General features: G+C 59.3%; 53 protein-coding genes and 8 tRNA genes (1 of these 61 only partly in view). 43 read left to right on the top strand and 18 right to left on the bottom strand.

Features of this window, described 5'->3' with window-relative positions; all coding sequences use genetic code 11:
• Positions 1-1,010: 1,010 nt before the first annotated feature.
• The 10 genes from AC2D8U_RS15835 (at position 1,011) to AC2D8U_RS15790 (ending at position 10,840) form a co-directional block, all read left to right on the top strand.
• Positions 1,011-2,123 carry a dienelactone hydrolase family protein gene (locus tag AC2D8U_RS15835; RefSeq protein ID WP_484620040.1) on the top strand — a complete coding sequence of 371 codons (1,113 nt, stop codon included), beginning with the start codon at positions 1,011-1,013 and terminating at the stop codon, positions 2,121-2,123.
• Positions 2,124-2,296: 173 nt separating this feature from the next.
• On the top strand, positions 2,297-3,454 hold the full coding sequence (locus tag AC2D8U_RS15830) for an acyl-CoA dehydrogenase family protein (protein ID WP_484620039.1): 1,158 nt from the start codon (positions 2,297-2,299) through the stop codon (positions 3,452-3,454).
• A 3-nt stretch (positions 3,455-3,457) separates the two neighbouring features.
• Entirely contained in the window at positions 3,458-4,642 is a 1,185-nt protein-coding gene (locus AC2D8U_RS15825; protein WP_484620038.1) for an acyl-CoA dehydrogenase family protein, read from the top strand.
• A gap of 158 nt (positions 4,643-4,800) precedes the next feature.
• Positions 4,801-5,583 (top strand): SDR family oxidoreductase, encoded by a 783-nt coding sequence (locus AC2D8U_RS15820; RefSeq protein WP_484620037.1) that lies wholly within the window; start codon positions 4,801-4,803, stop codon positions 5,581-5,583.
• Between the two features lie 2 nt (positions 5,584-5,585).
• Entirely contained in the window at positions 5,586-6,047 is a 462-nt protein-coding gene (locus tag AC2D8U_RS15815; protein WP_484620036.1) for a MaoC family dehydratase, read from the top strand.
• Positions 6,048-6,148: 101 nt separating this feature from the next.
• Positions 6,149-7,351, top strand: a complete 1,203-nt coding sequence (locus AC2D8U_RS15810; protein ID WP_484620035.1) for an acetyl-CoA C-acyltransferase — start codon at positions 6,149-6,151, stop codon at positions 7,349-7,351.
• A gap of 41 nt (positions 7,352-7,392) precedes the next feature.
• The gene (locus AC2D8U_RS15805; RefSeq protein ID WP_484620034.1) at positions 7,393-7,803 is read left to right on the top strand and encodes a nuclear transport factor 2 family protein; all 411 of its coding nucleotides are present in this window, start codon (positions 7,393-7,395) and stop codon (positions 7,801-7,803) included.
• The gene (locus tag AC2D8U_RS15800) at positions 7,800-8,261 is read left to right on the top strand and encodes a nuclear transport factor 2 family protein (RefSeq protein WP_484620033.1); all 462 of its coding nucleotides are present in this window, start codon (positions 7,800-7,802) and stop codon (positions 8,259-8,261) included. The genes AC2D8U_RS15805 and AC2D8U_RS15800 overlap by 4 nt, the downstream gene beginning before the upstream one ends.
• Before the next feature lie 160 nt (positions 8,262-8,421).
• Entirely contained in the window at positions 8,422-9,747 is a 1,326-nt protein-coding gene (locus AC2D8U_RS15795; RefSeq protein ID WP_484620032.1) for a sulfotransferase family protein, read from the top strand.
• A 97-nt stretch (positions 9,748-9,844) separates the two neighbouring features.
• Positions 9,845-10,840: a phosphotransferase gene (locus AC2D8U_RS15790; RefSeq protein WP_484620031.1), complete on the top strand. Its 996-nt coding sequence runs from the start codon at positions 9,845-9,847 to the stop codon at positions 10,838-10,840.
• A 40-nt stretch (positions 10,841-10,880) separates the two neighbouring features.
• On the opposite strand, the gene AC2D8U_RS15785 is transcribed toward AC2D8U_RS15790, so the two are convergent.
• The 5 genes from AC2D8U_RS15785 to AC2D8U_RS15765 form a co-directional block, all read right to left on the bottom strand.
• The gene (locus AC2D8U_RS15785; protein ID WP_484620030.1) at positions 10,881-12,578 is read right to left on the bottom strand and encodes a sulfatase-like hydrolase/transferase; all 1,698 of its coding nucleotides are present in this window, start codon (positions 12,576-12,578) and stop codon (positions 10,881-10,883) included.
• A 100-nt stretch (positions 12,579-12,678) separates the two neighbouring features.
• Positions 12,679-13,152: a nuclear transport factor 2 family protein gene (locus AC2D8U_RS15780; protein WP_484620029.1), complete on the bottom strand. Its 474-nt coding sequence runs from the start codon at positions 13,150-13,152 to the stop codon at positions 12,679-12,681.
• A 67-nt stretch (positions 13,153-13,219) separates the two neighbouring features.
• Complete coding sequence (locus AC2D8U_RS15775) at positions 13,220-13,984, bottom strand: SDR family oxidoreductase (RefSeq protein ID WP_484620028.1); 765 nt, start codon at positions 13,982-13,984, stop codon at positions 13,220-13,222.
• A 17-nt stretch (positions 13,985-14,001) separates the two neighbouring features.
• Positions 14,002-14,484 carry an SRPBCC family protein gene (locus tag AC2D8U_RS15770; RefSeq protein ID WP_484620027.1) on the bottom strand — a complete coding sequence of 161 codons (483 nt, stop codon included), beginning with the start codon at positions 14,482-14,484 and terminating at the stop codon, positions 14,002-14,004.
• 15 nt (positions 14,485-14,499) lie between these two features.
• Positions 14,500-15,276 carry an SDR family oxidoreductase gene (locus tag AC2D8U_RS15765; protein WP_484620026.1) on the bottom strand — a complete coding sequence of 259 codons (777 nt, stop codon included), beginning with the start codon at positions 15,274-15,276 and terminating at the stop codon, positions 14,500-14,502.
• Positions 15,277-15,474: 198 nt separating this feature from the next.
• Here AC2D8U_RS15765 and AC2D8U_RS15760 point away from each other — a divergent pair, with 198 nt between their 5' ends.
• The 6 genes from AC2D8U_RS15760 (at position 15,475) to AC2D8U_RS15735 (ending at position 22,047) form a co-directional block, all read left to right on the top strand.
• Entirely contained in the window at positions 15,475-16,311 is an 837-nt protein-coding gene (locus AC2D8U_RS15760; protein WP_484620025.1) for an alpha/beta fold hydrolase, read from the top strand.
• Between the two features lie 34 nt (positions 16,312-16,345).
• Entirely contained in the window at positions 16,346-17,137 is a 792-nt protein-coding gene (locus AC2D8U_RS15755; RefSeq protein WP_484620024.1) for a fumarylacetoacetate hydrolase family protein, read from the top strand.
• 40 nt (positions 17,138-17,177) lie between these two features.
• Entirely contained in the window at positions 17,178-18,086 is a 909-nt protein-coding gene (locus tag AC2D8U_RS15750; RefSeq protein WP_484620023.1) for an acetaldehyde dehydrogenase (acetylating), read from the top strand.
• Between the two features lie 25 nt (positions 18,087-18,111).
• Positions 18,112-19,140 carry a 4-hydroxy-2-oxovalerate aldolase gene (gene dmpG / locus AC2D8U_RS15745; protein ID WP_484620022.1) on the top strand — a complete coding sequence of 343 codons (1,029 nt, stop codon included), beginning with the start codon at positions 18,112-18,114 and terminating at the stop codon, positions 19,138-19,140.
• A gap of 173 nt (positions 19,141-19,313) precedes the next feature.
• Positions 19,314-20,567: a serine hydrolase domain-containing protein gene (locus tag AC2D8U_RS15740; RefSeq protein ID WP_484620021.1), complete on the top strand. Its 1,254-nt coding sequence runs from the start codon at positions 19,314-19,316 to the stop codon at positions 20,565-20,567.
• A gap of 124 nt (positions 20,568-20,691) precedes the next feature.
• Positions 20,692-22,047: a DUF3943 domain-containing protein gene (locus AC2D8U_RS15735; RefSeq protein ID WP_484620020.1), complete on the top strand. Its 1,356-nt coding sequence runs from the start codon at positions 20,692-20,694 to the stop codon at positions 22,045-22,047.
• 40 nt (positions 22,048-22,087) lie between these two features.
• Here the strand turns inward: AC2D8U_RS15735 and AC2D8U_RS15730 are convergent, their stop codons facing one another.
• Complete coding sequence (locus AC2D8U_RS15730; protein WP_484620019.1) at positions 22,088-23,077, bottom strand: lipid A deacylase LpxR family protein; 990 nt, start codon at positions 23,075-23,077, stop codon at positions 22,088-22,090.
• 435 nt (positions 23,078-23,512) lie between these two features.
• On the opposite strand from AC2D8U_RS15730, the gene AC2D8U_RS15725 reads away from it, so the two are divergent.
• The 3 genes from AC2D8U_RS15725 (at position 23,513) to AC2D8U_RS15715 (ending at position 26,528) form a co-directional block, all read left to right on the top strand.
• A complete protein-coding gene (locus AC2D8U_RS15725) occupies positions 23,513-24,559 on the top strand; it encodes an AraC family transcriptional regulator (RefSeq protein ID WP_484620018.1) in 1,047 nt (348 codons plus the stop codon).
• Between the two features lie 219 nt (positions 24,560-24,778).
• Positions 24,779-25,528 (top strand): electron transfer flavoprotein subunit beta/FixA family protein, encoded by a 750-nt coding sequence (locus AC2D8U_RS15720; protein ID WP_484620046.1) that lies wholly within the window; start codon positions 24,779-24,781, stop codon positions 25,526-25,528.
• Between the two features lie 70 nt (positions 25,529-25,598).
• Entirely contained in the window at positions 25,599-26,528 is a 930-nt protein-coding gene (locus AC2D8U_RS15715; RefSeq protein ID WP_484620017.1) for an electron transfer flavoprotein subunit alpha/FixB family protein, read from the top strand.
• 139 nt (positions 26,529-26,667) lie between these two features.
• Here AC2D8U_RS15715 and AC2D8U_RS15710 read toward each other — a convergent pair whose 3' ends face one another.
• Both AC2D8U_RS15710 and cutA read right to left on the bottom strand, forming a co-directional pair.
• Complete coding sequence (locus AC2D8U_RS15710; RefSeq protein WP_484620016.1) at positions 26,668-28,398, bottom strand: protein-disulfide reductase DsbD; 1,731 nt, start codon at positions 28,396-28,398, stop codon at positions 26,668-26,670.
• The gene (gene cutA, locus AC2D8U_RS15705) at positions 28,395-28,715 is read right to left on the bottom strand and encodes a divalent-cation tolerance protein CutA (RefSeq protein ID WP_484620015.1); all 321 of its coding nucleotides are present in this window, start codon (positions 28,713-28,715) and stop codon (positions 28,395-28,397) included. Before cutA ends, AC2D8U_RS15710 begins: the two co-directional genes overlap by 4 nt.
• Before the next feature lie 161 nt (positions 28,716-28,876).
• Here cutA and AC2D8U_RS15700 point away from each other — a divergent pair, with 161 nt between their 5' ends.
• On the top strand, positions 28,877-29,374 hold the full coding sequence (locus AC2D8U_RS15700; RefSeq protein WP_484620014.1) for an FxsA family protein: 498 nt from the start codon (positions 28,877-28,879) through the stop codon (positions 29,372-29,374).
• A gap of 144 nt (positions 29,375-29,518) precedes the next feature.
• On the opposite strand, the gene AC2D8U_RS15695 is transcribed toward AC2D8U_RS15700, so the two are convergent.
• Positions 29,519-30,877 (bottom strand): MATE family efflux transporter, encoded by a 1,359-nt coding sequence (locus tag AC2D8U_RS15695; RefSeq protein ID WP_484620013.1) that lies wholly within the window; start codon positions 30,875-30,877, stop codon positions 29,519-29,521.
• A 267-nt stretch (positions 30,878-31,144) separates the two neighbouring features.
• Between AC2D8U_RS15695 and AC2D8U_RS15690 the strand changes: the two genes are divergently transcribed.
• The 3 genes from AC2D8U_RS15690 to AC2D8U_RS15680 all read left to right on the top strand — a co-directional run bounded on the left by AC2D8U_RS15690 (position 31,145) and on the right by AC2D8U_RS15680 (position 33,854).
• Positions 31,145-31,435: a co-chaperone GroES gene (locus AC2D8U_RS15690; protein ID WP_484620012.1), complete on the top strand. Its 291-nt coding sequence runs from the start codon at positions 31,145-31,147 to the stop codon at positions 31,433-31,435.
• A gap of 31 nt (positions 31,436-31,466) precedes the next feature.
• A complete protein-coding gene (groL, locus tag AC2D8U_RS15685) occupies positions 31,467-33,116 on the top strand; it encodes a chaperonin GroEL (RefSeq protein ID WP_484620011.1) in 1,650 nt (549 codons plus the stop codon).
• 198 nt (positions 33,117-33,314) lie between these two features.
• The gene (locus AC2D8U_RS15680) at positions 33,315-33,854 is read left to right on the top strand and encodes a DUF3016 domain-containing protein (protein WP_484620010.1); all 540 of its coding nucleotides are present in this window, start codon (positions 33,315-33,317) and stop codon (positions 33,852-33,854) included.
• Between the two features lie 53 nt (positions 33,855-33,907).
• Here AC2D8U_RS15680 and AC2D8U_RS15675 read toward each other — a convergent pair whose 3' ends face one another.
• The gene (locus AC2D8U_RS15675) at positions 33,908-34,213 is read right to left on the bottom strand and encodes a prephenate dehydrogenase (RefSeq protein WP_484620009.1); all 306 of its coding nucleotides are present in this window, start codon (positions 34,211-34,213) and stop codon (positions 33,908-33,910) included.
• A 46-nt stretch (positions 34,214-34,259) separates the two neighbouring features.
• Here AC2D8U_RS15675 and AC2D8U_RS15670 point away from each other — a divergent pair, with 46 nt between their 5' ends.
• On the top strand, positions 34,260-35,138 hold the full coding sequence (locus AC2D8U_RS15670; protein WP_484620008.1) for a TraB/GumN family protein: 879 nt from the start codon (positions 34,260-34,262) through the stop codon (positions 35,136-35,138).
• 18 nt (positions 35,139-35,156) lie between these two features.
• Here the strand turns inward: AC2D8U_RS15670 and AC2D8U_RS15665 are convergent, their stop codons facing one another.
• Both AC2D8U_RS15665 and epmB read right to left on the bottom strand, forming a co-directional pair.
• Positions 35,157-35,717 carry a dienelactone hydrolase family protein gene (locus AC2D8U_RS15665; protein ID WP_484620007.1) on the bottom strand — a complete coding sequence of 187 codons (561 nt, stop codon included), beginning with the start codon at positions 35,715-35,717 and terminating at the stop codon, positions 35,157-35,159.
• Positions 35,718-35,774: 57 nt separating this feature from the next.
• Positions 35,775-36,797, bottom strand: coding sequence for an EF-P beta-lysylation protein EpmB (gene epmB / locus AC2D8U_RS15660; protein WP_484620006.1), 1,023 nt, complete (start codon positions 36,795-36,797; stop codon positions 35,775-35,777).
• A 41-nt stretch (positions 36,798-36,838) separates the two neighbouring features.
• On the opposite strand from epmB, the gene efp reads away from it, so the two are divergent.
• The 8 genes from efp (at position 36,839) to AC2D8U_RS15620 (ending at position 42,232) form a co-directional block, all read left to right on the top strand.
• Positions 36,839-37,408 (top strand): elongation factor P, encoded by a 570-nt coding sequence (gene efp / locus AC2D8U_RS15655; RefSeq protein ID WP_484620005.1) that lies wholly within the window; start codon positions 36,839-36,841, stop codon positions 37,406-37,408.
• Between the two features lie 61 nt (positions 37,409-37,469).
• Positions 37,470-37,652: a hypothetical protein gene (locus tag AC2D8U_RS15650; RefSeq protein ID WP_484620004.1), complete on the top strand. Its 183-nt coding sequence runs from the start codon at positions 37,470-37,472 to the stop codon at positions 37,650-37,652.
• Positions 37,649-38,626, top strand: coding sequence for an elongation factor P--(R)-beta-lysine ligase (epmA, locus tag AC2D8U_RS15645; RefSeq protein ID WP_484620003.1), 978 nt, complete (start codon positions 37,649-37,651; stop codon positions 38,624-38,626). Before AC2D8U_RS15650 ends, epmA begins: the two co-directional genes overlap by 4 nt.
• Before the next feature lie 84 nt (positions 38,627-38,710).
• On the top strand, positions 38,711-38,983 hold the full coding sequence (locus tag AC2D8U_RS15640; protein WP_484620002.1) for a hypothetical protein: 273 nt from the start codon (positions 38,711-38,713) through the stop codon (positions 38,981-38,983).
• 85 nt (positions 38,984-39,068) lie between these two features.
• Positions 39,069-40,241, top strand: coding sequence for a hypothetical protein (locus tag AC2D8U_RS15635; protein ID WP_484620001.1), 1,173 nt, complete (start codon positions 39,069-39,071; stop codon positions 40,239-40,241).
• Positions 40,225-41,130 (top strand): metal ABC transporter solute-binding protein, Zn/Mn family, encoded by a 906-nt coding sequence (locus AC2D8U_RS15630; RefSeq protein ID WP_484620000.1) that lies wholly within the window; start codon positions 40,225-40,227, stop codon positions 41,128-41,130. The genes AC2D8U_RS15635 and AC2D8U_RS15630 overlap by 17 nt, the downstream gene beginning before the upstream one ends.
• Positions 41,127-41,918: a metal ABC transporter permease gene (locus tag AC2D8U_RS15625; RefSeq protein ID WP_484619999.1), complete on the top strand. Its 792-nt coding sequence runs from the start codon at positions 41,127-41,129 to the stop codon at positions 41,916-41,918. Before AC2D8U_RS15630 ends, AC2D8U_RS15625 begins: the two co-directional genes overlap by 4 nt.
• Before the next feature lie 107 nt (positions 41,919-42,025).
• Positions 42,026-42,232, top strand: a complete 207-nt coding sequence (locus tag AC2D8U_RS15620; RefSeq protein WP_484619998.1) for a DUF6494 family protein — start codon at positions 42,026-42,028, stop codon at positions 42,230-42,232.
• Between the two features lie 15 nt (positions 42,233-42,247).
• On the opposite strand, the gene AC2D8U_RS15615 is transcribed toward AC2D8U_RS15620, so the two are convergent.
• Positions 42,248-43,150, bottom strand: coding sequence for a D-2-hydroxyacid dehydrogenase (locus AC2D8U_RS15615; protein ID WP_484619997.1), 903 nt, complete (start codon positions 43,148-43,150; stop codon positions 42,248-42,250).
• A gap of 66 nt (positions 43,151-43,216) precedes the next feature.
• Between AC2D8U_RS15615 and AC2D8U_RS15610 the strand changes: the two genes are divergently transcribed.
• On the top strand, positions 43,217-43,549 hold the full coding sequence (locus tag AC2D8U_RS15610; protein ID WP_484619996.1) for a DUF3392 domain-containing protein: 333 nt from the start codon (positions 43,217-43,219) through the stop codon (positions 43,547-43,549).
• A 9-nt stretch (positions 43,550-43,558) separates the two neighbouring features.
• Here AC2D8U_RS15610 and AC2D8U_RS15605 read toward each other — a convergent pair whose 3' ends face one another.
• The 4 genes from AC2D8U_RS15605 to rsgA all read right to left on the bottom strand — a co-directional run bounded on the left by AC2D8U_RS15605 (position 43,559) and on the right by rsgA (position 49,571).
• On the bottom strand, positions 43,559-44,275 hold the full coding sequence (locus AC2D8U_RS15605; RefSeq protein WP_484619995.1) for a glycerophosphodiester phosphodiesterase: 717 nt from the start codon (positions 44,273-44,275) through the stop codon (positions 43,559-43,561).
• Between the two features lie 24 nt (positions 44,276-44,299).
• Positions 44,300-47,485, bottom strand: coding sequence for a mechanosensitive ion channel domain-containing protein (locus tag AC2D8U_RS15600; protein ID WP_484619994.1), 3,186 nt, complete (start codon positions 47,483-47,485; stop codon positions 44,300-44,302).
• A gap of 152 nt (positions 47,486-47,637) precedes the next feature.
• Positions 47,638-48,465 carry an archaetidylserine decarboxylase gene (gene asd / locus AC2D8U_RS15595; RefSeq protein WP_484620045.1) on the bottom strand — a complete coding sequence of 276 codons (828 nt, stop codon included), beginning with the start codon at positions 48,463-48,465 and terminating at the stop codon, positions 47,638-47,640.
• Positions 48,466-48,518: 53 nt separating this feature from the next.
• Entirely contained in the window at positions 48,519-49,571 is a 1,053-nt protein-coding gene (gene rsgA / locus AC2D8U_RS15590; RefSeq protein WP_484619993.1) for a small ribosomal subunit biogenesis GTPase RsgA, read from the bottom strand.
• Between the two features lie 86 nt (positions 49,572-49,657).
• Here rsgA and orn point away from each other — a divergent pair, with 86 nt between their 5' ends.
• The 9 genes from orn to AC2D8U_RS15545 all read left to right on the top strand — a co-directional run bounded on the left by orn (position 49,658) and on the right by AC2D8U_RS15545 (position 51,599).
• The gene (gene orn / locus AC2D8U_RS15585; RefSeq protein WP_484619992.1) at positions 49,658-50,203 is read left to right on the top strand and encodes an oligoribonuclease; all 546 of its coding nucleotides are present in this window, start codon (positions 49,658-49,660) and stop codon (positions 50,201-50,203) included.
• A 196-nt stretch (positions 50,204-50,399) separates the two neighbouring features.
• Positions 50,400-50,475 (top strand) — tRNA-Gly (locus tag AC2D8U_RS15580).
• 20 nt (positions 50,476-50,495) lie between these two features.
• Positions 50,496-50,590 (top strand) — tRNA-His (locus AC2D8U_RS15575).
• 115 nt (positions 50,591-50,705) lie between these two features.
• A tRNA-Gly gene (locus AC2D8U_RS15570) sits at positions 50,706-50,781 on the top strand.
• 50 nt (positions 50,782-50,831) lie between these two features.
• Positions 50,832-50,907, top strand: a tRNA-Gly gene (locus tag AC2D8U_RS15565).
• Positions 50,908-50,957: 50 nt separating this feature from the next.
• Positions 50,958-51,033 (top strand) — tRNA-Gly (locus tag AC2D8U_RS15560).
• Between the two features lie 34 nt (positions 51,034-51,067).
• Positions 51,068-51,143: transfer RNA gene (locus AC2D8U_RS15555), tRNA-Gly, on the top strand.
• A gap of 20 nt (positions 51,144-51,163) precedes the next feature.
• Positions 51,164-51,258, top strand: a tRNA-His gene (locus AC2D8U_RS15550).
• A 265-nt stretch (positions 51,259-51,523) separates the two neighbouring features.
• A tRNA-Gly gene (locus AC2D8U_RS15545) sits at positions 51,524-51,599 on the top strand.
• Positions 51,600-52,091: 492 nt separating this feature from the next.
• Here AC2D8U_RS15545 and AC2D8U_RS15540 read toward each other — a convergent pair.
• Complete coding sequence (locus tag AC2D8U_RS15540) at positions 52,092-52,259, bottom strand: hypothetical protein (RefSeq protein ID WP_484619991.1); 168 nt, start codon at positions 52,257-52,259, stop codon at positions 52,092-52,094.
• A gap of 161 nt (positions 52,260-52,420) precedes the next feature.
• Between AC2D8U_RS15540 and AC2D8U_RS15535 the strand changes: the two genes are divergently transcribed.
• A protein-coding gene (locus AC2D8U_RS15535) for an NAD(P)H-hydrate dehydratase (protein WP_484619990.1) crosses the window boundary here: on the top strand, positions 52,421-52,981 show its 5' portion. The gene runs 927 nt beyond the window's last position; the window shows 561 of its 1,488 coding nt (coding positions 1-561); it begins with the start codon at positions 52,421-52,423; its stop codon lies beyond the right edge, outside the window.

The raw sequence follows: 52,981 nt of genomic DNA, 5'->3' as shown, positions 1-52,981 counted from the left end.
GTGGGAGTTCCCATGTGAGAGTAGGTCACCGCCAAGCGCTTATTTAGAGAGAAGCCCATCCGAAAGGATGGGCTTTTTTCGTTGTGTGGCAATAGCGCTGTGGCCCCGCATGCTCCCATGCCACGGTTACCAAGAGCTGGGCGCCGGTAATTGCTCCTGCATAGCCGGCATTTCCGTATCTGTCGTTCAGGATGAACAAATGCCACAGTGGCAGGGATGCCAAGGCGGGGCCTTGGCGGTCAGTGGAACGCCTTTGCGCCGGTAGTGTGGCGCCGTTTGAATGAGTCCATGTGAGAGTAGGTCATCGCCAGACGCTGCTCGCAGAGCGTCCATGTGAGCCGAGGTGAGATAGAGTACACACCGCCCGCCGTTCCTGCCCATCCATGGACTCACGGCATTAATACGTCCCTGTCTGTCAGCACGGCTCTTGCTAAGAGATAGAGATCAAGGCCCTGTCTTCGGACAGGGCCTTTTTCGTCTCTGTAGAACACGCCTTAGAAGCCCCCCTGTAGGATCCCTCCTATCGGCTTTTCATACGGCCATCCATGGCCTCCTTCAAAGCCCGGCTGCGACTCCTATCTCCGCGTTCGAGCGCTGCGTCGCTTCGCAACGGTCGCTCTCACCCCTGCCTCTACCTTACCGAACTGCGATACTGCACATCGGTTCCGGTTCGCCCGAAAGGATGGGCTTTTTTCGTCGGTCGCTCTTTGTCATCCCTGGTATTGCGGCATGCATGCCTTCTCTCAAGGCTCTGGCGTATGAGTACCCCGAATTACGCCACTCGCTCTTCGTTGCGCTGGAGGCGTCGAAGGCTGGGTGACGAGTGCCTGGCCACTCAGCTCCTGGTTCTTCTATTTGCGCTATGTTTCCTCCTTTCTATATTGGTTAATCATCTAATAAAAATCGGCATTTATCGCCTTTCTAGTCCGTTTGAAGGATCTGACCCGCTTGGCATGTCGTCAGACTGAATTTATGGAGCCCCTAAGTAAATAAAGGATTGGAGAAGAATAATGAAAAAGTGGTTAGTGCGGATCTTCGGATCCATCGCGGTGCTTGCCTTGGTACTGGTGGGGGGCTTCTACCTGGGAGGCGGCATGAACCTGGTGGCTAAGCTGATTGCCCCAGAGTTTCCGAACTTTCCTGAACCACAGACCCAGCTTAAGGCTGGCCAGCAGGGGGAGATCTACTATCAAACCCAGACGCCGTTTGATCTGGATGTGTTGTTGGCTAAGGGCACGCAGGCCGAGCCGACCATCGGCGTTGGTACCCTGTTTATGCCGGAAGGGGCAAGTGTAGATGCCCCGGTACCCGCGATGATCTTGCTGCACGGCAGCGGCGGGATCTCCCCAGGCCGGGAGATGGAGTACGGTCAGATGCTGGCAGATAACGGCTATGCGGCCTTTGTCGTGGATTACTATGCCCCCCGTGGGGCCAGCACTGAGATCAACTACATGCGCCGTGTGCTGTCGGTGACAGAATTCGATGCGATTGCCGATTCCTACGCTGCCCTTAAGCTGTTGCGGACCCACCCAGAGATCGATGGCAGCAAGATTGGTGTGGGTGGCTATTCCTATGGCGGTATGGCGGCGCGTCTTGGGATGGATGAGCGGATCCGTCAGGCTTTGATCGGTGATGCGCCGGGCTTTGCCGCCCATGTTGATTACTATGGTCCCTGTTTCCAGAATTTACAGAGCGAGAAGATCACCGGCGGGCCGTTGCTGACGCTGCGTGGCACCGAAGATGCCTCCAACGATTTGGCGGCGTGTGCATTGCGGGAGCAAGAGATCCAGGCTGCAGGCAACGTGGTGGAAGCCCATGTCTATGAAGGGGCAGGTCATGCCTGGGAAGTGCAGGTACCGCGCCAGTTATCACCCAAGTCACCCTACGTCGCCGGTTGTGAGGTGCAGTACAACCGCATCGGTCACTCCAGCATGGATGGCACTCCGATTGTTGATTTCCCACTGGAAACCACACGTGTCGAGCGGATCGCCGCACGCATGCAGAGCGGTTCGGTGATGAACAAGTGTGTGCATTACGGCTATGTCGTCGGTCAGGACGACGATACCAAGGCAAAGACCGATGAGGTCTTGCTGACTTTCCTGGCGACCCATTTGGCCATTTGAGCCGAGGTTCTGCTTACTCCATATCAGGGCACCGGAAGGTGCCCTTTGTTGTTTCTCGATGGCCAACAACATCGTCCATTCGGCCGATCACGCGCTGGCTTTATCCGGCCATGATGGGGGTCATCAAAACTGGGGTCTGATGATCCCTCTTTCCCCACTCGAGGAGCGCAAACATGGAGTTCGCTTTCACCGAGGAGCAGGTGATGATCCGCGACACTGCCGAAAGTTATTTGGCAGAGCTGTCGAGTTCGGAGGCGGTGCGCAGCGCCATGGCCACCGAACCGGGTTACCTGCCCGACACTTGGCAACGCCTGTGCGAAGAGATGTACTGGCAGGCCCTCACCATTCCTGAAGAGTTCGGTGGCCTGGGTCTGGGGTATGTCGAGTTGGCTGTGGTGCTGGAGCAGATGGGCCGCCGCCTGCTGTGCTCCCCCTTTTATGCCACGGTCTGTCTGGCCACCCCTGCCTTGTTACTGGCCGGCTCGGAAGAGCAAAAAGGTCAGTGGCTGCCGCAGATCGCCGAAGGCAGCCTCACCGCAACCCTGGCTTACACCGGCAGCAACCGATGGGATGCGGCCGCGGTGACGGCGACAGCACGGCCAGAGGGCGAAGGCTATGTGCTGGAAGGGGACTTGAAGTACGTGCCTAATGGTCACAGCGCCGATCTGCTGATCGTCGCCGCTCGCCTCGAAGGCAGCAGCGGCGAGCAGGGCGTGAGTCTGTTTGCGTTGACGGCAGACAGTGAAGGACTCAGCCGAGTCTGGACACCGACCCTGGATCAAACCCGTCAGCAGGCCAAAGTGAGTTTGAGCCAGTGCTATGTTGGATCCGAGGCCTTGCTGGGCGGTGCCGGTGAAGGCTGGCCGGTGCTGGAACAGGTGCTGCAGTTGGCCGCTATTGCCCAGGCCGCAGAGCAGACCGGCGGGGCGCAACAGTGCCTGGATATCACGGTGGACTATCTGCAGGAGCGTCAGCAGTTTGGTCGCGCCATTGCCAGTTTCCAGGCGATTAAGCATCGCTGCGCCGACATGATGGTGCAGGTGGAGTGTGCCCGCAGTGCGGTCTATTACGCGGCTTGCGTTGCACAGGAGTTTCTTGATGGGGAAGCGCTGGGCGCCGAGTTGCCGCAGGCCGCGGCGTTGGCCAAAGGCTACTGCTCCGATGCGTTCTTTGATTGTGCGGCGGAGTCGATCCAGCTGCATGGCGGGGTAGGCTTTACCTGGGAGTACGATCCGCATCTGTACTTCAAGCGGGCCAAATCGAGTGAGACCTTCCTGGGCAGCGCGGCCACTCACCGCGAAGCCATCGCCAAGCACCTGCTGGGAGAATAGAGCATGCAGTTACGTTTCAGTCAGCAGGAAGAGCAGTTTCGCAGTGAGATCGCCACCTGGCTCAAAGAGAACCTGTGCGGCGAGTTTGAGCAACTGCGGTTTCGCGGCGGCCCGGGTGACGAGCACAGCTTCCCGGAAGAGCGCAAAGTGTGGGAGCAGCACATGGCCAAAGCCGGTTGGCTTTGCGTTGGCTGGCCCAAGGAGTATGGCGGCCGTGGCTTGTCCATCAATGAGCAGGTGATCTTTCACGAAGAGTACGCGCGCGCCGGCGGTCCGGGTCATGCTGGCCACATCGGTGAAGGCCTGGCGGGTCCCACTATCATCGCTTTTGGCACCGAGGAGCAGAAGGAGCGCTTCTTGCCGGGGATCGTTAATGGCACCGAGTACTGGTGTCAGGGCTACTCCGAGCCGGGCGCCGGTTCGGATCTGGCGGCGGTGAAAACCAAGGCAGAGCTCAAAGGCGGCCAATGGGTGATCAACGGCCAGAAGGTTTGGACCTCACTGGCCCACGAGTCCGAGTGGTGTTTTGTCATCGCCCGCACTGAGCCGGGCAGCGTTGGTCACAAAGGCCTCTCCTTCCTGCTGGTGCCGATGGACCAGGCCGGGGTCACCATACGTCCGATTGAGCAGCTCACCGGTACCTCCGAGTTCAACGAGGTGTTCTTTGACGACGCGGTGACCGATGGGGCCAACATTGTCGGCCAGCCCGGTGAAGGCTGGAAGATCGCCATGGCGCTGCTGGGCTTTGAGCGCGGTGTGTCGACCCTGGGCCAGCAGATGCAGTTTCAAAACGAATTGGATCAGATCATCCAGATCGCCAAGGAAAACGGCGCGGCGCAGGATCCCAGCCTGCGTCAACGCATTGCCGATGCCTGGATGGGCCTTCGCATCATGCGCTACAACAGCCTGCGCATGTTGTCCGGCGGTCAGGATGGCAGCCTGCAGCGTGAGGCGATGATCTACAAGCTGTACTGGGCAACCTGGCACGCCAACTTGGGCAAGCTCGCCATGGACGTGCTCGGCCCGGACAGTGAGCTGGTGGAGAGCGGCCCCTACAACCTGACCCGGTTGCAGTCCATGTACCTGTTTACCCGCTCCGACACCATCTATGGTGGCACCAACGAAATTCAGCGCAACATCATCGCCGAACGGGCGTTGGGCATGCCAAAAGAGCCGAAAGGGCGGTAACGCTGGGGCGGGCTACGGCCTGCTCGGAAAGAGCCTAGGCCCTAGGAAGGAGCCTAGGCTCTAACAGCAAAAGCAAAAAAGCCAATTCTCTTGCTCTTAGGAACCTAGCAGGGCGCAGCCCGAACCTAGGACCTGCTCTTATTCACAAGGAGTGTTTTATGTTGAACCCCCAATACGTTGCAGGCCACAACCTGCTGGAAGGGAAATCCGTTTTGATCACTGCCGCCGCCGGCGCGGGGATCGGCTTCTCCGCCGCCTTGCGTGCGGCGGAAGAGGGCTGTCGCGCGCTGATGATCAGCGACATTCACGAAGGCCGGCTGGCCGAGGCGGTGGATAAGATCCAGACCGCGACGGGCCTGAAAGAGATCCACTTTAAAGTGTGCAACGTCACCGATGAAGCGCAGGTGCAGGATCTGGTCGACACCGCCGAAGAAAAGCTGGGTGGCGTCGATGTACTGATCAACAACGCCGGACTGGGTGGCTCCAAGCGGGTGGTCGAGATGACCGACAAGGAGTGGCAGCTGGTTCTGGACGTGACCCTGACCGGCACCATGCGGATGACCCGTGCCATGCTGCCGAAGATGGCGGCGCGCAAGTCCGGCGCCATCGTCAATAACGCCTCGGTACTGGGCTGGCGTGCGCAAAAAGAGCAGGCTCATTACGCCGCGGCCAAGGCCGGTGTGATGGCTTTTACCCGCTGCAGCGCACTGGAAGCGGCGGAAGATGGCATACGCATCAACGCGGTCAGCCCCTCCATCGCCCTGCACGATTTCCTGCGCAAGTCGGCACCGGAGTCCCTGCTCAAGGAGCTGGCCTCGCGGGAAGCCTTCGGCCGTGCCGCCGAAGTGTGGGAGATCGCCAACATCATGATGTTCCTGGCTTCGGATTATTCCAGCTACATGGCCGGTGAGATCATCTCCGCTTCCAGCCAGAGGGCTTGAACATGACGCAAGTATTTAAGACGCCATTTGAGCTGCAGGCCCGTGTCGGTGAGGTGCTGGGCCATAGCGATTGGCTGGCGATCGATCAGGGCCGCATCGATCTGTTTGCCGAAGCCACCGGCGATCATCAGTGGATCCATGTCGATCCGATCAAAGCGGCGGATGGCCCGTTCGGTGCCTGCATCGCCCATGGCTACCTGACGCTGTCGCTGGTGAACCTGTTCCTGCCCCAGATCATCGATGTGCAGGGGATCAGCATGGGGGTCAACGTCGGTTGCGGCAAGATCCGCTTCCCTAACGTGGTCAAGGTGGGCAGTCGGGTGCGTGGCGTCGGCGAGTTGGTCTCGGTCGAGGAGATCAAAGGCGCGATCCAGTCCACCGTCCGCGTCACGGTGGAGATCGAAGGCGAGGATCGCCCCGCCTGCGTGGTCGACACCATCTCCCGCTATTTTCCCGAGAAGTAGCCTCGAAGCGTCGGCCTGAGCACGGCCATCCGCGGGATCGAACGATCGATCCCACACAGTTAAGGACGATCCGGCGGATCCGGATCGGCAAGGAGCACAACATGAAAGAAGCAGTGATCGTCTCTACCGCCCGTACCCCGATTGGCAAAGCGTTTCGCGGTGCCTTTAACGACACCGAAGCCCCGGCCATGGGGGGCCATGTCGTGGCCGAGGCCGTGCGCCGGGCCGGGATCGATCCCAGTGAGGTGGATGACGTGCTGATCGGCGCCGCCGCGCAGCAGGGCACTCAGGCCTACAACCTGGGCCGTCTTTGTGCCATGGCGGCAGGCCTGCCGACCCGCGTGGCGGGCATGGCGATGGAGCGTCAGTGTGCCTCCGGCCTGATGACCATCGCCACTGCGGCCAAGAGCATCATGTGTGACGAGTACGATGTGGCCGTGGCCGGTGGCCTGGAGTCCATCTCCCTGGTGCAGAACAAGCATAAGAACACCCACCGTAACGTCTCCAAGGCGGTGCTGGCGAAAGATCCCAAGGCCTATATGCCGATGATTGAGACCGCCGAAGTGGTGGCGGAGCGTTACGGGATCTCCCGTGAAGCACAGGATGAGTATGCGCTGCAGAGCCAGCTGCGCACCGCCGCAGCCCAGCGCGACGGCCTGTTCGATGATGAGATCGTCCCCATGGCCAGCACCAAGTCGGTGTTCAATAAGGAAACCAAAGAGGTGACCTTCGAGGAGGTGCTGCTGGAGAAGGACGAATGCAACCGAGCTTCCACCACGGCAGAGAGTCTGGCCGGTCTGGCGCCAGTGTGGAAAGACGGCCACTGGATCAAAGAGGGTCAGCACATCACGGCTGGTAATGCCTCCCAGTTATCCGATGGTGCATCCGCCTGTGTGCTGATGAGCCGTGACGCCGCCGAAGCCAAAGGCATTGCGCCGCTGGGCATTTACCGTGGCGTGGCAGTGGCCGGCTGTGAATCCGATGAGATGGGCATAGGCCCTGTGTTTGCCATTCCGAAACTGCTCGAGCGCCATAACCTCAAGATTGAGGATATCGGCCTGTGGGAGATCAACGAAGCCTTTGCCTGTCAGGTGATCTACTGCCGCGATCAGCTCGGGATCCCGAACGATCGCCTCAACGTCAACGGCGGTGCCATCAGTATCGGTCACCCCTTTGGCATGTCCGGTGCCCGCATGGTGGGTCATGCCTTGATCGAGGGTAAACGCCGCGGCGTGAAGTATGTGGTGGTGAGCATGTGCATCGGGGGAGGTCAGGGCGCTGCGGCGCTGTTTGAAGTGGCCTGAGTCGAACCCATCCCTGTCCCTTTTCGCAGTAAGGAGGCCTTATGGCGTTAGCAACCCAAGAGATCGCCCGATTGATGGAGCAGTATATTGAGCGGGTGGATCAGCAGGAGATCGACGGGATCGTCGCCATGTATGCGGTGGACGCGGTGGTGGAGGATCCGGTCGGTAAGATGAAGATCGAAGGGATCGAGGCGATCGATCGCTTCTACCGCGACGGCCTGGGCAAATTGCCTCGGGTTCGCGCACGGCAGGAGGGGCCGGTTCGCAGCACCACGGTCAACGAGGGGCTGGTGCCCTTCGAGGTGATCTTGGATGGCGAGCAGGGACCCATGGTGATCGCAACCATCGACTGGATGCGGTTCGATGATGACGGCAAGATCCTGGCGATGAAGGCCTACTGGAGCGAGGACAACTTCCGTTTCCTGGAGCAGTTTGAGGAGGCCGAAGCATGACTCAAGCAGCCAAACTGAGCCTCGAGCAGCGTCTGGCCCGATTGGAGGCACTGGAGGCGATCCGCGCCCTCAAGCATCGTTACCTCAACGCCTGTGACGAGAAGAACGTCGAGGACATTCGCCAATGCTTTGCCCAGGGACCTGTTTGCATTGATTACGGGCCGGTTGGGGTGTTTGAGGATCGGGAGAGCTTCATCGATCTGTATCAGACAGCGGCCTGTCACGACCATGTCATCGATCTGCACCATGGCGCAAATCCGGAGATCACTTTGCTCAGTGATAATGAAGCGAAGGGGCGCTGGGCCCTCTATTACTTCAATCTTGACGCTCGAACGGGAGCCTCCCGGCAACTGGGGGGCTTCTACGATGACGAGTATCGCTGCATTGATGGTCGCTGGGTGATCAGTGCCACGCGTTTTGTTCCGCACTCCATGGTGGAAACGTCTCCCGAGGCGTAAGCCGAACTTTGGAGAGAAAAGGGGGCCTTAGGGCCCTTTTTTGTGCTTACTACTTCAATACCCGCCATTGCTTTTTGTCCACAACCGTCCATTTGGACGAAGCATCCGGGCACAAATCGGTGATTTTATTGTCTAGTCATTCAATAAAAGTGGGGGTGCGGTGAATACGCAAACGGATTGGCGAACGGTGGGGGGCGCCAGGGCGGACAGCGGCGCGATGACGAATCAGGATATGGCCGGGGCAAGGCCTGCTTCGGGCACCGGGCCACGGCAAAAGAGCCAGGCGCGATTGCATCGTCTGTTGGCGTCGGAAAAGCTGCTCGATGTGGAGACTTTGCTGCAGCAGGCCAGGGAGCAGACCGGTTTGTCCGATTTTGGTCCTTGGCGCTTCCTGCCCTCTCTGCGCCGCCTGGTTCAGGGACTGAACCGTGAAGCGAACCTGCATGCGGAAGGCCGGGTACGTCAGCATCAGCGCCTGTTGCAGATCCTTTGTACTCGCCTTAGGTTTGAAGCCTACTGCCAGCGCTTCCCAGAGATCCTGGAGGAGCGCATTGAGGCACCCCTGGTGATCGTCGGGCTGCCCCGCACCGGTAGCACTCTACTCCATCGTCTGCTGGCGGCGGATCCCCGCTTCTATTCGGCGGCTTGGTGGGAGACCCGCTTCCCGGTGCCATTCAACGATGGCGATCTCGGCAGTCGTAAAGATCCCCGCATCGCCGCGGCCAAAGTGGAAATGGCTGCCATGCTGGAGGTGGTGCCTCAGCTCAATCGGATCCATCCGTTGGACCATCTGGCCGTGGACGAGGAGAGCTGTCTTTTGGAGCAAGCGTTTTACAGTACCAATCCAGAAGCGATGGCCCATCTGCCGGAGTATGGTGCCTGGCTGGCGGGGCAGGATCACAGCGAAGGCTACCGTTATCTCAAGGCGATGTTGCAATTCCTTCAATGGCAGAAGCGCCAGCGCGGCGAGCTGGCTGAACGTTGGGTACTGAAGTCGGCCCACCATCTGCATCATCTCGATGTGCTGTTTAAGATCTTCCCCGGTGCCCATGTGGTGCAAACTCACAGGGATCCGCTAAAGGCACTGCCGTCGCTGATCAGCCTGATCCACCACTTGTGGCAGATCGACAGTGATAAAGCCTATCCTGGCGTGGCCGGCCGACTCTGGAGCGACAAGATGATCGAGGGGCTGGCGCAATGCACCCAGTTTCGAGACGCCGGGGCGGAGGCACAATTTCATGATGTGGCGTTTGACGCCATGCTGGCCGATCCGGTGCAGGTGATCCAGGATCTCTATCAGGCCATCGAACTGCCAATGAGTGGCGAAGCCTGGGATCTGATCCTCGCCAGGTTGGAGCATGAGTGCCATCGCGGCACCCCGCCTCACGGCTACAGCTTGGCGGAGTTTGGTCTGTCGAAACAAAGGATCAATCGTGAGATGGCCGGGTATTGTGCGCGCTACCTGTCGGCGCGTACTGGCTGCTAACCTTACACAGTTCATGACTGGCGATCCTGACTTGGCGCCACTCGCTGAGGTGGCGATAATGCCCCCTCGTTGAAGGCATTTATCTTGTTGAGGATCCATGACCCCGCTCTTCCCCGCTGCATTGCTCGAGTCGTCAGGCGCCACGTCGGCGACATACCTCCATACCCTGCAGTCGCTGTGGAGTGGCTATGGCGCCATCGAGCGCTGGCGTTTGTCGGGTGGCTCACTCGGCCCCGGCACGACGGTGATCCTCAAGCGGGTTGCCCCGCCGAGCATGAGCCAGCATCCCAGAGGCTGGAATAGCAGCCTATCTCACCGCCGTAAGCTGTTGAGTTACAAGGTCGAGTGCCAGTTTTACCGAGCCTATGCCTCAAGATGTGATCAGAGCTGTCGAGTCCCCCGCGTTCTGGGGCTGGAAGAGTTTGATGGTGAGGCCTTGTTGCTGTTGGAGGATCTTGATGCTGCCGGTTTTACCGGTCGGCGGCTGGTGGATGAGGCCGATGCCAGCGAGGCGGATGTGGGCTTGTGCGTCGATTGGTTGGCCCGGTTCCATGCCCGGTTTATCGGCGTGTCGCCAGACGGGCTTTGGACCATCGGCACCTACTGGCACCTGGATACCCGCCCCGAGGAGTGGGCCGAAATGACCCAGCCTGAGTTGCAGGCAGCGGCTTCAGCCATCGATGCCAGACTCAATGGCGCCCGGTTTCAGACCTTGGTGCATGGCGATGCCAAGCTCGCCAACTTCTGCTTTGCCGCCGACGCCGTCGCGGCGGTGGACTTTCAGTACGTCGGTGGTGGCGTTGGCGTGAAGGATCTGGCCTACCTGCTGGGCAGCATCTATCACGGCGAGGTGCTGGCGGACCGCACCGAGCATTGGCTGAACACCTATATGCGTTGCTTGCGCCAGGCGTTAAAGGGGCGGGCTGACATCGCTCTGGACGCGCTGGAGCGGGAGTGGCGAGCGCTCTATCCCTATGCGGTGGCGGACTTCGAGCGCTTTCTCAATGGCTGGGCGCCGGATCACTGGAAGGTGAACGACTACACCAGCCAACTGGTCCAGCAAGTGCTTATGAGCAATTTGGGGTCAGAGTAAAAACTGTCAGCCGTCCCTCTGTCCGGGTTATCGTGAGTTTTTACTCTGACCCCAAACTCGACTGGCGGGATCGATTCATTTGTTGCATTTGCTTCAGCCTCTGGGCGCCGCAATCGCCGTCGCGCCAACTCTGTTTGCCGCAGTCGTACAGCAGGCGGCCTCGTTCGCCGTAGCGCATATCGAGAAAAAACTGCGACGGCAGGCTGGGGGCCATGGAGTGCGCAGGCTGGGCTTGTAGTGTATCGGTTGGGCGGGGGAAGTCGGCCCAATCTTTCGGCGCGTGCCAACCCGGAGGGGCAACCACATTGCCGCGTATGCCATTGGCCGGGTGCAGGGTGCGCCAATCTTTTATGGCGGCGGCCATCTCGGCCACTCGCTGCGGGTGCTCGGCGGCCAGATCCTGATACTCGTCCGGATCTTCATCGATCTTATACAGTTCGTTGACCACGCTGGTCTCATACAAGTCCTGCTCGACCCACTGCACCAGCTTCCACTCATCATTAAACGCGGTAAAGCTGTAGGAGCCTTTGATGGGGATCTCCGAGCCGAACATGAGGTAGCCTTCGCGCTTGACCGATGTGCCTTGGGTGATGGCCGGCCACATGTCCAGGCCATCCATGACCTTGTCACCCTGATAGGTTACGCCGGTGGCGGTCAGCAGGGTGGGGAATACGTCCATCACCGACATGGGTTGGCTTAGTTGACTGCCTGCCTCGATCTGCCCGGGCCAGCGCATCAGGGACACTACACGAATGCCGCCTTCATACACTTCGGCCTTGCCGCCGCGCAGCGGGCTGTTATCGCCCCCGCCCTGACCTTGGACACGACTGGCGCCGTTATCGGAGAAGAACAGCACTATGGTGTTGTCGTCTACGCCCTGCTGTTCCAGGGTCGTCAGGATCTGGCCAATGGCCTGATCCATGGCGTCCACCACGGCAGCGTATTTGGGCAGCTCATTGCTGTTGTTGCCCTTGCGTCGCATCTTGTCGGAGGGACTACGAGCGAGCGGGCGGTCATCGGTGAGATGCGAGTACTTGTCGGCGATCTCCACCGGTGGCACCAACGGTGTGTGGGGAGCCAGGAACGGCATATAGAGGAAGAAGGGTTTGTCCTTGTCCCTTTGCTCTATCCATTGGCTGGCGGCGTCGGCGGCGAGATAGGTGGCGTAGCCATCGTCGTCGATGGAGACGCCGTTATGCTGAAAATCTTTGCCACCCAGGTTAGAAAATGGCGGATAGAAACCGACCTCGGTATGGAGATGCCCATAGAACTCATCGAAGCCACGGCTATTGGGGTGGAAGGCTTGCTGAGCATGACCGAGGTGCCACTTGCCCATCATCGCGGTCTGGTAACCCGCGGCCTGGAAGCTTTGCGGCATAAAGTGCTCATCGGTGTGCACACCGCCGCTGTCCCAGGGCAGGATCACCCCGTAGGCCACCCCCAGACGCATGGGGTCCCGCCCTGTCATCAGGGCAGCCCGGGTCGGTGAGCAGATGGGAGCAGTGTAAAACCTGGACAGCTCCACCCCTTCGGCGGCCAGCGAATCCAGTGCTGGCGTCTCGATGGGAGAACCCTTGTAACCCACATCGGCGAAGCCCAGATCATCAGCAACCATGATCACCACATTAGGGGGCGTTACTGCTGGATCTAGAGGGGCGGCCAGCGCTGGGTTAACGCTAAAGGCGCCCGTAAGAAAGCTCAGACCGACTGTGAGTCGCGGGTTCGGGTTGCGTGGCATGCTGGCGCCCTTCTTATTGAATCAAGCGGATTGGGGTCAGAGTAAAAACTGCCGCTGGATTGAGCGCAGCACAGCAGTTTTTACTCTGACCCCAAATTATTTAGGCGCCGAGGGCGCTTTTGAGCTTGGTGGGGATGCCGGTGTGCTGGGTCCCCTTGGGGATTGGACTGATCTGTTCAAACAGCCTTTGGTAGCGGGAGGTGTGGATCTTCCACTGGCCGCTCTCCTTGACGTACTCATCCTGGTAGACGGCGCTGCCCTCGAACTGGACGCCGTGATCCAGGTTGACGAAGGTGTCGCGCAGATACCAGATCCCGGTGGCACGGTCGCCATGAACCTCGATTTCAGGATGATTGGCCTGGTGGACGCCAAACTGACGCTCGGTAAAGGTTTCGACAAAGAAGCCTTTGAGTGCCTCCCAGCCTTGGTGGCGAATGTCGTAGCTTGGGCCTCGATAGTGGATCAGACCGTCCGGGGTAAATACGGTCTCCATGGTGTTCAGATCGGCCGTATCCAGTGCACGGAAGTAGCGGCCCTTGAGCTGTTTGATCAATTCGATGCTTTCCAGATCCATGGGGATCTCCTTGGGCTAAAGGAAAGAGGGCCCGGTTAGACCGGGCCTGATGCAGTTGCTGTGGGCGTTAGAACTGATCCGGACGGATCATGGCATCGGAGCCCCCATCGACAAACAGCACACTGCCGTGAACAAAGTCAGACTGGTCGCTGAGCAGGTAACCGACCGCTTTGGCGATGTCTTCCGGCTGGCCGGCACGTCCCAGAGGGATGCTCTTCTCAAATTGGCTCATCGCCTGGGCCAGTTCGGGATCGGCCTTGGCGGCATCGGTCAGCGGTGTCTGAGTAAAGCCAGGGGCGACGGCGTTGAGGCGTACCCCGGCGCGGGCAAAGGAAACGGCGCTGCGACGCATCCACTGGGTGATGGCCCGCTTGGAGCTCAGGTAGGAGAGCTGACCATGGTTGCTCTGGGCGGCCAGGGTGCAGGCCTTGTCCTCGTCCCCGGTCAGCATGGCGTCGATCTTGGCCTGATCAAACCCGGGCATGGCGCCGGAATTGGAGGCGATCAGCACGGCCGAGCCGCGCTTCTTGGCCAGGTGATCTCGCAGGCCTTCCAGCGTGGCCTTGGCGCCGAAAAAGTTGACCTGGATGATCAGTGGAGCCGGGGCAGCCGGGCCCAGGCCGGCACAGGCGACGAAGCCGTCTAGGCCATTGGGGCTGCGCGCTATGATGCCGTCGATGGCGGCCTTGCGCCCCTCTGTGGTGCTGAGATCGGCGATGATCTCCGCGTCCTTGATATCCACCACGATCAGCTCGTGGCCTTCGGCCAGCAGTTGGGCCTTGATCGCGGCACCGATCCCGGTGGCCCCACCGGTCATTGCGTAAGTCGCCATACTCTCATCCTTGTTATTTAGTGTTTGGTGTTACTGGGGACACCGGTCTCGTAGTAGCGTTTGAGGTTGCGTCCAATCCGTCTTACCGCCTTGTGCATCGCCTTGTTGAGCAGCCACTTGTCCAGTAACCGGCCCAGAGGCCCACCCCGCAGGCGGTAGTGCATGGCGGTGGTGATCTGGGTCTGGCCGTCACTGCCGTGAGCGAGCCGGTAGTGGAACTCGGCGGCGGCAAAGGGGGCGGGGGCCCCCGCCTCGCCTTTGTGCAGGCGGATCACAAAGCCCTCTCCCTCATGCCAGGCGATGACGCTCTCATCAAGCCAGCGTCCCTTGGCCATTGTGACCCGGCGACTGGCGCCGATGCCTTGATCTGGCCCCGGGTGCAGCTGACATCCCTGCACGTCGGGCACATAGTGCTGGGCGGCGGTCAGATCCCTGAGGGTATTCCAGGCCTCGGGAAGCGAGAGGGCGAGAGAGGTGGTGTAACTGGCTTGGGATAACATTGAGGTCTCCTGCAATCAGTGCCCGGCATTGCCGGCATCGAGAAACGCCGGCTTTTCGCCGCCGCCGTGGACGGTCAACTCGGCACCACTGACGTAGCTGGCCAGATCGGATGCCAGATACAGGCAGGTATCGCCGATGTCGCTGGGGTTGGCCATCCGGCCCAAGGGGACGGTATTGCTGACGGCGGCGATCCCGGCGTCATCACCATAATGCAGATGGGCCTGTTCGGTGAGAATTAAGCCAGCGGTCACGGCATTGACCCGCACCTTGGGGGCCCACTCCACCGCCAGCGAGCCGGTCAGGTTCATCAGGCCAGCCTTGGCAGCCCCGTAGGCCGCGGTGCCGGGCGAGGGGCGTTTGGCGCTGACACTGCAGATATTGACGATGCTGCCACCGGTTGCCTGCTGCTGCATCACCGCATTGGCCTGCTGGCACAGGTTCAATGGGGCCAGCAGGTTGAGTCGAATGATGGACTCGGAGAAGCGGGGAGAGACGGTGGCCGCGTCGGCATGGGGGGCGCCGCCGGCGTTGTTGATCAGCACATCCAGTCGACCGAAGCGCTCGACAATGGCGTCGACCAGTTCCTGGGTTTGGCTAACGTCTTTGACATCACAGGGCAAAAACAGCGCGCTCTTGCCTCCGCCCTGGGGCAGCTGGTCGGGCTCACTGCGTCCGCAGATCACCACCTCGGCCCCCTGCTCGAGGAAGCGCTCGCTGATCCCTTTGCCGGCTCCTTTTCCACCGCCGGTGACCAGTACCACTTTGCCGCTAAAATCCACCGGATTGTGCATTCTCTCTCCTTCCCCTTGGGCCGATCCAGTATGGGCTCGGCTGGCTTTCCATGACTGGCTCCATCCTAGCCCCTGGGGGCGGTGCTGGCTTAGTCCTTTGGGACGAGGAGTTGGCGGCGGGGCATTGGCACAATGCGAACATCAACAAGAGCCGGGTTTGTCCGGTACACCGCATTTTTCCAGTAACAGGAGCACCCCATGAGTGCGATCCCCCAGGGACAGTTTGTGCAGTTGGCTCTGCCCCAGTGCAATGAGCCGATAAACCTGCACTACCACGAGGCCGGCGCCGGGGAGGCAGTTCTGTTTATTCATGGCAGCGGCCCAGGTGCCAGCGGCTACAGCAACTTTAAGGGCAACTTCCGAGTGTTTGGCGAGGCGGGCTATCGCGCCATCGTGCCGGATCTGCCGGGTTATGGCCTGAGTGATAAGCCGGAAACTCAGTATCACCTGGATCTCTTTGTCGATGCCATGACGGCGCTGCTGGATCGGCTGGACATTGGCCAGGTGACCCTGGTGGGCAACTCCCTGGGCGGGGCGATCGCCCTCAAGATGGCGCTGGATAACCCGGCGCGGATCAAGAAGCTGTTGCTGATGGCCCCCGGTGGCCTGATGGAGAAGGCGGAATATTACCAGCGGATGGAGGGGATCCAGGCGATGGCGGCGGCGTTTGCCGCGGGGGAGCTCAATGAGCCAGCCGGTATGAAGCGTCTGCTTGGTTTGCAGCTGTTTGATGCCAGCCAGGTGACCGATGAGACGGTACTGGAGCGGGTCGGTGTGGTGAAGACTCAGCCCGCCTGTGTCCTGTCCACCATGGAAGTGCCCAACATGACCGCACGCCTCTCCGAACTCGGTTGCCCCCTGTTTGTGATGTGGGGACAGAATGACAAGTTCTGCCCGGTAGACGGGGTGGCGACCCTGATGGCGCACTGCCGCCAGATCCGGGTGCAGTTGCTGAGCGAGTGCGGCCACTGGGTCATGGTGGAGTACGAAGATCTGTTCAACCGTCAGTGTCTGGACTTCATTCGCCACGGCTAAAGCGCAGCGTTAAACGGGACCACGAGGAAGTATTATGGATAAGCAACACAGGGACGCCTACGGCGACGAGCTGTTCGAGGCGTTGAAAAGCGGCAAGACCCTGACGCCTTTTACCGAGCGGGAGCTGCCCATCACCGTCGAAGATGCCTACCACATCTCTCAGCGCTTTATTGCCCGACGGGTAGCGGAGGGGGACACCATAGTCGGCAAGAAGATCGGCGTCACCTCCCGGCCGGTACAGCAGATGCTGGGGGTGCACCAGCCGGATTTTGGCTTTATTACCCAACAGATGCAGTTTGGCAATGAGGCGGTGATCTCCCTGAACGAGAACCGCCTGATCCAGCCGCGGGCCGAAGGGGAGATCGCCTTTAAGCTCAAGGCCGATCTGCAGGGACCGGGCGTCACCGAGGCGGATGTACTGGCCGCCACCGAGTGCGTGATGCCCTGCTTCGAGATCGTCGATTCCCGTATCGATAACTGGCAGATCAAGATCCAGGACACGGTGGCCGACAACGCCTCCTGTGGGGTTTTTGTGCTGGGCGATAACCGGGTGGATCCCAGGGAGCTGGATCTGCCCAACCTGCTGATGAAGGTCAGCAAAAACGGTAAGCCGTTAAGTGAGGGCTTTGGCAGTGCGGTGCAGGGGGATCCCCTGACCGCCGTGGCCTGGTTGGCCAACACCCTAGGGGTGTTTGGCATTCCCTTCAAGGCTGGCGAGATCATCCTGTCCGGCTCCCTGGTCCCCCTGGAGCCGGTGGGCGCCGGGGATGAGATGAGCCTGACCATTGAGGGCTTAGGCAGTTGCAGTGTGCGTTTTGCCGATTAGGCCACGCAGTGCTTCAAAACGAACAGGCAAGGAAAGCAGCATGAGTAAAAAACTGAAAGCGGTGATCATCGGGCCGGGCAATATTGGTACGGATCTGCTGATGAAGATGCAGCGCAGCGAGTGGATCGAGCCGGTGTGGATGGTGGGGATCGATCCCGAGTCCGAGGGCCTGAAGCGGGCCGAGGCGATGGGTATCAAGACCTGTGCCACCGGGGTGGATGGGATCCTGCCCCATATTATTGAGGACGACATTCGCGTGGCTTTTGATGCCACCTCGGCCTATGTCCATGCCGAGAACAGCCGAAAGCTCAACGAGCTGGGGGTGATCATGGTGGATCTGACGCCGGCGGCGATCGGCCCCTTCTGTGTACCACCGGTGAACCTGTCGGCCCTGGCCAAAGATCTGAACATGAACGTCAACATGGTGACCTGTGGTGGCCAGGCGACCATCCCCATGGTGGCGGCAGTGTCCCGGGTCCAGCCGGTGGAGTACGGCGAGATCGTGGCCACCGTCTCCTCCCGCAGCGTGGGCCCGGGGACTCGGCAGAACATCGATGAGTTTACCCGGACCACCTCTCGCGGTGTCGAGCTGGTTGGGGGAGCAAAAGAGGGGAAGGCGATCATCATCATCAATCCGGCGGAGCCGCCGCTGATGATGCGCGATACCATCCACTGTCTGACCGAAGGGGAGCCGGACAGGGACGCCATCACCCGTTCGATTCTGGACATGGTCGAGGAGGTGCAGCGCTATGTACCCGGCTATCGCCTGGTTAATGGTCCCATCTTTGATGGCAACCGAGTGTCGGTCTTTATGGAGGTCGAAGGGCTGGGGGATTTCCTGCCCAAGTATGCCGGCAACCTGGACATCATGACCGCGGCGGGCCTGCGTACCGCCGAAATGTTTGCCGAGCACGCCGCCAGTGGCGAGCTGACCCTGCCTGCGCGCTGATCTGACGAGCTTAGGAGAATTTGAGATGGACCTGAATGGAAAGAAAGTCACCCTGCATGACATGTGTCTGCGGGACGGCATGCACGCCAAAGCGCATCAGATCACCACTGAGCAGATGATCAATATCGCCACCGGGCTGGACGAGGCCGGTGTACCGCTGATCGAAGTGACCCATGGTGATGGTTTGGGGGGGCGCTCCCTTAACTATGGTTTCCCCGCGGCGTCTGACGAAGCGTACCTCAAGGCGGTGGTGCCCAAGATGAAAAATGCCAAGATCTCCGCCTTGCTGCTGCCGGGGATCGGAACGGTGGATCACCTGAGAATGGCGCACGATCTTGGGGTCAACACCATACGGGTGGCGACCCACTGTACCGAGGCGGATGTATCGGAACAGCATATCGGCATGGCTGCCAAGATGGGGATGGACACAGTGGGCTTTTTGATGATGGCCCACATGGTCGAGCCCGAAAAGATCCTGGAGCAGGCCAAGTTGATGGAGAGCTATGGGGCCAACTGCATCTATGCCACCGACTCGGCCGGTTACATGCTGCCGGCGGATGTCACCGCCCGCATCGGCCTGCTGCGCAGCGAACTCAAGCCTGAGACAGAGATCGGCTTCCACGCCCATCACAACCTGGGCATGGGGATCGCCAACTCGCTGGCGGCCATCGAAGCCGGGGCCAACCGTATCGATGGCTCGGCGGCGGGCCTGGGCGCCGGGGCCGGTAATACCCCCTTGGAGGTGTTTACCGCCGTGTGTCACCGCATGGGGATCGAGACCGGCGTGGATCTCTACAAGATCATGGATGTCGCCGAGGATCGGGTGGTGCCCATCATGGATCAGCCGATCCGGGTAGACCGTGAAGCCCTGACCCTGGGCTACGCCGGGGTGTACTCCTCCTTCCTGTTGTTTGCCAAGCGGGCGGAAGCCAAATATGGGGTATCGGCGCGGGACCTGCTGATCGAGCTGGGTCGCCGCCGCACCGTGGGGGGCCAGGAGGATATGATCGAAGATCTGGCGCTGACCATGGCCAAGGAGCAGGGGTTGCTGTAACCGGGTCTGCGATCGTTGAACACTCTATAGCATTGAGGGCACTTATAAGTGCCCTTACTTATACCTTTGTGTTTGTTTTGGTTGCTAATTTTTGTCGTGAACAGCATCCTTTGATAGGCCGCTCGGTATGTTGTTTTTGCTGTTAACGCTTCGGATCTCCAAGGGATGTGATCATGCTGAAGAAACTGTTGAAAGGATTGGGCCTGATGGTGGGGCTGCTGGTGTTGACCCTGGGTGGGGCGGTATTTATCTACCGTGCCGAGCTGACTAACCTGCAGACCATGGTGCAGATGTTCAAGCCGGAAAACCTGATCCATACCTTTCAGAACATGTATGTACTGCAGCCGTCCCGCCGGATCCCGGCGACGGGAGCTGTGTTCGAGTTTGGTCGGGATGAGGCGCCGCTGCCCGAGCGGTTTGTCAGTGGGGGGCGCAGCCTGGCGATGGAGCCGTTCCTCGAAGAGCGCGCCACCCTTGGCCTGCTGGTGATCCAAAAGGATGTGATCCGCCATGAAAGTTACCGTCATGGCAGCAGCGAACTAAGCCTGTTTGCCTCCAACTCCATGGGCAAGTCCTTTGTCTCGGCGCTGGCGGGTATCGCCCTTAAAGAGGGCAAGATCAAAAGCTTTGACGACAACGTGGCAGACTATGTGGTGGAGCTTAGAGACAGTGAGTGGGACGGGGTAACCATCCGCCAGGTGGCCACCATGTCCAGCGGCATGAAGTTCAATGAAAACTATAGTGATCCCGCCTCCGACGTGGCCAAGATGTCGCTGAAGATGGCGTTTGGCATGCCCCTGATCGAGTACCTGCCCAGCCTGGAGCGGGAGCGTCCGGCGGGGGCGTTTAATGACTATAAGAGCGTCAACTCGGAAGTGCTGGGCATGGTTGTGGCTAACGCCGTGGGCGAGCGGCTGGCGGACTATATGGCGCAAAAGCTTTGGGCACCACTGGGGGCCGAACAGGATGCCTACTGGACCGTCGAGGCCAGTGAGGCCAGTGGGCATCGGGAATTGGCCATGGGTGGTCTCAGTGTACACCTGCGTGATTATGCTCGTTTCGGCCGCCTCTACCTGCATCGAGGAAACTGGAACGGGGTACAGTTGCTGCCGGCGGCGTATGTGACCGAGTCCACCACGGTGCAGGCGCCGCATCTGGCCCCCGGCTATGACAACCCGGGCTCCAGCTCCTTCTTCGGCTATGGCTATCAGTGGTGGATCCCCCTGGGATCCCAGGGAGACTTCCAGGCCCAGGGGATCTACGGCCAGTTTATCTATGTGGATCCCGCCACCGAAACCATTATTGTCACCACTCGGGCCGATACCGGGTATTACGATCCCGGCCGCCAGTCCCTGCTGGACAGTACGGCGGCGTTTCGCGCCATTGCCCAGCACTATGAAGGCCAGGATCTTGCCCAGGCGCACTGAGGCACTGACCAAGTCGTAATAACTTTGACCAGAATTTACAGACAGATATAAGGAATCACCGTATGATCCCGCGCCTTATATAGTTTAATGCGCTGATTTTTGGCGCTCGTCTGCGAGGATGGTGATGAAGCGAATATGGGCTCGGTTGTGGTTGGGGCTTGGGAGCCTGGCCTGTCTGTCAGGGGTGTGGGCCGAAGACACTCCGATTGATATCGAACGGTCACTGTTTACCAACTCCAGTTGGGAGGAGATCGATCGGGATCTTGCCCTTTATGACTCGCCTTACAGCGTCTCGCTGTTTTCTGCTTCGCATGGGGAAGACAGTGAGCGGCTCTGGTCCCAGACCAAGTCTATCGGCGGTTATGGTTTGGGTGTGGCCGGTGCGCTGGCCCTGATGCCCAGCTCGATCACCAACTGGGATAAAGACGACAATCGCCTGGCCAGCAAATGGTGGGACAACGTTTCGGGGGGACCGGTTTGGGATCGTGATGTCTGGTACATCAACTACATCGGCCATCCATACTTCGGCGGTGTCTATTACCAGGTGGCCCGTAAATCGGGTTACCGCCAGTGGGACGCTTTTCTCTACTCCTTCATGATGTCCACCTTCTACTGGGAGTACGGTATCGAAGCCTTTGCCGAGGTGCCGGCGATCCAGGATCTGGTGGTGACTCCGGCGCTGGGTTGGGTGTACGGCGAGTGGGCTTTCAACAAGGAGCGGGAGATCCTCGAACGGGGAGGGACCGTATGGGGCTCCCAGCGCCTGGGAAGCACGGCGCTGTTCCTGCTCGACCCTGTGGATTCCCTGGGACGTGGGGTCAACCACCTGTTTGGTCGGGATGTGATCAAGGCTGGAACCGGGTACATGGGGATGACCCAGGTGCCTCTGCATGATGGGCGGGTCGATGAGCAGCTTCAAGTCACCTTCCAGTATGCTATTGGTGGGGGCGAAGCCAGCCAGGGAGTACGCCGTCATCGCACCGACTACTCAGGATACAGCGCCAGCCAGGATCCGGTGGACTTTGGCATGGTGGGGATCAGCCTGGGGAGCGACCATATCCAGGCGGGTGAACACTGGCAGGTTGAAGAGGGTTGGGCGCCGTCGATGACTCTGGGGATCTACTTTACCCGCAGCTTCTCCGCCCGCCTGGCCTACAGTCGTGCCGAGTTGCGTGACAAGCAAAGCGGTGAACGCGCCACCATGGAGACTTACAGCTTCGATGGCCAGTATTACCTCAATGGTCAGGGGGTATGGCGTCCCTACCTGACCGCCGGGATCGGCGAAACCCTCAAGGAACTGAAGCGTGACAGTAAGGCCTTTCAGGTCAATGCTGGCCTGGGGCTGCACTACCGCTTGAACGCCAACTGGGCAGTGCAGGCCGATTGGCGGCACTATTACAGTGGCCGCCTGGATCAGCATGAAGATCAGCTTGGTGCCCGCCTGGTTTATCGATTTGGTCAGGGTGAACGTCGACTCTAACGCGCAACGCCGGGCATAGCCCGGCGTTCTCTTTATGGGATCAGGGAAAACGCCAGAACAGGCCGACGGAGCCGTAGCCATCGATCTGGTGGTGCGCTTCGAGATAGCTGCGGCTGTGAGCTTCAAAGCTGATGCTGGCGCCCCAGCGGGGGCGGTAGTAGACCCAGCCTAAGATGGCGCTGGCCTGCCAGTGCGCCAGCCTGGTGTCGGGGACCTCGCTGGGTCTTTGCCCCTCGATGGTGATGTCATTGAATCGGTAGCGCCCCTCCACCCCGGCAAAGAGGAACTGGCCTTGCGGGCTTTGCGCCAACGGGGATGGGTCCACCAGCTGTCCGGGGGTGAAACCGGCGCTGCCGAAACTGCCGGACAGATCCGTGCCCCAGCGGGCGATCCCACCCAGGGCAAGCTCGCTCAGATCATTGCCCGCCTTGAGCCGGTAGTTCAGCGCTCGCTCCTGCTGCCAGCCTTCGCCGGAAGCAGTGCGATCCCAAAGACGGTCACCTCTGTGTTCCAGGCTGAACAGCCACTGATCTTCTATCTGCGAGTCCCAGCCCTGAGGGTCGGGAGAGCCGATCAAAAAGTGGATGAATTTCTGTCCCCGCTCTGCCTGAGCCCTGGGGCCCACTGTGCCCAGCAGGAGCTGATAGCGATCGAGCCGAGTGGCGCTTAGCTGGTGCACACTGAACTGGGTAATGAGTTCACCGGCATAGGGGCGTTCCCCTTCCGGGGGCAGGGGGGCTTCGATCGCCTCCGGGGTAAACATCATCTGGCCCAGACGGAAAGACCAGCCCATTGGGCGCGTTGCCTCCCCGGGCAGATAACGGACGACGCTATCCAGCCACTGGGCGTGCTGGGCGGGAGGGGCCAGGGGGCTGTGATAGCCGAGGAACAGGCCACTGGAGTAATCGCGATCACTGCCGATCGCCCCATCGTTGTCGATGATCAGGGAGAGCGTGCTGGCATTATAGGCCAGCACCTGAGCGGACAGCAGGGGGCTAGCCAGGACAAAAAGCAGGGTAAATGGTTTCATACGGCACCAATTTTTACCGCAAACTTAGCACTTTGTTGCATCTTGTACGAGCCAGCTTCGAGATGGTTGCGGTTGGGAGTGCAGCTTGTCGGAGCGCGGCTTCATTTGATAATGAAAAAAAAGATTGCTTAGTCCACTACGACGATGTTTGTCTCAATAAAATCCCTTTAAATAAACAATATCGGGTCTCCCGATAGGGCTGGTAAGGCGGATGGGCATCCGCCTTACCAACCTGGACTTGTCGTCGTGAACTTGGCTCTTTCGCAACAAAGAGACCATCGGCCTACTGGGAAACCGGTAGGCTTTTTTTTGCCTGTGGATCCGCTATCGAACCGAATGGGTATGGTGTGCAGGTCCGTGCTCTCATGGCACCATAAGATCATCAAGCGAAGGAGCCACCTTGGTGGGGTGTACCGATTGCGAGGAGGCCAGCGGATGGCAAAAGGTGAAACCGTTTCCATGGACTACATCGAGCTGCTGCTCGATCATGCCCGCCAGCAGGGCTATGACGTCCCTGCATTGCTGGCGGCCAGCGGTCTGTCTGAAGGGCAGCTGGCGGATCGCAGCGATTTGCCGGTAAACCAGTTTGGCCGCCTTTATCAGCAGTTGATCAACCTGGCTCAGGATGAGTCCTTCGGCATGCTTACCGGCGGCCGGATCCCCAATGGCATGTTTCGCATGATGTGTCACTGCATCGAGCACTGCGCGACCCTGGGGGAGGCGATGCAGCGCTGCAGCGATTTCTACGAGATCTGCAAAGGTCCCAGGATCAAACCTCAGATCCGTGTCTTTGGAGAGCAGGCCTGCTTCCACTTTGTCGCCTTGGACAGCCTGCCCGCCGCCACCTTGGCGCAGGTGGTGTCCAGTGGCTCACCCACCCTGATCCGCACCTCTTTGTCTATCTGGCACCACTTTATGAGCTGGATGATCGGCCAGCGCCTGCCTCTGCAGGAAGCCTCCTTTACCTTCGCCCAGCAGCCGAACCTTCACGATTACCAATGGCTGTTTGACACCCAGCTCCATTTTGTCGCCGATGAGAACCGGTTGGTGTTTGCCGCCAGTTGGCTCAGCCAGCCTCTGATCCAGGATGAGCCAGCCTGGCGGGGGTTTCTGAAAACGGCTCCCTACCAGTTGATGGTGATGGTCAATGGGGACCGCTCGGTCAGCGCTCGGATCCGTGCGCTGTTTGGTCGGGACTTTAGTCGCCCCTTACCTCGTCTCGAATCGGTCGCCGCACAGTTGGGGATCTCGGTCAGGACCCTGCGTCGGCAGTTGGCACAGGAGGGGACCAGCTACTCTCAGCTAAAGAGCCAATGTCGTCAGGAAGCGGCGGTGGACTACCTTAACTGTCCCGAACTGTCTATTCAGGATGTGGCAAACCTGGTGGGGTTTGATGATCCCAGCCCCTTTATCCGTGCCTTTAGGCAGTGGACCGGACAGACCCCGGGTGAGTATCGCACAAGCTTGCTTTGTAACGCCTAGTGGGTATGTGAGTGCTCACAATTGTTGCTTGAGTTCGTTGCCTTTCGGTGGGAAACGTACGGCGCTGTAAATCAGGGTGGCCGATTTTGTTTATTTCATTGGCCCATCTGGTCATTGGCAAAGTGTGTTTGAGATCACACAATGGCTCCATCTTTCCTGCGTCATGGAAGCGCGCTGTCGGCGCTACGAGCGATGCAACAGTCAAGTCAGGTGGAAGCGATGAAAGTACTGGTCGCGGTAAAACGCGTAATTGATTACAACGTCCGGGTTCGGGTTAAGTCCGATAATACCGATGTGGATCTGGCCAACACCAAGATGGCCATCAACCCCTTTTGTGAGATCGCCGTGGAAGAAGCGGTGCGGCTGAAGGAGAAGGGCCTTGCCGACGAGGTGGTCGTGGTTTCCGTTGGCGACAAGGCATGCCAGGAACAGCTGCGCACCGCATTGGCACTGGGGGCCGATCGTGCCATCCAGGTTGACGTGAATGAGGCGATGGATCCCTTGACCATCGCCAAGCTGCTCAACAAGGTGGTGGAGAAGGAGCAGCCGGGCCTAGTGTTGCTGGGCAAGCAGGCCATCGATTCCGATAACAACCAGACCGGGCAGATGTTGGCCGCCCTGGCCGGGTTGCCTCAGGCAACTTTTGCCTCCGAACTGACCATTGCCGATGGCAAGGCCACGGTGACCCGGGAGATCGATGGGGGTCTGCAGACCCTGGAGTTGAGCCTGCCTGCGGTGGTGACCACAGATCTGCGCCTCAACGAACCCCGCTATGCCTCCCTGCCCAATATTATGAAGGCCAAGCGCAAGCCACTGGAGGTGGTCAGCGCAGAGGAGTTGGGAGTCGTGGTGAGCGCCAAACTGAAGACCCTGCGTGTCGACAACCCACCCAGCCGCAGTGCCGGTATCAAGGTGGAGAGCGTCGAGCAGTTGGTTGACAAGCTGAAGAACGAAGCCAAGGTGCTGTAAGGCCTCGGGACACTATGGATATGGGCGTCGCAGCCGAGGCTGCGGGGCGACAGTGAGAAGGATTGACGTTATGACCACACTGGTGATTGCAGAGCACGACAACACCGAACTGAAACCGGTAACCCTCAATGCCATCGCGGCGGCAGCGGCCATCGGTAACGAGATCACCCTGCTGGTGGCGGGCAGCGGCTGTCAGGCCGTGGCCGAGCAGGCCGTCAAGGCCCAGGGCGTGGGCAAGGTATTGCTGGCGGACAATGCCGCCTATGAACACCAGCTGGCCGAAAACATCGCCGCCCTGGTGGCCGAGCTGGGCAGTGGCTACAGCCACATACTGTTTCCGGCGACCACGGGGGGCAAGAATGCCGCTCCCCGGGTGGCGGCGTTATTGGATGTGAACCAGATCTCGGAGATCATCAGCGTCGAGAGTGCCGATACCTTTACCCGGCCCATCTATGCCGGTAATGCCATCGCGACGGTGCAGTCGGAGGACGCCATCAAGGTGATCACCGTCCGCAGCACCGGCTTTGATGCCGTGGCGGCCGAGGGGGGCAGTGCCGCGTTGGACAGCATTGGAGCTGCCCACGATGCCGGGACCAGCCAGCACGTCGAGGATAAGCTGGCGGTGTCTGACCGCCCTGAATTGACGGCGGCGTCCGTGGTGATCTCCGGGGGCCGGGGCATGGGCAATGGCGATAATTTCAAACTGCTCGATGGCATCGCCGACAAGCTGAGCGCGGCGGTTGGTGCCTCCCGTGCTGCCGTGGATGCCGGATTTGTCCCCAATGATATGCAGGTGGGCCAGACCGGTAAGATCGTGGCGCCCGACCTCTATATCGCCGTGGGGATCTCCGGTGCCATCCAGCACCTGGCGGGGATGAAGGATTCCAAGGTGATTGTGGCGATCAACAAGGATGAAGATGCCCCCATCTTCCAGGTGGCGGACTATGGTCTGGTGGCGGATCTGTTCGAGACCCTGCCTGAGTTGGAAGCCGCCCTGTAAGCCAGCTTCAGCAAACTGTTTCCTCTCCCACCTTCCCATGGGAGCCAGCCAAACGGCCTCCTCGGAGGCCTTTTTTTCGTTTTCGTGGGGAGGGTGGGGGGAAATAAAAAAACGCCCGCGAATGCGGGCGTTATTAACATTACTGGCTCAATACCGCATCCAGGTGCTCGGCAAAGGGCCGGGCCGCCATAAAACCGGTGACCCGCAACTGGCTGAGCTCCTGCCCCTGTGGGGTGAAGAACAGCAGGGTGGGCAGGCCCAGCACGTCATAGGCTTCCAGCAGTTCGATGTCCTGGGCGTCGTTGGCCGTCACATCCGCCTGCAGGATCACCATGGTGTCGGTACGCTCCCGCACGTTGGGCTGAGGGAAGGTCTTGTGCTCGAACTCCTTGCAGGCCACGCACCAGTCGGCGTAGAGATCCAGCATCACGGCCTTGCCCTGGGCATTGGCCTGATCGACCTCTCGCTGCAGATCCTCCAGGGTTTTGATCTGGACGAAGGCCAGCTCCTGGCCAGAATGCTGTGGGGCCATCACGGCGTGCAGGCCGTAGGAGACGCTGCCCAGCAGGCCCAAAGAGAGCACCACGGTACGGGTGACCTTGAGCCAGCTGAAGGCGGTTTTCTTATTGGTCAGCAGCAGGTAAGCGGCCAGTGCGATCCCCCAGGCGGCCCACAGCAGATCCAGGATCATTCCGGGGTAGATCCGATCCAGCATCATCAGGGCCACGGCGATCATCAGGAAGCCGAAGGTGTGTTTGATGGTTTCCATCCAGGCGCCGGCCTTGGGAAGCAGCTTGCCGCCCGAGGTGCCCAGCAGCAGCAGCGGCAGGCCCATGCCCATGGAGAGGGCATACAGGGCGGCGGCACCCAGCACCAGATCACCACTCTGGGCGACGTAGATCAGGGCGCCGGACAGGGGCGCGGTGGTGCAGGGAGAGGCCACCAGACCAGAGATCAGACCCATGACGAAGACACCGACAAAGGAGCCGCCTTTCTGCTGATTCTGGGCATTATTAAGCCGGTTCTGCAAAGCGGTGGGCAACTGCAGGTTGTACACGCCAAACATCGACAGGGAAAGAACGATGAATAGCACCGCCAGGCCGATCAGCACCGCGGGGCTTTGCAGGGCCGCCTGGTACTTGACCCCGGCGGAGGCCACGATCAGTCCCAGCAGGGTGTAGGTCAGTGCCATCCCCTGGACATAGGTCATGGAGAGGGCAAAGGCCTTGCCGGTGGAGAGTTTGCCCTGACCGCCGATGATGGAGGTGAGGATCGGGTACATGGGGAAGACGCAGGGCGTAAAGGCCAGCAGTATGCCCAGTCCCAGGAAGGTGGCCAGGACCAGCCACAGGGTATCCCCGGCCAGCATGGCGGCCAGGGTATCCTGCTGGGTTTGCGGCACCGCCGGGGCACTCGCCTCAGGCAGACCTGCGTTGGCCTCGACCTCGGTCAGGAAGACGGTTTTCTTGATGGGCGGATAGCACAGGATCCCGTCCAGGCACCCTTGGTAGGTGACGGTGACGGTGGCGTCATCGCTGGCCTGCAGTACGGGTACGGTCAGGGTCACCTGGTTGAAGTAGACAGGCTGGTCGCCAAACCAGTCATCGAAGTGATTTTCCGCCTGGGGATAGCGCACCTCACCCAGTATCACCTCACCCTCGGTTTCGATGGTGAACTTTTCCTGATACAGGTAGTAGTCCTTGCCGGACATGGTCCAGGAGAGTTCCAGGCGATTGTCCTGTTGGCCGAAATCAAACAGGTACGCTTCCTCTACCGGCAGGATCTGGGGCTCCTGTTTGAGGAAGGAGAAGGCGGCGCTGGCCTGGGCACTGGCCAGGAACATCAGCAAGAAAGGTAACAGTCTCTTCATGGTTTGCAGTGTTGCTCTATCCATTCCAAATATGCCTGATGACCCCATTGTATGGGTAAGGCGATGATCTCCGGGACCTCGTAGGGGTGGTGCTGCCGGATAGTCTCTTCCAGCTTGGCCAAACAGGAGGCGTGGGTTTTAATCAACAGCTGACACTCCCGATCCTGGCACAGCTTACCCTCCCACTGATACAGGGAGGTGATCCCCGGCAGCAGGTTAACGCACGCTGCCAGGCCCTGGGCTAACAGGACTTGGGCGATGGCTTTGCCACACTCCTCATCGGGACAGGTGCACAGCACCACTCGGTAGTCAGTCATAGGTGTGATTGTAAACGCCCGCTTCGTTTGATGGTCAACAGGGTACGGGATTGTGTGTGCCAGTGCACAGCCTGGTGTAACGAAATATGAGCCTGGCTTGAAATCAGACCGTTTTGACCCCATCCAAGTTTCATTGCCCGAGATCATTTTGTGAGGTCCCCTTGGTTTTTTATCTGTTTTTGCTGTTTGCCGTCATGCCCATCGTGGAGATCTATGTCCTGGTGACCGTTGGCAACGCCTTGGGTGCCTTCAACACCATTGCCCTGGTGATCCTGACCGCAGCGGTGGGCGCGTCCCTGGTGCGCAGCCAGGGGTTGTCGACCCTGATGAGTGTGCAGCAGCGCCTGGGCCAGGGGGAGTTGCCTGGGCAGCAGATCGTGGAAGCCATGCTGTTGGCGGTGGCCGGTGTGCTGCTGGTGACCCCGGGCTTTGTCACCGACCTCTTTGGCCTGCTGATCCTGACACCGGCGACTCGGGCACCCATCGCCCGCCATGTGATGAGCAAGATGCAGCTGCGCATGGTGCAGCCGGGCCAGTTTCACGGTGGCTTTGGCTATCAGCAGCGTGGGGAGCAGGAGGGGCACCCCTTTAATGAGGCACCCCGTCGTGACATCGATGGTGGCAATACCATCGATGGGGACTTTGAGCGCAAGGATTAAAGGCGCGGAGTCGGGTCCAAAAGGAGCCGGAACACGCACAGAAAAACCGGGACGCCAGGGCGTCCCGGTTTTTTATGGGGCAAGTGTCTTGTTCCTGGAACTCCGGGGAATGGCAAGTGCGCTGGCAGGGGATGGAATGGCCGATTACTGGGGGGCCAGTTGACTCGCCGGGGCGACAAGATGGGGCGAGAGTCGGCGCCGAGTAAACAGGTAACACCCCAGTCCCATCAGGCCGTTGGCGGCGGCAATCCCGATAAACAGGCCTTCTGCCCCACCCAGGCGGGTACCTATCCAGGCACTGGGCAGCAGCAGCCCCAGGCGCAGTAGGTTCAGCAGCAGTGCCGGCATGGGCTGACGCAGGGCATTGAGGGAAACCGCCAGCATGATCACCACGGCCAAGGCGCCGTAGCCCAGTGGTACCCAGAGCAGGTATCGATCCAGGTAGTGATGGGTCATGGGATCCGTGGCAAACAGGGCGGTTAAAGGTTCGCTGCCGAGCCAGAGTAGGGCGTAGAGGGCCAGTTGGATCAGGACGATCACCTGGATGCTGCCCAGCAGGGCCCGGGCCGCTCGATGACTCTGCCCGGCACCGAGGTTTTGTGCCATAAAGGGCGCCAGGGCCCCACACAGGGCGGTCACCACGATCAGCATTAGGGATTCGATCCGGCTGGCCACGCCGAAGGCGGCGACGGCATGGGTATCGATCCGGGCCAGCAGGGCGATGATCACGGCCCCGGCCAGGGGGTTGAGCAGGTTCGACAGGGTCGCCGGTCGGGCGATATGCAGCTGGGCTCGCCAGTGCTGGCGCAGTCGCACCCAGCAGGGGCTGGCCAGCAGATCATGTTTGAAGACCAACATGTACGTGGCCACCAGAAACGACAGGACCCAGGCCAGTACGGTGGCGATGGCGGCCCCTTGCAGGCCAAAGGCCGGGATCGGTCCCAGGCCGAAGATCAGGATGGGATCCAGGATGGCGTTGACAATGGCCACCATGCCGGTGACCAGTGCCGGGGTGAAGGTGTTGCCCGTAGCACGTATGGCCTGGTTACCGACGATGGGCAGGACCATAAAGCCCACCCCCCAGTACCACACCGTCATGTACTCCTTGGCCAGGGGGTAGAGGGCGTCGCTGGCACCGAGCAGGCGAAACAGGGGTTCCATGGTCGCCAACCCGCCCAGACCCATGGCGGTCACCAGCAGCACGGTCAGTAGCAGTCCATGAGTGACAAATTGACGCCCTTCGATCCGGTGGCCTTGCCCCAGCAGGCGACCCAACTGCACCGACATGCCGGTCCCCAGGCCCAGGGCGATGGAGATCAGCATCAGGGTGGGGGCCAGGGTCAGGCCATAGGCCGCCAGGGGTTTGGTGCCCAGGCGAGCGATGAAAAAGGCGTCGGTCAGTTGGTAGGCCAGCAGGCTGAGGACGGCAAGCAGATTGGGCAGGGTCAGGCGATACAGGGTACGGGCAATGCTGCCGTTAAGCAGGTCCAGCTCTTTTCCCATTATTTTGACGCCTCTATTGCCTGACAGAGCCGGGGCGAAACCCGACCGGAAGGTTCGATGGTAGCAAGTTCCGGGCAAGGGCAGCAAAGCGGATTTGTCGATTGCCTAACCCAAATCTGCCACCGGCGGTGAAAAGTATTTTTTTTGGGGGCTAACCCTTGTTTTCTTTGGCCCGTCGCCCCCATATACCCAATCAGTTGGCAGTGAGCCTGCCTGACCCCGTTTTTGTACTTAAAAACACGGAACCGTTCTTAGGAGAGATCACAGATGAAAATCCGTCCGTTGCATGATCGCGTTATCGTTAAGCGCACCGAAGTTGAGTCTAAGTCCGCTGGCGGCATCGTCCTGACCGGCAGCGCCGCTGAGAAGTCCACCCGTGGCGAGATCGTTGCCGTCGGTAAGGGACGCATCCTGGAAAATGGCGAAGTGAAAGCCCTGGATGTGCAGATCGGCGACACCGTGATCTTCAACGAAGGCTACGGCGTGAAGACCGAAAAAGTGGACGGCGAAGAAGTGCTGATCATGTCCGAGTCCGACATCCTGGCTATCGTCGAATAATCTCTGTATCGAATTCTGAAGGAAGAAAGCAATGGCTGCTAAAGACGTAAAATTTGGTAATGACGCCCGTGTGAAAATGCTGGCGGGTGTGAACGTACTGGCTGACGCGGTGAAGGTGACCCTGGGTCCTAAAGGCCGTAACGTGGTACTGGATAAGTCCTTCGGCTCGCCGACCATCACCAAAGATGGTGTGTCCGTAGCGAAAGAGATCGAGCTGGAAGACAAGTTCGAGAACATGGGCGCTCAGATGGTCAAAGAGGTGGCCTCCAAGGCCAACGAAGTGGCCGGTGACGGTACCACCACCGCCACCGTACTGGCTCAGGCCATCATTACTGAAGGCCTGAAAGCTGTTGCCGCGGGCATGAACCCGATGGATCTGAAGCGCGGTATCGACAAAGCGGTTGTCGCAGCGGTTGCCGAGCTCAAAGAGCTGGCCGTTCCTTGCACCGATTCCAAAGCCATCGCTCAGGTGGGCAGCATCTCCGCCAACTCCGACACCCAAGTGGGTGAGATCATCGCCACCGCCATGGAAAAAGTGGGTCAGGAAGGCGTGATCACCGTCGAGGAAGGTCAGGCGCTGGAAAACGAACTGGATGTGGTTGAAGGGATGCAGTTTGACCGCGGTTACCTGTCTCCTTACTTCATCAACAACGCCGAAAACGGTACCGTTGAACTGGACTCCCCGTTCATCCTGCTGGTGGACAAGAAAGTGTCCAACATCCGTGAACTGCTGCCGATCCTGGAAGGCTTGACCAAAGCCGGTAAGCCGCTGCTGATCGTCGCCGAAGACGTAGAAGGCGAAGCCCTGGCTACTCTGGTGGTGAACAACATGCGTGGTATCGTTAAAGTGGCGGCGGTTAAGGCCCCGGGCTTTGGCGATCGTCGTAAGGCGATGCTGCAGGACATCGCCATCCTGACCGGTGGCACCGTGATCTCCGAGGAGATCGGTCTGGAGCTGGAGAAAGCTACCCTGGAAGATCTGGGTACCGCCAAGCGTATCGTGATCTCCAAGGACAACACCACCATCATCGATGGCGCCGGTGATGAAGCGCAGATCCAGGGCCGTGTCGGTCAGATCAAACAGCAGATCGAAGAGTCCACCTCCGACTACGACAAAGAGAAACTGCAAGAGCGCATGGCCAAGCTGGCTGGCGGTGTTGCCGTGATCAAGGTGGGCGCCGCCACCGAAGTCGAGATGAAAGAGAAGAAAGACCGCGTTGAAGATGCCCTGCACGCGACCCGTGCGGCGGTGGAAGAGGGCGTGGTGGCCGGTGGTGGTACCGCTCTGGTGCGTGCCGCGGCTAAGATCGCGGACCTGACCGGTGACAACGAAGAGCAGAACGTCGGTATCAAGTTGGCCCTGCGTGCGATGGAAGCGCCACTGCGCCAGATCGCCTACAACGCCGGTGTGGAGTCCTCCGTGATCGCCAACCAGGTACGCGCCGCTGCCGGCAACGACGGCTACAACGCCGCGACCGGTGAGTTCGGCGACATGCTGGAGATGGGGATCCTGGATCCCACCAAGGTGACCCGCTCTGCCCTGCAGTTCGCGGCATCTGTGGCTGGCTTGATGATCACCACCGAAGCCATGGTGACCGAGTTGCCACAGGATGCAGCATCAGCCGGTGCCCCGGATATGGGTGGCATGGGTGGCATGGGTGGCATGGGTGGCATGATGTAAGCCATTCCCCGGACCCCACGTCTAAAACAAACCCCCGCCTTTGGCGGGGGTTTGTTGTTTCTGTGCGGCGGGCAGAGGGCTGTGGCTGAACCAGTGTTGAACGAGAAGTGGTCAATTGCGATTATTTTTGAATCTTTTGCGGTAGTCTGCTTCTAACTCAGTGAAGGCAATCGCTGCCATTACGTATAGGAGTAGGCAATGAAACATCTGATCTGGTTGGTGGCAACCGTATTTTGTGGGGCCACCCTGGCTGGAGAGGTCGAAACCTGGCCGACTCAGGATGGGGATGTGACCATCGTCTGGCAGGAGCCGGACAACTACAAAGACGTACGGACCGGAACCGGGGTGCAATCCCGCTACCAGAATCATGTGTTTGCGACGCTTGGCAAGCATCTTCAAAAGCGCATTACGCCACTACTGGGCGAAGGCGACACCCTGCTATTTACCGTCACCGATCTGGATCTGGCGGGCGATGTGCGCCCCTCCTTTGGCCGCACCAGCAGTGATATCCGTATCGTCAAGAGCATCTATCCCCCCCGCATCGCCTTTAGCTACCAAGTTAAGGACAGTGAGGGCAAGGTGCTGCTTGAGGGCGAGGAAAACCTGCGCGACATGGGGTTTGATTCCCGCAGCGTCACCCGCTACCAAAATGAATCGCTGCGTTACGAGATGCGGATGCTCGATGATTGGGTTCGCAAGACGTTGGAGCCTTCACTCGCCGCCATCCCGGCTCAATGAAGCATCGAGCGTCTTCGAGACTGTAACAAGAAAGCCGCCCTTGGGCGGCTTTGTTATTTTAGCTGCTGACGTAACTGGTTCAGGGTGGTCAGCAGCAGCTCCAGCTGCTTGACCATGGTCGGCAGTGCCTGGGGATCGGGTTGCTGCTCAAACTGCTGCAGGTGCTCGCCCAACTCCTTGACGTAGGGCACAAACCGGTTGGCCGTGCTGGCAAAGCCTGCATCGGCGCGGAAAATGGCGGCAAACTTACCTTTGCCATCCTGCTGTAAGCTATCCAGCAGGGCATCGGCGTCCAGCGCCTGGCGGTAGGCAGCCTGCAGGCTGGTGCGGTATTGTTCAATGATGGTGTCGTAGGACATGGTTTTCCCCCGGTGATCTGGGGCGCAAGTATAAAAGGGAGTGAGAGTGAGGACAAATTGGTTTACCGGGACCCTGGCTTACTGGGGCCGACTGGGGCTGCTGGCCATGGTGGGATTCAGCGGTTCGCTGGCCTGGGCGGCGCCAACGGACCGCCCGGTCTTCTATCAGCTTGAGGTGGGTCAGCATCGAGCCTGGCTGCTGGGCTCAATCCATGTTGGTCTGGAGGACTTTTTTCCCTTGCCGGAACCCGTGGCTGCTGCTTTGGCACAGGCGGAGAGCCTGGTACTGGAGGCCGATCCTCGGGATCCTCAGCTGCCTGCGCTGATGAGGCAGTACGCCCTGGCACCGACGCCACTCCCCGCGCCCTTGAAGGCTCGACTGGAGGCCTTTTGTCAGGCCCATCGGCTCTCCTGCGATCCCCGTCTGCGCCCCTGGATCATCAGCTCTCAGATTGTGGTGGGGCTGATGGCTCAAGAGGGCTACCGTCCTGAATTCGGGGTTGAGTCCCAACTGCTGGCACAGTGGCAGAATAAGCCTGTCATGGAGCTTGAGGGGATGGCGTTCCAGCTGGCGATGTTCAGCAACCTGAGTGAGGAAGCCTCCCACGCCATGCTGTCGTCCACCTTTGAAACCTCGGGTGTCGAGGAGATCGAAGCCCTGGTGGGGGCTTGGCGCAGTGGTGATAAGGCCCGGTTGGGTGCGTTGATGGCCGAGGGGCTGGAGGCCCACCCTGAGCTTTGGCAGCGCTTGATGGTGGAGCGAAATGTGGGCATGGGTAACCGCATCGTCGAGCTGATGGCGGCGCAGAGTGATCTGTTTATCGTGGTGGGGGCTGGCCACCTGGTGGGAGAGGGGGCCATTCCCAAGCTATTGGCCGATCAGGGCATCGGGGTGACCGACTGCTGGGCGCAGCGCTGTCAGTAGGCACTGCGCCTTGTTGACTTAATCAGCTTTCAGCCAGTCGAGCAGGCGGTCGATCTCCTGCTGGGCGGCGTCACGCTGGTAGCCGCTGGCACGGGGATTGAGGAATCCATGGGGCTGTTTTGAGAGGCTGAGCTCACAGTGGGTTGCCAGTGCCGGGGCGGCATCATTGACCCCGGGGTCGTCCTGGCACAACAGCAGCCGAGTGTCGCAGCCGGGCTTGAGATCCGCCTGCTGGGGGATGTGGTTGCCGTAGAACAGCGCGGCCTTGGTGGGCAGGTTACCGCCGGAGTGGGTGAGCAGTGGCCAGGCGGCATTGGCACCGGCACTGAAGGCCAGAAGGTGAACCGGCTTTGGGGTGCACTCTAGCAGGGCTTGCAGTTTTTGTTGATACACGGGGGCGCTGCAACGGCGGGAGAAGTAGTCGTAGGCCTGTGTGTCATCGCGAAAGTGAAAGCGTTGTCCGCTGTAGGGATCGAGCACTAGCAGGTGTTCGTAGTGGCGTTCAAATTGTTGGAGCACCGGGTCGAGGCTGGCATGCTGGCCCCAGATATCAGTAACAAACAGCAAGGTGGCGGACATCTCTCTTCCTTGTCAGGCAGCGGAATACAGGCGGTTATGCTAACGACCTGTTGCCACTTATGCCAGTCTCAGATCGATCAGCGTTTTGGACGCTTTGCCACCTGTGTCTCGGGCCAGACGGGGCACCAGGAAGCCCGGCAGCAGGGCCAGCAGCTGGGCCATGATCTCTCGGGCTTGCTGATCGCTTACCTCGAAATGGGCTGCGCCTTTGACCTTGTCGAGTTGGTGCAGGTAGTAGGGCAGGATCCCCGCATCAAACAGGCGTTCAGAGAGCTGTGCCAGGGTTTGGGCATCGTCGTTGATCCCTTTGAGCAGTACCCCTTGATTGAGCAAGGTGACATCGGCACGGCGCAGCCGGTCCATCGCCTCGATGAAGGTGTCGTCGATCTCGTTGGCATGATTGGCGTGCAGCACCATGACGATCTTCCAGGGGGCCTCGGCCAGCAGTTGGACCAGGGAGTCGGTGATGCGGCTGGGGAGCACGACGGGCAAACGGCTATGGATGCGGATCCGCTTGAGATGTTTCACGGCCTTGAGTTGCTCAAACAGCGTGCTCAGATGGTCATCCCTTGCCATCAGAGGGTCGCCACCGGATAACAGGAGTTCGTTGATATTGCTGTCGGCATTGAGGTAGTCGACGATCGCGGTGATCTGTGCCTTGTCCACCTTGTGCTCCTGATAGGGAAAGTGGCGGCGAAAGCAGTAGCGACAGTTGACCGCGCAGCCACTGCGCAGCATCAGCAGGGCTCGGGAGCGGTACTTGTGCAGCAGACCAGGAACCTCCCCCTGTTGCTCCGCCGTCGGATCCAGGCCAAACCCTTCGGCATCCATGAACTCTCCCGCCATGGGCAATACCTGCAACAACAGGGGATCGGTGGGATCGCCCGGTCGCATTTTGGCGGCAAACGCCAGGGGAACCCGCATGGGAAACAGCTGTCGGGCACTGAGCCCGTCGCCGAACCGGGCGGGATCCAGATCAAGATCCTGCAACAGAGAGACAGGATCGCTGTAGGCATTGGCAAGATCGGCCTGCCAGCCGCGCGCCTGGCGGTGCAAAGGATCAGAATTTCGGGTTATCATTGGACAGTTAATATCAACAGTTAAAGCTGGAAGAGCGAAGAATGGCTTCTTATTCTACGAACGAGTTCAAATCCGGGCTAAAGATAATGCTGGACGGCGAGCCGTGCAACATCATTGAGAACGAGATGTTCAAGCCGGGCAAGGGTCAGGCGATCAACCGTGTGAAGATCAAGAAACTGATCAGCGGTAAAACCCTGGAAAAAACCTTCAAGTCTGGCGAGACCGTGGAAGGTGCTGACGTGATGGACCACGAGCTGGCCTTCCTGTACAGCGATGGTGAGTTCTGGCACTTCATGAACAATGCCACCTTCGAGCAGATCGCGGCCGACAAGAAAGCCGTGGGTGATGCCGAAAAGTGGCTGGTGGAGCAGGACGTCTGCACCATCACCGTATGGAACGACAATCCGATCGTGGTGACTCCGCCCAACTTTGTTGAGCTGGAAGTGACCGACACGGATCCGGGCCTCAAAGGTGACACTCAGGGTACCGGTGGCAAGCCAGCCACCCTGGCGACCGGTGCCGTGGTTCGCGTTCCCCTGTTTATCACCATCGGTGAGACCGTAAAGGTTGACACCCGTACTGGCGAATACGTGGAGCGCGTGCGCAAGTAATGGCGCAGCGACTCGTCAAAGGAGTGGGCCAGGTGCCCACTCTTTTTGTATGGAGAGTTTGATGAAACACTTATGGTTTCTCCTACTGCTGGGACTGGCGGGTTGTGCGACCGCACCCTCCCAACAACCCGGATCCGGTTCCCTGATCAGCTGTCGTAGCGAGGCGGGGCGTGAATGTGTGGCGGGGCATGGTGATCCCAGCTGTATCTGTGCCGATCAGACCGGCCGGGCGGTGGGCCGATGAGTGCGGGTACTCTCTGGCGGCCCACCACCACCCGGGCACAGCTGCAGCGTCGTGCCGAGGTGATCGCGGCGATCCGTACCTTCTTCGCCCAGCGCGATGTGCTGGAAGTGGATACTCCGGCATTGAGCCAGGCGGCGGTGACCGACGTGCACCTGGTGAGTTTCGAGACCCGCTTCGTCGGCCCGGGCGCGGCGCAGGGATTGCCGCTCTACCTGATGACCTCGCCGGAGTTTCATATGAAGCGTCTGCTGTGCGCGGGATCCGGCTGTATCTATCAGATCGGCAAGAGCTTCCGCAACGAGGAGTCGGGTCGCCATCATAACCCTGAGTTCACCATGCTGGAGTGGTACCGGGTGGGGTTTGATCATCATGATCTGATGGCGGAGATGGCCCAGTTGCTCAAAGCGACGCTGAAGTGCGGCGAGCCGGAGAAGGTGACCTATGCCGAGGTGTTTGAGCGGGTGCTGGGGCTGGATCCATTAACGGCGTCCGTGTCCCAGTTGCAGGCCCTGTGTCGTGAGCACGATCTGCAGGATGTGGGCGATCAGGAGACCACCCATGCGCCACTGCAGCAGCTGCTGTTCTCCATGGTGGTGGAGCCGCAGATCGGCCAGACGGTGCCTTGCATGGTGTACGGCTTTCCCGCCAATCAGGCGGCGTTGGCGCGCATTAATGTGGAAGATCCCCGCACCGCCGATCGCTTCGAGGTCTACTTCAAAGGTATTGAGCTGGCCAACGGCTTCTATGAGCTGGCGGATGGCGCCGAGCAGCTCAAACGCTTCGAGGCGGATAACCGTCAGCGCGCCGAGATGGGGTTGCCTCAGCGACCGATCGATCATCAGCTGATCGACGCGCTCAACCACGGCTTGCCTGACTGTGCGGGCGTGGCGCTGGGCGTCGATCGCCTGGTGATGTTGGCGAGCAATTTGGAACATATTGAACAGGTTATCGCCTTTCCCGTCGGGCGTGCCTGAGCTACACTGGTGCGGTTAAGAGTCATTCTCAACAATCGGGTGGTCGTTCGATAGATGGTGTGTGAGACGGTAAGGCGGGGATCGGTGTGGCCGATCCTGATGGCAGTGTGGATGCTGGCGCTTGCGCTGGTGGCTCCGCTGCACGCCCAGACTCACCACCATGGCCATGACAATAGCGCCGTTGAACAGTGTGATTTCTTCGTCCACCAGCATCAACTGACCCAGCTGCTCAGCGTCGACTGGCACTGGACCGGCAGTGATGGCCGGGCTCTGGGCCCGGACAGGATCGAGCCGTCACAGCAACGCACTGTCGTTATTCAGGGCTACCTGGCCCGCGCCCCTCCCCTTCTTTCCTAACGCAAATTTTCGATCAAATACGGCAGGGTTTCGACCGCTGACGCATCGACCTTGCACCACTCAATTTTGTATTAGGAAAGACACCATGTCTTTGATATTCCGAGCTCACGGCACCGCGATGGCGGCTGCCGCCCTGATGGGCACCGCATTTTCGGCCCAGGCGAACCTGACCAATCCCGAGATCAGCCTGGTACTGGATGGCCACTATCAGTCCGGCGAGCGGGCCTTGGGAGAGCGCCCAGAGGGTTTCGGCCTGGGCCACACCGAGCTGGCGATCTCCGCGGCGGTGGACGACAAGTTTTACGGCAAACTCACCACGGTACTGGAAAGCCAGGATGGCGAGATAGAAGTGGGGCTCGAAGAGGCCTTCATTCAAACCCTGGCCATGCCCTGGGGCATGTCAGTGCGGGCCGGGCGTTTCCTGTCGGACATTGGCTACCTGAACAATCAGCACCTGCACAGTGATGGGTTTGCCGAGCGGCCGGCGGCCTACCGGGCGTTTCTCGGTGGCCACTACTTTGATGACGGCATTCGGCTGAACTGGGTGGCGCCGATCGACACCTACTGGGAGCTGGGGGCGGAAGTGTTCAGCGGCGAGCCGCTGCAGGCCGAAGGGCTGGGTCACGCCGAGACTGTCGGGGTGTACCACCTCTACAGCAAATGGGGCGGTGACATTGGCCTGGCGCATAGCTGGCAGGCGGGCGTCTCCTGGCTACGCAACGAAAACGGTGTGGCGGGTGAGCACGACCATGGCGAGCTCGATGAACACGATCATGCCCATGGCGCTGAGTTCACCGGGAAAGATCTGGTCAACGTTTCCGCTGTCTACAAGTGGGCCCCGGGCGGTAACTACAAGTACAGCCATCTCACCCTGAGTGCTGAATACTTCTACCTCAATGAGCCCTTTGGCCATGAGGAGCATGATCATGGCGACCATGGCGAAGAGGAAGAGGGGGCGGACTACTTCGATGGCTGGTACCTGTCCGGGGTGTATCAGTTCAGCCCGTCCTGGTCTGCGGGCGTGCGCTATGGTCGGATGAACGCCGGGCGGATTGAGGCCCATCTGGATCACAGCTACTACCACGCCGCCAAGATCACCGAAACCGAAGCGATGCTGGCCTGGCATTCGAGCCACTTCTCCACGGTACGTCTGCAGTACACCCACCAGGATGTGGAGGAACTGGCGTTTGATAAGGAACACCTGATCACCCTGCAATACGTGATGACACTGGGGGCCCATGATGCGCACCAGTTCTAAGTGGCTTGCCCTGTGCGGCGTCTTGCTGGCACCCAACGCCTGGGCGCTGAACCTGTTTGCCTGTGAGCCCGAATATGCGGCGCTGGCGCAGGAGCTGGCGCCTGATGCCCGGATCTTCAGTGCCACCACGGCACTGCAGGATCCCCATCAGATCCAGGCCCGGCCCAGTCTGATCGCCCAGATGCGCCGGGCGGATCTGGCGATCTGTGCCGGTGCCGAGTTGGAGGTGGGCTGGTTGCCCATGCTGCAGATGAAGGCGAATAATCCCAAGGTGCGGGATGCCCAGCCCGGCATGTTCTATGCGGCCGAGCAGGTGGAGACGCTGGACAGGCTGGAGCGCGTCAGCCGGGATCTGGGGGATCTGCATGCGCAGGGTAACCCGCATGTGCATTTCTCGCCCAATCGGGTGTTGCAGGTGGCGCAGGCATTAACCGGGCGCCTGGCGCAGCTGGATCCGGCCAATGCTCAGGCCTATCGGAGCAACCTGGCGGATTTTGAGGTGCGCTGGCTGGCGGCTACGGCCACCTGGGAAGTACAGGCCGCAGCGCTGCGTGGCCAGGCGGTGATTGCCTACCACTCCAGTTTTCGTTACCTGTTTGACTGGTTAGGCATGGATCAGGCGGGGGATCTGGAGCCCAAGCCCGGATTGCCACCGAGCACGGCCCATCTGGCCGGGCTGCTGGCACTGACTCAGCAACAAGCCATTATGGCGGTGGTGCATGCCGGCTATCAGGATCGCCGCGGGGCGCAGTGGCTGGCACAGCGCGCCGAGCTGCCGGTGGTGCGCTTACCGTTTTCGACCGGTCAGGAGGGCGTCGACACCCTGTTTGAGCTGTACGATGCGGTGCTGGCAGCGCTGCTTGAGGCCCATAACGGAGCGTCCTCATGATGGACTGGACCCTATTGAGTATCCTGGCCCCGGCGATGGCGGCGGGTCTGCTGGTGCTGGCCAGCCATGTGGTGCTGGGGCGGCAGGTGCTGGCCCGAGGGATCATCTTTATCGATCTGGCCATCGCCCAGATCGCCGCGCTTGGGGCGGTACTGGTGCATACCCAGCATTGGTTGCACTCTCCTGCTGCGGGGCTGGACGGTCATCACCATCTGCCGGGGCTGGATTGGCTGTTGCCTGCGCTGTTTGCCCTGGCGGGGGCGGGATTGATCGCGTGGTTGGAACGCCATTTCAAGAGTGAGCTGGAAGCCTTAATCGGCTGCCTCTACGTGTTGTCGGCGGTGGCGGCGATGTTGGTGTTGGCCAATGATCCCCATGGCGGCGAGTTGCTCAAGCAGTTATTGGCGGGGCAGATCTTGTGGATTGATTGGTCGGCGCTGCGCCTGCCCGCGCTCATCACTGCCGGTGTGTTGTTGTTGCTGTGGTGGCGACCGGCCCTGCTCACTGGGCCCATGTTTTACCTGGTGTTCGCCTTGGTGATCACCTTCTCGGTGCAGTTGGTGGGGGTCTATCTGGTGTTTTCCAGTTTGATCCTGCCGGCATTGGCGGTGAACCGGCTGCAGGGGCGCCAGGCCTTGCTTTGGGGAATGGCCACCGGGATCGTCGGCTATGGCGTCGGGCTCTGGTTATCCGCTGGATGGGATCTGCCTTCCGGCGCCACTGTGGTGATCACTTTGGCCTTGGTGGCAGTGGGGGTTCGTTTGTGGACCGCCAGGTGGCCTGGTTGATGGGGATCGCCTCAGCTCAAAAGGGACGCATCAGCGTCCCTTTTTTGTCGCGGCTGGAACCAGGGGCTATAAACATCAAGTCAGCCATTATTTTACCGGAGTGCGTTATGGAGCAGGAGCAACTTGATAGGGCCATTCGGCGCTTTCTCAAGCAGGTTGGGATCCAATCTCATCAGGAGTTGGAGCAACTGCTTAAGGACGCCGAGGCGGCCGGTACGCTGAAGGAGCCGATCCCCGTGGTGATGACCCTGTCGGTACCGTCCCTCGATTTCGAGCACAGGATCGCCGGTACATTGGCGTCGGATGACGACTAGGGGGCCTCTCCCTGCTCAGTAACCCCGCTCCAAGTCAACCAGGTGGTGAAGGGTCTCGCTGCGGGTGAGGCGGGCCAGGTTGTCGGCAAATTGGCCGACAATCTGCTCGGGAAAGCTGGTGGCGGCCACATGGGGCGTTACCGTGATCTTCGGGTGGTGCCACAGTGGCGAGTCGGCGGCCAGGGGCTCGTGCTCAAACACATCCAGTACGGCGTGCGCCAATTGTCCCGCATCCAATGCCCTGAGCAGTGCCTGTTCATCCAGGACGCTGCCCCGGCCCACGTTGATCAGGGTGGCATGGCGGGGCATGGCGGCCAGGGCTGGGGTATCCAGCAGGTGCCGGCTGTCCGGGGTGGCGGGCAGCACCGAGATCAGCACATCCGCCCGCTCCAGGGCACGCTCCAGATCGGCGACCGGGCTGATCCGATCGAAGCCTTCGATTTCGGTGCCGCTTCGGTTGATCCCTTCTACCCGCATGCCGAAGCCCTGAGCCGCCCGGGCGATATGGCGACCGATATCACCGGTTCCCAAAATGACCATGCATTGCCCCTGTAGGGAGCCGTAACTGTGCGGCTGCCAGCGTCCTTCGGATTGCTGTTGGGCGTAGTGGGGTAGGTGGCGTAACCGACTGAGCAGATGGGCAAAGACATACTGGGCCATCAAGGGGCCGAAGATCCCCCGGACGTTGGTCAGCAGGTAGTCCTTGGGCAGTTCGGGGGCCATCAGGGTGTCGATCCCGGCGAAGGTGCTGGCCAGCCAGCGTGGCTTATGCCCCCGTCTCAGCCACTCTGCGCCCTGCGCGGGAGTGGCTAGCCAGATTGGTGCCTCTTTCGGTGGGGCAAACTCCGTGAGCCCATGCCCTTCGAGCAAGGCCTGATACCGAGGGTTGTCTTCTGTGAGCAGGGCAATGGCGGGCATGATTGGATTTTTCCTGATGATGAGTCGTTGTTAAGGTACGTCCATGTCCTTATTTCGGAAACAAAAATGAATTGGTTCTTCGATCTGACGCACCATATTGGTCGTTCTCTCTATCCCTACCTGGGAGATATCTCGGTAGCCCTGTTGGCCTGTACTCTGGTGGTGCTCAGCCCGGATCTACAAGGCTTTATTCGTCGACGCATCATCAACTGGCCGTTTGTTTTTCGAACCCTGGTGTTTATTCTGCTGGTGGCGTTTGGCTATGGCCTGGTGATCACTAAGGTGGCCCCCTACCTGGCGATCCAACTGCGTCAGTTACCGCCCCAGTGGCTGTTATTGGTGGTGACCCTGAGTTTTATCATGATCGGTATGTGGGCCGAGCGTCATCGTCAGATGTAGTGTGCCAATTCAGGGCCAGGTATTGCTGTGTCCTTCGAGGGCCAGCCACTGACGGCTGCGGGCCGGGTAGTTGGTGAAAACGCCGTCGACACCGAGTCGTTGCATCTGTTGCAGATCGGTCCGCTGATCCACGGTGTAGACATAGATCTTCAGTTCCCTCCTTTTGGCGTCGGCGATAAAGGCCGGATCGGCGAAGTCGATGTCCATATGGACGGCATAGGCGTTGAGCGCGCTGGCAAAGCGGGCGTAGTCGATGGGACAGCAGGCAGTCAGCGCCCCGAGTTTAAGCTCGGGGCGCTGTTTATTGACCTCGACCAGCATAGGGTGATGGAACGAGGAGATCAGCCACTGCTCCGGGTGAAAGCCGAGTTCCGCTTCGGCTCGGTCGAGCAGGGGCAGCAGAGGGGCCGCCGTCCCCATCCCCTTAAGTTCAATGTTCAACGCACAGCGTCCCCGGATCAAGGACAGAACCTGCCACAGGGTGGGAACGCCCTCTCCCTGACCCGCGTCCAGTTTGGCCAGTTGTGCCAGGCTGCTTTGCGTCACCAGCCCACGCCCCGAGGTGGTTTTGTCCAGGAAGCGATCGTGGATCACCACGAGCTCACCCTCTACGCAGTGGACATCCAGTTCGATGGCATCGGCCCCCTGTTCGATGGCCAGCGCCATGGCGGCCAGGGTGTTTTCCGGGGCGTCACCGGAGGCGCCCCGGTGGGCGATGATCAACATAGGTTTCTCCTATCGCTCAGCTTGTCAGGGCCTGATCAGGCCGCTCTCTCTGAGCTCCTGTGGGGCCAGGTGAAGGTCCATCTGTGGGTAGGCCAGCACGATCCCCTTCTCGCGGAACTTGGCGGTGATCCGCATATGCAGGTCGTGTCGCAGCGGCCAGCGTTTGCCCATTTCATCGGCATAGGCCCGCACCTCGAAATCCTGCGTGTGGCTGCCAAAACCACCGAAATAGATCTCAGGCTCAGGTTGGGTCAGGGCATGGGAGCACTCTTGTACGGCCTGATGCAGGACGGCTTCGACCAGGGCGGGATCGGAGTCCCGGGCAACCGACACCTTGAGGATCACCCGGGTAATGGCATCCGACAGCGACCAGTTGACCAACTGCTCGGTGATGAAAGCCTTGTTGGGGACGATGATCTCCTTACGGTCCCAATCGACGATGGTGGTGGCGCGGATCTGGATCTTGGAGACGGTACCGGTCAGATCCCGGATGGTGACCGTATCGCCGATACGGATAGGCTTCTCAAACAGGATGATGAGGCCCGAAATGAAGTTGGCGAAGATCTCCTGTAAGCCAAAACCCAGGCCGACGGTCAATGCGGCAATCAGCCACTGCATCTTGTTCCAGGCCAGTCCCAATGCGGAGAAAGTAGCAAAGAGACCTATGGTGTAGACCACATACTTGGACACGGTCGAAATGGCGAACCCGGTGCCTGGCGTCAACTCCAGGCGCTGCAGCAGCACCAGCTCCAGCAGGCCGGGCAGGTTTCGTGCGATCATCCAGGTGAACAGGGCGATCATGATGGCGGCGGCCAGCGACATCAGGGTGATGGGCACGGCCTGCTCGATGCCATCGACAAACTGGGTGCTGGAGTAGAGGGTGATCCCCTCCATAAAGCTAAACATGGCCGGGTGGGTCTGGCTCCACAGACCCAGCAGGGTCAGGGCGAATGCCAGCATCATCAAGGAGCGTACCAGTCCCAGGGATTGGGTGGAGATGGTGTCCAGATCCAGCTGGGGATCTTCCAGGTTGTCCAGTTGCCCTTCGGCGCTGGTGCTACCGCCCTCCAGTTTATCCCTTTCCCTCTGGGCCAGCACTTCGGCCCGGCGGGCCTTCGCCAGCTCAAATTGCAAGCGACGACGTTCGATCAGCATCCAGCGTTTGACCATCAGATAGGCCAGCAGGAAGCTGATCCCTACGGTCACCGTGATCTGGGTCTGGCCCAGCAGTTGCTGGGCACTGTAGTAGTAGCCGCGCCAGGCCAGGCTGAGGGCGACGAACGGCAGCACGATCAGGGTTAGCCAGATCAGGCGTTCAATAAACCGCTGGTTGATGTCGGTTCGGCTGTGGTGTTGATGGTACTCATGGGCAAAACGGGAGAGTCGCCGGAAGCTGTAGGCCAGCAGCAGACACAGTAGGATAAAGGCGATTCGACCCAGACTGTCGCTCAGCAGCGGGAGATCCAGTTCGATGGTAAAGGCAACTACCGCCAGCAGTGGGGCGGCGATCAGATGGATTTTGGCCAGGAACTGACGCAAATGCGCCACCAGTGGGGGGTTACGGCGGAAGTGAGCAACCATCAGGCCATCCTCATGGCTTAACTGGTGGATCAGCCAATACAGTTGCAGCACCAGAGTGGCGGCCAGCAGACCATACCCCAGCGCTTGGGCAAACAGCGGACCTTCCCCCAGGTAGAGGATCCCGCCGGCAGCCCAAAGCGGAAGGGGCAGCAGCAGGGCGTACAACGTCGCATAGATCAAGGTCTGCAGTGAGGCAGCAAAGCGATCCTGAGTTACGTTACCGACGAACCGAGCATGATACTTTCGGGCTCGGGCATAGGGCTTGCGAAGAAGGTCCTTCAGCACCAGTACCAGCACAAACAGAACCAGCCAGAAGGACCAGGCACGCTGGTTTTTCTCATACGCTTGGGAGAGCTCCAACGCCCTTTGCGGGGCCGTCATCCAGCTGAGACTCAGGCCGATGTTTGACAGGCTGGTGGTCGACAGCGGCGGTGCATTGGGCAGCCAGAACAGGTATTCGGTGATCAGGCGTTCGAAGCGTTCCCGCTGTTTGTCCAGCTGATCCTGTTGCAACTTGAGCCGACTGAGTTCGACTACATGCTGCTCGTGGGCCTGGATCAAATGATCCAGCAGTTCAATTTGTCGCTTCCAGAGTGTCTGCAGGGGATGATCCGCCTCGGCGTTCTGGCTTTCCCTTTGCACTTGTTCGAGTTGGTGTTCACGTTCATAGCGGTTGAGTCGTGACTGGCTCAGTTGCTCTGTGGTGTCGATACGGTCCGTTGAACGCTGCAGTTGCTTCAGGCGGCGGATCAGCGAGCCACCGAAGCTAGCGCTGGCGTCGCCCCACTCCAGGTGCTCCTGGGTTTCTCGATACTCGCTGGCCTGAGATTGGTAACGTTGCTCTGCCCTGATCAGGGCCTGGCTCAGTGTCTCAAGCTGGCCATTGAGTTGCGCCAGGCTGCGGGCCAGAGCCGCATTTTCCTCGCTCAGGCGGCTCAGCCGTGGATCACTGTCGTTGCCACTTTCTTGGGGCAGATTTTCATCGATGGCGCTGCGGGTTTGTAGTCGGCGCTGATCGGAGGCGGCTCGGTTGAGTCGGGTGAGGCGCAGCTCCATGGCCGACTGCTGGCTCTGCACTACTCGCTGGCGCAACTGGATCAGTTGCTGCTCCAGGGGCAGGGTGCGCTGCTCCAGTTGGAGCATGGTGACCAAGGCTGCGTAATATTGCTGACGTGCAATGACCGTGGCGGCGCGGTTGCTGTCATTGCGGGCAAGGGTGAGCTGTTGGTTGGCTTGTTGCTCGATATCCGGTAATTGGGCCAGGCGCTGGCGCAGATCGCTTTGCAACTGGTCGAGGGAACTGGCACTGGATTTCAGCTCCTGGAGCTGCAGGTGGGTCCAGGATTGCTGCTGGCTCAAAGGTTGTTCCGGATCGACCTCGGCGCTCATGGGCTGGGTCAACTGACGTTTGAGCTGTTCTTTTCGCAGTTCAAATTGATCCAGCAGTTCCTGATGCTGAGCCGACTGGGCTTCCAGTGAAGCCTGCTGCGTCTGCCACTGTTCGACACTAATGGTTTGATTTTCGGAGTTACCAAAGGGCATAAGCCGACGTTCGAAGGAGAACGTAGAGCTAGCCTGACTCATGGGAGCGAGCAGGAGAGTGAAGATACAGAGTAGAATGCGCCACATGGTGATTAACTTAGACTAAGGGCGAAGGGGACGGCGCCAGTTTATCGAAGAAAATCTCGTCTGACCATGGAGATGTCAGAAGAAAATAAAGGGGTTGAAACAAGTCGGGCCAGCCGTTTGGCTAGCCCGACCCCAATGGAGGTTCAGTATGCTTATTGGCACCTTGCCATGGCGCGACCCAACCGGGTCTGGCTGTCTATGCAGAAGTCGGCATCAAAGGACTCCAGCATCTCTTTGCCGAAGCAAGCCACCACTGTGCTACCGAGCTTGAATCGGCCCATCTCCTGGCCCTTCTCCAGGATTACGGCGTTATCGCCGTCGGCCGGGTAATCCCAGGCCATGATCTGGCCACCAGCCGGTGGGGTGACCGTGCCAGCCCAGACCGTTTCGATACTGGCGACGATGGTGGCACCCACTAATACCATGGCCATGGGGCCATGCTCGGTATCAAAAAGGGTGACGACGCGCTCATTGCGGGCGAACAGGCCTGGCACGTTCTCCGCAGTGAGAGGGTTAACCGAGAACAGATCGCCGGGGATATAGATCATCCGGCGCAGGGTGCCCTTGCATGGCATGTGGATACGGTGGTAATCCTGAGGCGACAGATAGATGGTAGTGAAATGCCCATCCTTGAACGGTGCCGCATCTTCCTTGTGGCCGCCTAGCAGTTCCAGCAAGCCGAAATCATGGTTCTTGGCCTGGATCAGGCGCTCATCAACGATCGGACCCAGCTGGCTGACACGGCCATCGACAGGCTGTACCAGGGTCTTATCCCCTTCGGCCATGGGGCGCAGACCAGGCTTGAGCTCGCGGGTAAAGAAGTCGTTGAAGGTTTTGAACGCCTTGGGATCCTCATGCAGGGCTTCTTGCATGTTGATGTCGTACTGACGGATAAACCACTTAATAAAGGTGGTTGTCAGGAACCCGGATTGGGATGCAGCAAACTTGCCCACCAAACGGGATACGGCGTGCTTGGGCATCACGTACTGCAGTTGAATTTTCAGTTTGTCCAAGGACACGTTTCTTTCCTTTGTTACTTATCGTTGAGCGGATCGGCAAAATGGCGGGTTGGCCGCTCCGACACCATAGTTTCAAGAATTCGGTGATAGTTATCAAAGCGCTGAGCGCTGATCTCGCCGGCTTCCACGGCGGCACGTAGGGCGCAACCTGGATCGTCACCATGTTTACAATCCCGGAACTTACAGCCCCCGATATACTCTCGAAACTCCTTAAAGCCCCAAGAGACACGTTCAGGTTCCAGATGCCAAAGGGCAAATTCACGAACTCCGGGCGAGTCGATCAGATCGCCGCCATCCGGGAAACGCAGCAATTTGGCCGTTGTGGTTGTGTGTTGGCCCAGACCGGAGTTTTCCGATACTGCACCGGTTTCCAAGGCGACCCCTGGCATCAAGGCATTAATTATGGATGACTTACCGACGCCAGATTGGCCGACAAAGATGCTGATGTTGCCTGGCAGGCATTGCTTGAGTGCATCGATGCCATCCCCGCTCTCGCTGGAGACCAAGTAGATGGGATATCCGATCTCCCGGTAGGGGGCGAGGATCTCTTCGACCAGGGCATGGCCTTCTTCATCCAGAAGGTCAACTTTGTTGAGCACTAGGATCGGTGGAATACCGGTATCTTCGGCCGCAACCAGATAGCGGTCGATGATCTGGGAGGAGAGTTCGGGTACCACGGCTGAGACGATCAGGATTTGATCGATGTTGGCCGCCACGACCTTGAGGCCATCATAGTAGTCCGGTCGTTTCAATTCGCTCTTGCGGGGGTGAACCGCTTCCACGACCCCAGCGATCCCGGCCATCGCTTCGTTGCCTTGGCGCCATTCGACGTTATCGCCCACGACAATGCTGCCGACAGTGCGGCGCAGGTTGCAGCGAAATACGTCGCCTTCGAGCGTTTCCACATCGGCGTGTTGGCCAAACCGGCTGATGATACGACCGGGGATCTGGGGACCGAGCAGGTTGTTATCCCACTGAGGTTCATTCCGCTTATCTAAGCGTTTGTCGCGGTTGGCTCGGACTCGGCGCAACTGCCCCTTGGTCAACTTCTTCTTGCCCTTGCTCACTGTGCTCCCGGCAATACCGTGTCTAAAGTAAAATAAACCCGTATGATACCCCATTCTGATGAAAAAGCCCGTGACCAGAGGATTTGATGACACAAGATCCCAGTAATTTGATCTGGATTGACTTGGAAATGACCGGTCTGGATCCTGAAGAGAACACCATCATCGAGATCGCTACGATCGTGACCGATTGCCAACTCAATATTTTGGCAGAGGGGCCGGTGATCGCCGTGCACCAGGGTGAGGATGAACTGGCCAAGATGGACGAATGGAACGTCAATACCCATGGTGCCAGTGGCTTAATCGAACGGGTAAGGAGCAGTACTGTCGGCCTGGCTCAGGCCCAAGCCCAGACACTGGCGTTTCTTAAACAGTGGGTGCCTTTAGGTGCGTCACCCATCTGCGGCAATAGCGTTGCGCAGGATCGCCGATTCTTGGTGAAATACATGCCGGAGTTAGAGTCCTACTTTCATTACCGCTACCTGGATGTGAGTACGGTGAAAGAGCTTACGCGTCGCTGGAAACCTGAATTGCTGGATCAATTCAGCAAATCAGGCAGCCATAAGGCCCTGGATGACATCCGCGAGTCTATCGCTGAGCTGAGGTTCTATCGCGAGACGGTTTTCAAAATTTGACCAGTCAGCACAAAATTCTCTTTGTGGGGGTTGCGGAGCAAAAGGATTTGCTTATAATGCGCCCTCGCTGTTGACGGGAAACTGTCGATAGTAAAGCGAGACCCTTGCGGTCGATGCTGCACTAGCTCAGTGCGGTTGATGAGAGTAGCGCAACCCGTTACCTGATGAACCCCACAGGTTGATGCAGGAAAAATAAGCGGCACTAGCTCAGTTGGTAGAGCGCAACCTTGCCAAGGTTGAGGTCACGAGTTCGAACCTCGTGTGCCGCTCCAAATTTAAATTATTCGCTACGGCGGGTAAGAGAGCACGCTCAGTTGGTAGAGCGCAACCTTGTGAAGGTTGAGGTCACACTCTCGATGAAGATCGGGAACCTCGTGTGCCGCTCCAAATTTTAAAAGTCCTCGTAAGAGGCAACAGTGATGCGGCACTAGCTCAGTGCGGTTGATGAGAGTAGCGCAACCCGTTACCTGATGAACCCCACAGGTTGATGCGGCAACAATAAGCGGCACTAGCTCAGTTGGTAGAGCGCAACCTTGCCAAGGTTGAGGTCACGAGTTCGAACCTCGTGTGCCGCTCCAAATTCAAGTCTTCGAAAGAAGCGGTTCGGATAAAGTTCGGGCGACAAAAAGCGGCACTAGCTCAGTTGGTAGAGCGCAACCTTGCCAAGGTTGAGGTCACGAGTTCGAACCTCGTGTGCCGCTCCAAATTCAAGTCTTCGAAAGAAGCGGTTCGGATAAAGTTCGGGCGACAAAAAGCGGCACTAGCTCAGTTGGTAGAGCGCGACCTTGCCAAGGTCGAGGTCACGAGTTCGAACCTCGTGTGCCGCTCCAAATTTTAAAAGTCCTCGTAAGAGGCAACAGTGATGCGGCACTAGCTCAGTTGGTAGAGCGCAACCTTGCCAAGGTTGAGGTCACGAGTTCGAACCTCGTGTGCCGCTCCAAATTTAGATTGTTCGCTACGGCGGGTAAGAGAGCACGCTCAGTTGGTAGAGCGCAACCTTGTGAAGGTTGAGGTCACACTCTCGATGAAGATCGGGAACCTCGTGTGCCGCTCCAATTCAAAGTCTTCGCAAGAAGCGGTTCGGACAGTGTTCGGGCGACAATATGCGGCACTAGCTCAGTGCGGTTGATGAGAGTAGCGCAACCCGTTACCTGATGAACCCCACAGGTTGATGCGGCAACAATAAGCGGCACTAGCTCAGTTNAAGAAGCGGTTCGGACAGTGTTCGGGCGACAATATGCGGCACTAGCTCAGTGCGGTTGATGAGAGTAGCGCAACCCGTTACCTGATGAACCCCACAGGTTGATGCGGCAACAATAAGCGGCACTAGCTCAGTTGGTAGAGCGCAACCTTGCCAAGGTTGAGGTCACGAGTTCGAACCTCGTGTGCCGCTCCAAACAAAGAAAACACCACCCTTCGGGGTGGTGTTTTCGTATCTGGGCTCTGTGGATGGGCCCTGTTTGCTAGCAGAGAGAGTGGTGATGTCTTGCCAAGGTGAGGTCACCCGCTCTTTTGAAATAGAGAAGCTCGTGTGCCGCTCCGCTCTTACCAAGAGCAGGAAAACACCATCCTTCGGGGTGGTGTTTTCGTATCTGGGCTCTGTGGATGGGCCCTGTTTGCTAGCAGAGACCGAGTGGTGATGTCTTGCCAAGGTGAGGTCACCCGCTCTTTTGAAATAGAGAAGCTCGTGTGCCGCTCCGCTCTTTCCAAGAGCAGGAAAACACCATCCTTCGGGGTGGTGTTATCGTATGTGTCGTAGGGCTGCAAGGGCCGGAGGCTCTGCCAAATCTGGGGGCTGACATGTAGCGCAAAATAAACCAGGGGGCAATTTCGTTCCCAGGGCGAGTGCATGAGAGGTTGGTTTGGAGCCTGAAAGGGAGGATGGAAGTTAAGACTTTCCTCGACCGTTGGGCGGTGTGCGAACAACTGCGATCAGGTTTAGGGCGACGGCGAGGATGCAGAACAAGACAAAGAGGTTGATGAGCCAAGGAGAGGTTTGAGGGTGGCTGATCAGCATCGCCGTCGTAAAAAGTAGGCACAGTGTCATCAACATCATCAGGTGACTCCTTGTTCTAATGCTGTAGTACAGTTCAACTAACCGTTCAGCTTTTTGCTTATCCGCCGTATTTGATGACTTCAGTCTATTCTTCGTGGTCTGAAGTTATTGATAGTAAAGTGTAGTTAGCTTTCTTAACTTTGCATTGCGAGGGGCTGCATATGCGCAGTGATCTGGTCGCACTACCTGAACAACTCTTTCTGGCGTCTCGGATCCGACACGCTGAGCCCAGTCTTGCCCGCGCCCTGGCCATCCCGCTTTATGAGGTGATGGAGCAGGCCGGTGCCCAGGCCTGGGCCCTGGTCAGGCAGTTGTGGCCCGAGCTGCGCTCTCTATGCGTGTTGTGTGGGGGGGGCAACAATGCCGGAGATGGGTACGTTTTGGCCCGTTTGGCCCAAAAAGCTGGAGTCAAGGTGTACCTGGCACAACTCCACCCTGATCGAGCTTTAAACGGCGATGCGCGGTGTGCTCAACAAGCTTGGCTGGCAGCCGGTGGGCAGATCCATGATATTGAAGGTATTTGGCCTTGTGCTCAGTTGTATGTGGATGGCTTGGTGGGCACGGGTTTGACCGGTTCGTTACGTGGGCCGCTGGTCGAAGTGATTGAACGTCTTAATGGCTTACAGGCTCAGATCCTGGCTTTGGATATTCCGTCTGGCCTCAATGGTGAGAGCGGTGCAGTCGAGGGGCTGGCAGTTCATGCCACGCACACGCTGACGTTT

The organism is Ferrimonas sp. YIN67, from assembly GCF_057219095.1.
This window is presented reverse-complemented; position numbering and strand designations above follow the sequence as displayed.

Coding starts and splice junctions, on each gene's coding strand:
- AC2D8U_RS15835 (WP_484620040.1), top strand. CDS start 1,011: ATGAAAAAGTGGTTAGTGCGGATCTTCGGATCCATCGCGGTGCTTGCC.
- AC2D8U_RS15830 (WP_484620039.1), top strand. CDS start 2,297: ATGGAGTTCGCTTTCACCGAGGAGCAGGTGATGATCCGCGACACTGCC.
- AC2D8U_RS15825 (WP_484620038.1), top strand. CDS start 3,458: ATGCAGTTACGTTTCAGTCAGCAGGAAGAGCAGTTTCGCAGTGAGATC.
- AC2D8U_RS15820 (WP_484620037.1), top strand. CDS start 4,801: ATGTTGAACCCCCAATACGTTGCAGGCCACAACCTGCTGGAAGGGAAA.
- AC2D8U_RS15815 (WP_484620036.1), top strand. CDS start 5,586: ATGACGCAAGTATTTAAGACGCCATTTGAGCTGCAGGCCCGTGTCGGT.
- AC2D8U_RS15810 (WP_484620035.1), top strand. CDS start 6,149: ATGAAAGAAGCAGTGATCGTCTCTACCGCCCGTACCCCGATTGGCAAA.
- AC2D8U_RS15805 (WP_484620034.1), top strand. CDS start 7,393: ATGGCGTTAGCAACCCAAGAGATCGCCCGATTGATGGAGCAGTATATT.
- AC2D8U_RS15800 (WP_484620033.1), top strand. CDS start 7,800: ATGACTCAAGCAGCCAAACTGAGCCTCGAGCAGCGTCTGGCCCGATTG.
- AC2D8U_RS15790 (WP_484620031.1), top strand. CDS start 9,845: ATGACCCCGCTCTTCCCCGCTGCATTGCTCGAGTCGTCAGGCGCCACG.
- AC2D8U_RS15785 (WP_484620030.1), bottom strand. CDS start 12,578: ATGCCACGCAACCCGAACCCGCGACTCACAGTCGGTCTGAGCTTTCTT.
- AC2D8U_RS15780 (WP_484620029.1), bottom strand. CDS start 13,152: ATGGATCTGGAAAGCATCGAATTGATCAAACAGCTCAAGGGCCGCTAC.
- AC2D8U_RS15775 (WP_484620028.1), bottom strand. CDS start 13,984: ATGGCGACTTACGCAATGACCGGTGGGGCCACCGGGATCGGTGCCGCG.
- AC2D8U_RS15770 (WP_484620027.1), bottom strand. CDS start 14,484: ATGTTATCCCAAGCCAGTTACACCACCTCTCTCGCCCTCTCGCTTCCC.
- AC2D8U_RS15765 (WP_484620026.1), bottom strand. CDS start 15,276: ATGCACAATCCGGTGGATTTTAGCGGCAAAGTGGTACTGGTCACCGGC.
- AC2D8U_RS15760 (WP_484620025.1), top strand. CDS start 15,475: ATGAGTGCGATCCCCCAGGGACAGTTTGTGCAGTTGGCTCTGCCCCAG.
- AC2D8U_RS15755 (WP_484620024.1), top strand. CDS start 16,346: ATGGATAAGCAACACAGGGACGCCTACGGCGACGAGCTGTTCGAGGCG.
- AC2D8U_RS15750 (WP_484620023.1), top strand. CDS start 17,178: ATGAGTAAAAAACTGAAAGCGGTGATCATCGGGCCGGGCAATATTGGT.
- dmpG (WP_484620022.1), top strand. CDS start 18,112: ATGGACCTGAATGGAAAGAAAGTCACCCTGCATGACATGTGTCTGCGG.
- AC2D8U_RS15740 (WP_484620021.1), top strand. CDS start 19,314: ATGCTGAAGAAACTGTTGAAAGGATTGGGCCTGATGGTGGGGCTGCTG.
- AC2D8U_RS15735 (WP_484620020.1), top strand. CDS start 20,692: ATGAAGCGAATATGGGCTCGGTTGTGGTTGGGGCTTGGGAGCCTGGCC.
- AC2D8U_RS15730 (WP_484620019.1), bottom strand. CDS start 23,077: ATGAAACCATTTACCCTGCTTTTTGTCCTGGCTAGCCCCCTGCTGTCC.
- AC2D8U_RS15725 (WP_484620018.1), top strand. CDS start 23,513: ATGGCAAAAGGTGAAACCGTTTCCATGGACTACATCGAGCTGCTGCTC.
- AC2D8U_RS15720 (WP_484620046.1), top strand. CDS start 24,779: ATGAAAGTACTGGTCGCGGTAAAACGCGTAATTGATTACAACGTCCGG.
- AC2D8U_RS15715 (WP_484620017.1), top strand. CDS start 25,599: ATGACCACACTGGTGATTGCAGAGCACGACAACACCGAACTGAAACCG.
- AC2D8U_RS15710 (WP_484620016.1), bottom strand. CDS start 28,398: ATGAAGAGACTGTTACCTTTCTTGCTGATGTTCCTGGCCAGTGCCCAG.
- cutA (WP_484620015.1), bottom strand. CDS start 28,715: ATGACTGACTACCGAGTGGTGCTGTGCACCTGTCCCGATGAGGAGTGT.
- AC2D8U_RS15695 (WP_484620013.1), bottom strand. CDS start 30,877: ATGGGAAAAGAGCTGGACCTGCTTAACGGCAGCATTGCCCGTACCCTG.
- AC2D8U_RS15690 (WP_484620012.1), top strand. CDS start 31,145: ATGAAAATCCGTCCGTTGCATGATCGCGTTATCGTTAAGCGCACCGAA.
- groL (WP_484620011.1), top strand. CDS start 31,467: ATGGCTGCTAAAGACGTAAAATTTGGTAATGACGCCCGTGTGAAAATG.
- AC2D8U_RS15680 (WP_484620010.1), top strand. CDS start 33,315: ATGAAACATCTGATCTGGTTGGTGGCAACCGTATTTTGTGGGGCCACC.
- AC2D8U_RS15675 (WP_484620009.1), bottom strand. CDS start 34,213: ATGTCCTACGACACCATCATTGAACAATACCGCACCAGCCTGCAGGCT.
- AC2D8U_RS15665 (WP_484620007.1), bottom strand. CDS start 35,717: ATGTCCGCCACCTTGCTGTTTGTTACTGATATCTGGGGCCAGCATGCC.
- epmB (WP_484620006.1), bottom strand. CDS start 36,797: ATGATAACCCGAAATTCTGATCCTTTGCACCGCCAGGCGCGCGGCTGG.
- efp (WP_484620005.1), top strand. CDS start 36,839: ATGGCTTCTTATTCTACGAACGAGTTCAAATCCGGGCTAAAGATAATG.
- AC2D8U_RS15650 (WP_484620004.1), top strand. CDS start 37,470: ATGAAACACTTATGGTTTCTCCTACTGCTGGGACTGGCGGGTTGTGCG.
- epmA (WP_484620003.1), top strand. CDS start 37,649: ATGAGTGCGGGTACTCTCTGGCGGCCCACCACCACCCGGGCACAGCTG.
- AC2D8U_RS15635 (WP_484620001.1), top strand. CDS start 39,069: ATGTCTTTGATATTCCGAGCTCACGGCACCGCGATGGCGGCTGCCGCC.
- AC2D8U_RS15630 (WP_484620000.1), top strand. CDS start 40,225: ATGCGCACCAGTTCTAAGTGGCTTGCCCTGTGCGGCGTCTTGCTGGCA.
- AC2D8U_RS15625 (WP_484619999.1), top strand. CDS start 41,127: ATGATGGACTGGACCCTATTGAGTATCCTGGCCCCGGCGATGGCGGCG.
- AC2D8U_RS15620 (WP_484619998.1), top strand. CDS start 42,026: ATGGAGCAGGAGCAACTTGATAGGGCCATTCGGCGCTTTCTCAAGCAG.
- AC2D8U_RS15615 (WP_484619997.1), bottom strand. CDS start 43,150: ATGCCCGCCATTGCCCTGCTCACAGAAGACAACCCTCGGTATCAGGCC.
- AC2D8U_RS15610 (WP_484619996.1), top strand. CDS start 43,217: ATGAATTGGTTCTTCGATCTGACGCACCATATTGGTCGTTCTCTCTAT.
- AC2D8U_RS15605 (WP_484619995.1), bottom strand. CDS start 44,275: ATGTTGATCATCGCCCACCGGGGCGCCTCCGGTGACGCCCCGGAAAAC.
- AC2D8U_RS15600 (WP_484619994.1), bottom strand. CDS start 47,485: ATGTGGCGCATTCTACTCTGTATCTTCACTCTCCTGCTCGCTCCCATG.
- asd (WP_484620045.1), bottom strand. CDS start 48,465: ATGCCCAAGCACGCCGTATCCCGTTTGGTGGGCAAGTTTGCTGCATCC.
- orn (WP_484619992.1), top strand. CDS start 49,658: ATGACACAAGATCCCAGTAATTTGATCTGGATTGACTTGGAAATGACC.
- AC2D8U_RS15540 (WP_484619991.1), bottom strand. CDS start 52,259: ATGATGTTGATGACACTGTGCCTACTTTTTACGACGGCGATGCTGATC.